The organism is Pseudarthrobacter sp. NPDC058196, from assembly GCF_042882685.1.
GTDB lineage: Bacteria > Actinomycetota > Actinomycetes > Actinomycetales > Micrococcaceae > Arthrobacter.
This window is the reverse complement of the sequence record NZ_JBHVVN010000004.1, coordinates 168,052-225,722: the sequence shown is the minus strand read 5'-3', so window position 1 is coordinate 225,722 and position 57,671 is coordinate 168,052. Positions and strand designations below refer to the sequence as shown.

Genomic DNA, 57,671 nt, shown 5'->3' with positions numbered 1-57,671 from the left:
CACCGCACGCTGCGGCGGCGAGCACCACCACGCCCAGGGTTTCCAGCAGGGACCAGTGGAACGTCCAGAGGGTCAGGCCCAGGTTGCCTTTGGTGGGGAGCAGGCCGCCGTCGGTGATGTTCTTCTGCTGGGCGTAGGCGGAGTACTGGCCGAACATGAATTCCAGCGGGTTGCCGTAGATGGCCCAGTTGTAGGAGAGCCACCAGAGGACGGCGGCGGCGGGGACCATGGCGTAGGCGGCGGCCATCTTGGTGGCCTCGCGCCACTGGCGGGAGCGGCGGAGCTCGGTGACCAGGACGAACAGGGTGCCGGTGAGGACCAGCGCCCAGCCTTCGTAGCGGGAGAGCACGGCGGCGCCGGAGGGGATCCCGGCGAACACGGCGAGCTCGCCGGCGCTCATGCGGCGGCGGCTGGTGGCCCAGTGCGCCAGCCCTGCCATGCCGGCCACCAGGCACATGAGCAGCACGGGTTCGGTGAGGGCGGTGGTGTAGGTGTAGAGGATGGCGGGGTTGGCCAGGAGGACCAGGACGGCGGCCAGCCGGCCGGTGCGCCCGTAGCCCAGCCGGGCGCAGATCCGGTACAGCCCGGAGGCGGTGGCGGCGAGGGCGATGATGCCCAGCACGCAGGCGCCCCAGCCGCTGCTGAACATCCAGAGGTTGATGATGAACGGCATGAGCAGCAGGTGCGGCATGGGCAGCCACACGGTGCCGAGCTGTTCGAACCCGGGGGCTTTGCTGTCGAACACGCGCCTTGCGATGGTGAGGTGGCTTTGCGCGTCCGAGTAGTCCAGGTTGCTGCCCTGCCCGGTGGTGTAGAGGCAGGCGAGGAGGCCGACGGCGGCCGCCACCACGGCGATGGCGGCCGTCCCGGGGACGCGGCGCCCGGCAGCCGGGGCACCCAGGACGGTCCAGGTGCGGCGCAGCCACGGGGCCCGCTCCCCCGCCGGTGCGGCCGGTCTAGCCGGGGCTTCCGTCAGGGGTGCGGGGGCCGCCTGCAGGTCACTGGCCATGGGCGGTGTCCGCGGCTGCCTGTTCCAGGGCGTCGGCGTGGGCCCGGGCGGTACGGCGGTGCTTGCGGCGGAGCAGCACCCGGGTGCCCGCGGCCAGGATGAGCGCGGCGGCTGCGGCGGCGAGCCAGAGTGCCAGCGGCCGGAAGCCGTCCGTGACTTGGGCCTGCGGGGTGATGGCGTTGGTCTCCAGCAGCACGGGGTTGCCGGTGGTCTGGGTGACTAGGAGGTTGCGTGACAGGGAGCTCCAGCCGCCGGGCTGCTGCTGGACGTAGCTGGCCAGGCTGGCCTGCAGGGTTCCGGGGGTGGCTGCTGCCTTCGCCGTGGCGTCGGCGGTGTCCGGGGCCCAGCCGCCCAGGAGCAGGAGGTTGCGGCCGCCGTGTTCGTAGGCTTCCAGGGCGCCGTAGGGGGCGGTGGTGCCTACGCCGTATTCGATGTCCTTGCTCGAGACGGTGCGGAACCCGGCGAGCCGGAGCGGGGCGCCGGCCTGGTCTGCGGTGGCGGGGGTGGCGCCCACCAGGAGGCCGGAATCGCTGGAGTCCAGCAGGGCGTCGGGGGTGGTGAGGCGGACGTCGAGGAGGGCGTCGTTGTCGCGTTGGAGGGAGAACGCCAGCGTGGCGGCGTTGATGGTGTTTTGCTGGGCGGTAGCGCCGGCGTCGAACGCGATGGGGAGGGTGGTGCCCAGGACCTGGGGGAAGCGGGCGAAGCCGGGCTTGATGGAGTGGCCGCGCTGGGCGGTGAGTTTGCTGCCGGTGGTGTCCACGGTGAGTTCCATGGGGAGGAGGCCGGCGGGGCCGGAGCAGTCGCCGCCGGCGGGGAGGGCGGTGAGGCGGAGGCGGAGGCCGTTGCGGGACTGGATGTGGCCGGCGGGGACGTCGGCGGTGAGGTCGAAGGTGTCCCCGTCCAGGGTTTGGGAGCTGAGCAGGTAGTCGTTCCAGTAGACGGAGAGTGCGGCCTGCCCGCCGGTGGGGATGGCGGTGTGGGTGCCGCGGAGCTGGAGGCTGATGGCGGAGACGGGGCCGCCGAACTGGGACTGGTTGACGCCCAGGTAGGTTTCCTGGGTTCCGTAGCCGGCCAGCCGGATGGCCTGGGCGCCCAGGTCCGTGAAGGTTTGTTCGGGTCCGGCGGCTGCGGGGACGGTGGCGGTCATGCCGGTGACGGTGGCGCCGTCCGCCAGGGCGGATTTGGTGTCTGCCAGGGCGCGGGCGGCGGTGCGGAGGCCCTCGCCGGTGCCGGTGATGGTGAGGGCGGGGCGGCCGGCCTGGGTGCCGAGCGTGGTGCTGGGTGCGCCGTTCGTGCTGCCGATGGTGATGATGCGGGAGCCGGCGGGGAGGGCGGCGGCCTGGGCGTCCACGTCCGACGGCGGTACGAGCTTGAGTGCGGCGTCCGGGTAGCGGTGGGCCAGGGCGGCGGAGGCGGCGAGGATGGCGGCGGATACGTCCGTGGCGGGCGCGGCCGGGACGGGGATGAGGATGGCGGGCACGGAGGGGGCCAGGAATTCGGCCACGGTGGTGGGCGGGGTTTCGGTGCCCTGGGTGGTGAGGCTGAGGCTGCTGAGCGTGGCGGTGGACTGGGTGGCGGTGCAGACGTCCCGGACGGCGGGGGTGTATTCGAGGGCCAGGACCAGCTGGTGGTCGGTGAGGTCTGCCGCGCTGACGGGGGCGTCCAGGGCGATGGTTCCCTTGGCCGGTGCTTCGAGAAGGGTGCGGCCCTGTGCGCTGACGCGGATGGTGCCGGTGGCGGGCTGGCCGGTGACGGCGATGCTGCCGGTGATGCGGGCGGGTTGCAGGCCGGGGGCCACCGGGACGGCGAGCTGCTGGCCGGACTGGCCGGGCATGGCGGACACGGAGCCCAGGCTGGCGGGGGCGGTGGCCGGGTTGGTGTGGGTGGCGGCGACGCGTTCCGCGGGTGCTGCGGCGGGAGCGGCGGCTGCGGCGGTGGCGGGCTGGAATTGGACGGCGGCAAGCAGGGCGCAGGTGAGAACGACGCTCCCTGCCCGGAGACGTGAGAGCATGCCTCCACCTTGGCGGGGCAGACTCAATTTACCCTGCGGTCTGCCCTCAAGGTTGACTCAAGAATGGTGTTTGCGCAGGTCAGGACGGCATTTGAGGCCCTGTGTGCGGGTGGGGCGCTTAGCGCTCCACCGCCATCAGGACCACCCCGATGGTGGCGACGGCCAGGGCGGCCAGTGCCACGTAGGAGATGTACCGCAGCCTGCGCTGCCGTGCATCCCGCTTGGAATAGCGAACGTCGTAACTTCCCCCGTAGCGGCCCATGCGCTGACCATAGGGCGCAAAGCTCAAGATTGACTGAGAACTGCGGTTTGTTACGAGGCGTCGTGGCTGTTGCGCCAGTTCTCCTGGAGCCGCTTGATGAACCACCGGGACTGTTCGGGCCCGTAGGGCAGGACGGGGATGGCTTTGGTCGCGTCGTTGGGGGTGTCCCGGATGGACTGGCGGGCCTGGCGGACGGCGGTGGTCATGGTGTTGGCCATGGTTTTGACGAACTGGTCGCTGCACGGCTTGCCGTGGCCGGGGATCAGGAACTCGTAGCGGTGGCGCAGGGCAGAGATGTGCCGGAGGGCGTCCGCCCATTCCTCGGGGTAGGAGTCCTCGAAGGAGGGGTGGGCGCCTTGTTCCACCAGGTCACCGACGTAGAGGGTGGTGGGCGTTCCCACGAGGAGATCACCGTCCGTGTGGCCGCGGCCCAGGTAAAACAGCGTGGCCGTAAGGCCGCCGAGGTCCACCAATACAGGCTGGTCCTTGACGATGGCGTTGGGGACCACGAGCTCGACGTTCTCGCCCTCGCCCTCGCCGGCGGCCATCTCGGGCTCCAGTGTTCCAACGTGACGGCGCTGGACGTCACCGCGCTGGTCAATCTCGGTGGCGCAGTTCTGATGGGCCCAGAATTCGGTGACGCCGGCTTCGGCGAAGACGGCGTTGCCGAAGAAGTGGTCGTAGTGGGCGTGGGTGTTGACGACCACGAGGGCCAGGTCTGTCTTCTCCCTGACTGCGTCCAGGATCTCGCGTCCCTGGCGGGGGCCGCATCCGGTGTCGATGACCATGGCGCGTTCGGAGCCGACGATCAGGCCCGTGTTCAGCAGGGAACCTTCAGTGACCAGTACATAGTTGTCCGTGCCGACTTCGAGCCATTCCGACATTGTTTCTCCGTACCTCCGGCAAAGCAGTGTGCGTTCGTCTTGGTCCACGATTGTACCCATCCCACCGGGCATGGCGGGGCCAATCGGTGCGCGCCCCGGAGCCTACCTCCTTAACGCCGCCGAAGAATGTTCTTCTGTCATCGAAAGAAGGTGGAGCGTGAGGCGGCTTTATGTCATTTCCTAATAGGCGCATCGACCCCTCTTCACCGCCGAAGCCTGCAAACGAAGCACGTTGAATGGATACATCCGCGCCAACCCAGCAACGAGTATTTTCAGCGTGCCAAGCGATGGCGTAAAACCGTATAATCGACGAGATAGAGCCAGAACGGGCGCCCGGCTTATCCTTGACTGGGGCCGGTCTTATGACTAGTACTCTTGGCGCACCGCCGTACTTCGCAACTAGCCTGATTAACTCGTGGAGATCTTCTTCAGTAACGGGTTCGCGACGACTACCTAAACGCTCTTGTCGGTTTTCTCGTTCCATACCCAGAGACTAGAAACTTGAGTTCCGTCGCACACGAGTGCCGAGTACCTGCCCTCCCAGTCACCGACTACCTACGACGAGATGAAGACAGACGCGAAACCTGGGTGACGCTTGTATCCAACTTTAAGGTTTGATGTCAGCTGCGGACCAGAGCCGACGCATTGGTGCGCTTACAGCGTACGCCCCGCACACCGGAATTTTACGAAGTGCAGCGCAAAGTCCTTTGAAACGCAATGGGCTCACCACAGTCCACGACAACGACGCACCATATTGACTACCCTCTGGATCTGCGGGCTTTTTGATCGTCAGTAGGTGAACGAGAGAGACTTTTCCTCTGGCGCCCCAGCATGTTATCCATGGGTAACTCTACATACCGATGAAGCAGCCAAGCGCCAGTAATGCTCAGCAGCAACGTCACGGTGAAGGCGCCCCAGCCAGTCAACCCAAGTTCGGCAAAACCTCGTTGGGACAGTCGCAAAATGAAGATATGGTGCAGTAAGTAGAAGCAGTAAGAAATCGCACCCCCACTTACAAGCAGCGGCATCCGCAATAGACCAGGTTTACCTTCTATGTCGCGCTGGGCCGCCGACACGATCAGAGCGCCGAATGGCACCATGCATACCGCTGCGACATTATAAATAGTCGGCCAAATCGACATGCAACACCATACAGCGAGAAAAAAACTAACTGAAAAATACCACGAAATACGCGGTAGAGCCCCTCGCTTCATTAGAAGAGCCAAAGCTACACCCAGAACAAATTCAGGTAGGCGAGCAAGGGGAAAGTAGATGGCAAACCACACGGCAAAAGTATTAGCGTCAAGCTGACTTGCTGATGTTGTCAGCGAAGCCACGAACGCAACGGTAGAAGTTACCAGAATAGCGGCACCAGAGACGATCCACAGTCCGGACGCCGCGAGGGGACGAATAACCTTCACGACCAGAGGAAAAGCCAGATAGAAAAAAGCCTCCACAGACAGTGACCAAGCCGGAACGTTGATTGCAAAATATGAGTTACTGTCTGGCACCCAGGCTTGGAGCAAGAACGGGGCCAACGGTCCTCGAAGCAAGGCAAGCGGATCCCGAAGGAGCCAAAGAACGGCCGCAAATAAAAGTGCTACAAGATAGGCGGGATAGATACGTGCAAATCGGCGACGGTAGAAACTCAGAGGATGATCATCCACCCGCGAGGACCACGCCAAGACGAACCCACTGAGGATAAAGAAAAACGTAACGCCTGATCGACCCTGGCCAAAGAGAAAATCCAAAATATCCCGCACGGGCCCAGTAAAAAAAGCTGTGGCGTGAAAGCAAAATACAGCAAGCGCTGCGAAGAACCTCAGACTCGTAAGTCTGTCAAGGCGGGTTCTTGGTTGTCCCCCAGTTGTCATTACCCCATCCTAAGGCTCGGATGTCTTGTGATTGGTATCGGCGCCGACAGGCTTTTGCGCAATAAGATGTTGTATACATGCGAAATGGAGGCGACCAGACACCGGAACCAACCTGGCAAGCCGCCACTTCCGTGTGTTAAAACTCGCCAAGGCCGCAAGGCAGGACGCCCGTCAGATGGCCTACTCGATGCACCGCCACAGCGTTCAGGTCCGCGCCTCCACCGTGGACGGCTGTTGAGGGATTATGAAGTAAGCCGCCAGCCACGAGGACGTGAGGTTTTCCTTTAAGCCAGCCTATATACGACTTCACATACCAACTGTGGCTTCACCAGAAATTGGAAAATTTATGGTTCACAATACTCCAGCCCTAGCATCGGCCCTGTTATCAACTCCTACGGGCAAGGAAGCGTTTCCGTATATAAATACCAGAACTAAGATTCCGGGGATCAGGTAAAAGCGACCGGGGGCAGCTGTTACCTCCAACACCGAACTTGCGACCCACGCCGTAAGACAAACCAAAACAGCGGCCCTTATATTCCGATCAGCGGACCGCACAAGCAGCAAGACAGATAGAACAAGAACAACAGCTCCAAATACGCCCCCTGAAACCAAAATTTCCAGCAACAGATTATGGGTAGCGTAATTTGAGTCAACGTAACTGGTCCGTTCTTGGCGCACCCAGTACGATGGCCCTAGCCCAAAGACAGGACTTTCGAGGAACTTTTCTCTGGCGACCAGCCAAAGATTTGCTCGCCCAGTGAACTCTTCAGGTCGCCATGGATAGATCGCCATTACGGTCGTTAACGCCACTACCCCCAACGCGGAAGCCGACACCAGAAGATGGCGGAAATTACCACCGGTGCAGCGCCACAGTAACGCGCATCCGATACTTATCGCCCAGGAAAGCATCCCTGAGCGGCTACTTGTAGAGTCAACGAGTACGCCCGAAGCAAGAACTGAAATCAGCACCGTTGATAGCTTTTTACCAAGCAAGACCGGGAAAATTGAAACAAAAGCGAGAAATACACCGAGCGGATTACCGGTTCCAAGTGGGCCCAACGCGCTACCCCAAAGCGAGCATTTGTCACCGCGACATTGCCCTATTACAGTGCCGGGGAGCGCTATCACAGAAAGTATGAGCACAAAAAGGACAGTACGCAGAGAGTCACGCATACCAGCTTGAATATGCCGAAGGTCATAACCGTCGCGAGGCAGAAATATCACCGGCAGTAATATCGCCAGAGACATGAACGGCATCAGAAGCCGATCATCCAAAGCAAAAGCTGTCATCGGCACAAATGCGAGCAAAAGAAACCAGCCAGCCGCTGGGACCACGGCGCCCCGCGCAATGTTTATAACGGTCAGAACTACTCCCATACCCACTGGTATTGAGAAACGTAAAACCGATATTGCAGGATTTGACGAGTCAATTAGACCCAAAATTAGACCAATACCAGAGAGGCTAAAAAGGACGTGAACAAGCCAGTACTCTCGACTCCGCCAGCTCTCCGTCGTGCGGACACCCACCATAGGCAACAACATCCACACAAGGGCCGACAAAAGTACGGCTCCAACAATCGGAGTCATCACGACCATTTCTGAAGTAGGAATACACCGAACCAACAGCGCAACCCCAAAATCGCCCTGCTAATTGTTCTCTGCTGAACTCGTTTGTCCCCAGCGATCATGCGTGTTTCGTAAGGGGAAACAAATGCCTAATGAGGCTAGCGGCCTATTTTGCCGCTCGGGAACAGACTTGCGGCACGTTCGTCGCTAATTTTGTCATCCGCGTTCGCTTGGGAGTAATCGAATTGTCGATTCCGGGCCATCTTTGACCTTCGAATAAGTTTCCCCTTGTTCGAACCGCTCCGGTCCTCGCCGTAGTAGGAGTAGGCGTATGCGTCTGGTCCCCTAACTGGAAGCCTGTTCAGAATCACCCCGAGAGTTTTCGAACCCACAAGCTCCAATGCCTTTAGAGACTTTTCGAGATCGTTCTGCCGCACCCTCTGGGCACTCACAACGACGACCACACCGCTCACGTACTGGGACAGCACGGCCGCATCTGTGACAGGAAGAAGGGGAGGGGCATCGATAACTATCAGATCAAAAGCCGATTCGAGACGATCGATGAGATCTTTCATCTCAGCGGACCCAAGCAGTTCGCTCGGATTAGGTGGGATTTGCCCAGACGTAAGAACATACAGAGAATCCTCTCCCCAAGGTTGCAGGAGATCATTGACATCAGCTGAGCCCACCAAAGCAGTTGTAAGTCCTGCGCTGCGGTCCAATCCCAAATATTCATTCACCATGGGACGACGCAGGTCCGCATCGATAAGACATACAGATGAACCCGCTTGAGATATTGCGATGGCCAGGTTCGTTGCAGTCGTGCTTTTTCCTTCACCCGGCACAGAGGACGTGACCAGCACCGTCTTCCCGTGCCCGGTGACCTGTGCAAATTGGAGGTTTGTGCGCAGCTGGCGAAACGATTCAGCGCGCGGGCTTTGAGAGGCAGCTTGAGTCAGCAAAGGCTTCTTTGTGGCATCTTGATCGAAGGCGATGCCACCTAGAATTGGCAGATCCGTGAAGCGGCGTATGTCGGCCTCCCCGCGAATGCGGCTGTCGAGCGTGGATCGCAGAACGGCTATTGCAATGCCTAAGGCGAATCCAACGCATAGCCCCAAAAGTAGGTTCAGCTTGGCGTTGGGTGCGGAGGGGCCTGCCGGTGCTTCGGCCGGTTTAATTACAGACAGACTGACCGGCGATGCTCCACCTGATTTAGGTTTTTCGAGATTGTCCACCGCGCGGATCAAGCTATCAGCGACGGCCTGCGCTATCGCCGCCGAGCGCACGGGAGAACCGTCCGTGGCAGTGATATTTATTAGGACTGTGTTGATGTCGGTACTAGCGCTAACGCGCCCGGCCAGCTCCGCCGCCGTCGTGTTCAATCCCAAAGAATCAATCGCCGGCTGCAAAACGATAGGCGAGTCAACCGTCTTGACGTACGACTGGACTCTGGCCTGGCTGAACGTGTTCCCCTGTTGGAGTTCCTGGACTGAACCAGAGCCTTGAATTGCTACGAAGAGTTGAGCCTCCGACGTGTATGTAGGACGAGTCAAAAGAGTCGCGCATCCCCCGATGGTCACTCCTAAGAGAGTTGCTGCAACTATCCACAGCCAGTTACGGCGTGCGATGAGCAATATTTCGCGCAGGTCCAAAACCTGTTTCCCCCTGAGTCGGTTGCTGGGGTAGCCGATTGGCGCGCCACCAGAACGGCAATATTCGTACGGTTAGCATAATTGTACTCATCTCTCTTACGAGTTCCCGAGCAGTGGCGCTACCCCTCCCCCAACCACCTCTGCCGGAGCAGCCCGGAGCAGTTCGCAGTCAATGGCCTCGCCCGTCTACTTCGTGCCAGCAGCATTTGTGTCCCCATGCAACACCTTCTCAAATAGCGATATGTAGCGCTGAGCGCAGCTTTGAATTGAAAATTCCTTGGCGATCTCGGAGGCGCCTCTTACTGCTGCGGTCGCAAGCTCTTCCCAGTTGTCGCATAGGTGCAATATCGCGTCGACAGCCGATTTTGGCTCGGCATCCTCGTAAGGAACGGTAACAACGCCCGGCGCCAAAGTAGCCGCAACTGCCCTCGAGCACACTATCGGTAGGCCCGCGGCCGCAGCTTCAAGGACTCCGATGCTGTGCGCTTCCCGGTCGGCAGGATGAAACATAGCATCAGCTGTCTCCAATGCCCAAGGTACATCGGCCGTAGGACCCGCGAAACGACCAGAACTCGGGACAGATGCAAACGCTGCCATGAGGTCTCTGAGATCCGCGGATGCCGGCAGGGGCCCCCACCAAGTAAGTGATAGCGGCGAGTTCCTTGCATGCAGTAGTTCTGCCACTGAGGCCCACAAGGATGGGTTCTTCTGGTTCGCGATTCTGGCCACAGTGACAAGAGAACGAGGAACTTCTCTTGCTTGAGCGCGGTGTCGAATATCAGAACGAATTCCATTCGGAATTATGGAAACCCGGTCCGCAAAACCAAAGTACTCAATGTATTTCTGCTGTTGCCATGCGCTGACTGCAACGACGTGAGCCGTCCGGACGAGAAGAATTCGTTCCAATATCCTAGCTCGTCGCGCGGCAAAGTCGTCGCTAGCGCTATGAAGGACGGTGATCACCGGGGTAGGCAGGGGGGCAGCCAATCGTGCGTAAATATTGGGGATCGCGCTGTGTGCTAAAACTATATCGGGCCGCTGCTCGCGAAGCTTGCGACGTAGCAGGCTGATACGCTTCAAGCGGCTTCGTGGCGAGTCGGTATCTTCGTCGAGGAAAACTGTGCTGACGCTGACATCGACCGCGGTCCAATGCGACTCGAGCGATGCCGCCAAAGCTTCAGCCCCACCGATTCGCGGACTCAACAACACCTGGGTAATTTTCAACTTCTACCTTCCCACTAAATGCCTACGCCGGAGGCCTTGTTGACCACGCAAGTTTTCGCGTGAGGATCCCCAAACCGAGCAGCAGGACCAACTGCGAACCTGCAGCAGCAACTGCTGCCCCCAGAGCCCCAAGCACCGAGGCGAGAACTGCTACAAGTGCGAGTTGGACGAACACAACCGATGTGGCCAGAAAAGCAACGGACTTATCCAGCCCCCGAGCTTGCAAAAAAACGAACAAAGGCTGGTTCACAATCGCAGGTATCGTGCCGAGCGCAAGCACCTGGAGTACGTGAACTGACTCTTCGTACTGATTGCCAATCAACACATTGACAAGGAACGGTGCCGTGGCGGCGATGATAATGCAGGTAAGCACAGCCGTAGCAGGGAGCCATACGGATCGTTTGATGTGGTTCCACGCTGCAGCGGTTGTCTCGGCCCGCGCCATATGAGGAGCAGCAGCGGATGAAAAAGCGTTCGCTAGCAATCCCATGGGCTGAGTCCACCTTGCAACGGCCCCGTACACGCCAGCCGTACTTGCGCCGCTGACAGCGGTCATTATGGGGGTGTCAAGTGACTGAGCGCTAAAGGCCACATTCGATAGCCCGTAGTGACCGGCGGCTAACCAAGGGTTAGTGTTTCGACTCAATCGCAAGATGGGCCTCTTTTCCGCTGGCGTCAGGAACCATCCCGACAAAGTTGCAACCAAAGATCCTGCCGTGAGACTTATCCATAGCGACTGGACCGCCGGCGAGCCCGTCAGTGTAAGTGCCGCAAATGCGGCCAGTGCCATCAGACGGTCCCCGAGAATAGACAACGAAACCAGGTCGCCACGGGCTTCTCCGCGGAGCGACACTTGGAATGATTGATTAAGAAGAGTAGACATTGCGACTGGTCCGGCTACCCACGCATAAGTCGCGGGCATAAAGTGCAGTGTAGAAAGCACCCATATAGTGGCGAGTGCGGCTGTTACGATTAGCTTCCCGGAAAGACGGCGCCCATGCTCGAACGGTTCCATGCGACCTGTAGCCAATTCACGGGTCCACATCGAGTTCGTTCCGAAATCCACAAAGCCGACCGCTGCGGTTCCCATCGCTATGCCGGCTATGAGTAAACCAAAGTCCGCCGGAGCAGTGCTCCTTGCCGTCCAAATGTACAAAAGTGCGACAATAAGCTGCGACAAACCCGTAGACGAGGCCAAGGCGATTGCCTGAAATCCGACGCCTTTTCGTCGTGACACTGAACCGATCCGTTCTCGAGTCTGCTGCATCACAGCAGCGATTGGCCGAAGACAAGGCTGGAAAGGTGAGTGAAAGGGACGGGTCGAGGACGACCCACACAGCTCGCCAGCAGCGATGGGAACTCAGGCTCAGACAATGGCGCCCACGACGCGAGATCCGTAAGGACACGGCAATCTGCTTGGAGGGAGCGAGCCCCGGCGGCAGCCACGCGAGTGCCTAGGACCGCTGCCTTTCCTATAATCCCGCTGGATCCCTCATTTGAATGAGCGAGGACTACGCAATCCACAGCCGCAATAATCGAGTCCAATTCAAGGTCGCTTAGAAGGCGATTTTCAACTCTTACAGCAACTCCGCTTCCTCGAAGCTCATCAACCAGGTCCCCGAGTTGACCTGATACCACAGCGTCACAGCTTCCGGCGATCATTAAGCCTACAGGTCGACTCATAGGCATTTGAAGCGCAGCAGCGATGGCAGGAACATTCTTTCGTGGTGTGACTGCCCCAACAACTCCAAACCAGTATCGTTCCGGCTCAAGCTCCCACGCCTTCGCGGCTCTGTGAATAGCATCAACCTGATCCGCCAACGCGACGGGATCACGTATGTCACCGGCAGCCATAGTGCCCGCCCACAGGGAGCTCTTTAGGACATGAACACGCACACCTCTGACATGAGCCGCCGAAAACACCAAGAGGCGCTTGATAATAGTCTTTAAAAAAGTGAAACCGGGTATTCGGGATGGTTGACCTTGCTCTCGCATAAGTAAAGCACTGACAGAAGCCTGCGCCTTCCACTTTCGGCTGCGGCCAATTCCTGCAATCAATGCATCCCCATCCGGGACTACCACATGATCGGCAGAGACTTCCTCGGCCAACTTCGAAACAGCCTCGGAAGAGCTCTCAGTACACTCAACAAAATCAACCTGAGAAGCAACTCTTTGCAAATGTATCTCCCATTCGGCCGAGAGTTTCGTCCCGGGGTGCATTGCAACTATGACATGGCAGCCATCTTCAAGTGCTTGCTCAACTACTAATCGAACATAAAAAAGTCGATGACCTGAATTGTTTGGTTCAACGACCAGAATCCGCTTCCGAGCTATCGGAAGGTGACCGACACTAAACCATGAGTCACGGTTGCCGGCATTCCCCCTGCTCATGAACGTATCAAGTTCATGCCGCGCCCACATCGTCTGCAAGCTTTCTGTCCAACTCAAAGTTGTGGCGGGCCTTCTCCTCCTGGGTGGCAAATCGCTGGCCGATTGGTCGTGCCGGATTTCCTCCCACGATCTCAAAATCTTGCACGTCTTTGGTCACGACGCTGCCAGCTGCAACAACTGCTCCTTCCCCAATCCGAACCCCACTCAGAATGACGCTTGAGCCCCCAACCCAGACATCGCGTCCAATCTCGACCCGATCGCGAGACGTGCCAGCCCGTTCAGAAGAACGCGTAGACAGTGAGACAGGAACACCAACCTCGTCCGTCGCGTGGTCATCACGCCCAACGATCTGGACGCCCATTCCGATCAGAGCATAATCACCAATGTGGCCATCGACTTGAATTATCGATCGTGGGCCGACGGAGACATGCCGACCTATGACCAACCCATGCGGCGAGCTGATAACGGATCCGCGACCGGCTCTGAGTCCTTCACCGTAAGTGACATTCTCGTGCACAGCCAACCTACGCGCCAAAGATCTCGCAAGTTTCAGGAGCGGCCGAGGAATGCCGGTGCTTTTCTTTAGATTTTGAAGTTCAGAGGCACTATTCATGATGGGTCCTTGCTAAACTCGCGTAAATTAGGTTTCTCATTTCGTAGGGCAGAAATGATTCCGAATGCCATTGCCTCCGATGAATATCTCTCTCTGGTGTACTCGGATAACGCTAAATCTGGAAGAAGTTCCCTGTTCCTCCAGCATTCCAAGATTGCATCAGCAAGTGACGCTGGCGAATCACTTGCGAACCACTTGACACCTCCCGATCGATGCAATTCAATCTCTGGTGAATGCTGTTCAGAATCAGCTACAACCATAGGCACCCCAAATCCTAGGCTCTGAGTCAGACCCAACCCCGCGAAGCCAGGTGAAACTGAACAGAAAGAAGATTCATATGCAATTCGGAGCGTCGATACCCTATCTTCCCATCCCTGGAAACTCACCTTCTCCATGATGCCAAGTTCGTTGGCAAGTAATATCATCGCCGGTTCATCCTGGCCACCACCAACGAGGTTCAGACGCATCTCTGGAACTTGCACCGCCGCTATGGCGAAGCCACGAAGTAGCAGCATCAACTTCTTGGCTGGCACAAATCTACCTACGTAGAGAACTTCAGTGCGGCTGCTAGGTGTGGCGCTGCTGGGTATCATGTCAGCTTTTCGGTAAAGAGCGTTCGGCGCGACCCAAACCGGCGCTCCTGGAAGATCCTGCAATGCCTTGGCGCGATCCTCATAAGTGTAAGAAATAGTACCGTGAGCGATCTTCCGCATGAGGACTCTAAATCTTCCTGTCCATGAGTCGGGACCGGCCTGTGGGTGGATGTGGCCCCACACAAGGGTGCGCTTCGCTAGAAGTCGACGAATGACGAGAACGCTCCAAGCAGTAATGCTTCGCGGGTTCAAATCCACTATGACCGCTTCTGAGAAGATCGGGGCAGTCGAAATGGTAAACTGCACGAAAATTCTACCTGAAAAAATTCTCCACATGGCGGCCCGACGATAATATTCGCGCGGAATTCCTGTTTTCACTGTTGGATCTAAGTGAGCATCGCTAACAATTATCTCAATATCTTTGCTGAGCTCCGCGCGAACATCTTCAATACAATTTTTTCGGTAGGATGGAAGCACCGCAAGATACATCGCATAGCGAGTTGAACCACTACGTGCAAGCCGTTTAGCCATATTTGCGACCCTCATTTACGGCTGGCCTTAGTCTTTAGCTCACGAACTTTGAGGCCTATTTGCCAGTAGTAATATGACAGTGCCAACGCATAATTAAAGCCGGCCCTACCGTCAAGGAGTCCGAGCCGAAATAGGTAAGAATACGCAAAAAAAATGAACGGCTTAGCTGGAATTCTTACGGCTAGCCTCCCAAGGCGGGAGCGGCTCTTAGCAGACACTGTATCGCCCGTGTAGAGCATGTGCGCTTCCCAATCGCTATACCGATTGTGTCTAGCGAAGTAGTCGAATAAACCGTCCTCATCCTGATGCCCTAAGGGCCTAACCGTTCGCACGCACTGCCCGGCTCGAACCTGCGGCTGATAATGACCCTCCACTTCCCACATATTTTTCACGTCGAGGTCGTTCGGGCGCGGCCAATACGCCTTTGAGCGTCGCATACCGATACGCTTGGTTACCCGATGACCATGCTGGAGTTCCCGTCCTTCCCAGAAGTATCTGATGGGAACTTCCAAAGCCGACGCCGCAGCATTACTAGTAATGTCTCGAATTTCTGCTAGTAGCTCTGGATCAAAGTATTCATCGGCATCAAGATAAAATACCCAATCAGTGCCAACGTGGTCGAGTGCCCATTCTTTCTTCTTCGGATAGGCTCCATTCCAGTCATAATTCACAACACGCGCTCCGCACGCGAGAGCAATTTCAGCAGTCCTATCATCGCTATTTGAATCGACGACCAACACTTCACGGAACGTGAGAGCGCTTGTTACCGCCCTAGCAATGTGTCGTTCTTCGTTCTTGGTCAGAATTATTACGGTCGCCTCGATATAAGTGGGAGGCTGTATGACATTTTCGAGCCGTTCTGCGTTCAAGTTGCCCACATCTTTCATAGCCTAGAACCGTATCCCGGTCTTGATAGCTGGATTCCCCGAATACACACTGCCGGGTTCAAGTCTCTGGTTCGGCCCTACTACCGAGTTAGGTCCTAAAACAGCTGACCGCCCGATCGTAGTTCCCCCTAGGACCATGGCGCGTGTCGTTATCCACGCTCCGGGCTCAACAACGACCGCTTTTGTTATAAGCGCCATATCCCGCCTATGGGCATGACTTCCCGTGGTGATGAAGGCTTCCTGGGATACGACGGCGTCGTGTCCGATTGTGACTGGAGCTTGATTATGGATCCAAACGCCTTCGCCGATCCAACTCCGGTCACCAACACGCAGCTTCCAAGGGAATTTCACGCGCGTTCTGGGACGAAATACGACTCCGTCCCCAATTGTGGCTCCAAACAGCCGCAGGACAGCAACGCGAAGTTTTGAGCTGACCTGCCAAGGGTTGGTTACAAAAAGCAGCTCCGCCGCGCCCCAGAGGTACACAACGGCACGATGCCGATCCCATGCCTCCCCTGCGCCTGGTGCCTGCTCTAAGTTGATGATTCTCACCGACCGTGACATTCAGCCTCCTGCTGCTCCGGGTCCGACCAATTTCCAGCCTGCTGGCCACGTCCGACTATTCTTGCACCTGTGACGAAGGCAAAACTGCGCATTACAATCCTGGGCATCAACTATGCTCCCGAGCCAACGGGCAATGCCCCCTACACAACGAGCCTCGCTGAGGGTCTGTCTGCGGCAGGCCATAGCGTACGGGTCGTGACGGGGTATCCCCATTACCCGGAATGGACTATTAGGCAGGGGTACACGGGTTGGTCACGCCATGAGGTTATCAATGGCGTGCCCGTAGAACGGTTGCGGCACCACGTACCGCGGACCCCAACTGCCCTCAGCCGAATGCACATGGAACTGAGCTTCGGCATACGTTTGTTGACTGCTAATTGGCACAACCCCGACGTGGTCCTAGTGGTTAGCCCGGCCCTACTTTCATCAGCACTAGCGATTCTACGAATTCGTCTTCGGCCAAACAGGCCAGCCGTAGGCATCTGGATCCAAGACTTGTACAGCAGGGGCGTCGTGGAAACCGGAACGGGAGGAAGTAGACTCGCCCGGATTGCCTCGAGATTGGAGTCCAAGATTCTCCGCTCCGCAGACGGTGTGACAGCGATCCACGACAGGTTCAAGCGACACATGGTTGACGCACTTGGTGTCCCCGCCGGTCAGGTAGAAGTCATTCGCAATTGGACACACTTATCCGTTCCCCCCCACACCGAAACAAAGGACGTACGGGCACGCCTCGGCTGGACACCAGGCGACGTGATAGTCCTGCATGCAGGCAACATGGGCAAGAAACAGGGGCTAGAAAATGTTGTCGAGGCGGCGCGTATAGCCGAAGAACGCGGCAGCGCCGTGCACTTCGTGTTGATGGGAAATGGAAACCAACGCCACCGGCTTGAAGAACTAGCCAAAGGACTATCCAGCATTTCGTTTGTCGATCCGTTACCTGGCCCGGAGTTCCAGCGTGCCCTCGCTGCCGCAGACATCTTGCTTGTGAATGAATTGCCTGGACTCAAAGACATGGCCGTCCCCAGCAAACTGACGTCCTACTTCAACTCCGGAACCCCCGTACTGGCAGCAACAGATCCAGGCAGCGTCACCGCATACGAGATCGCGCATTCGCGGGGTGGACTGCTCGTTGGCCCTGGTGATGCCGTCGCGCTGGTGAAGGCAGCCGAGACGCTCGCTGGCGATCCTGCGGGCGGTGCGCGGCTAGCAGCGAACGCACTCCATTTTCGGCGCGAAACATTGTCCGAATCATTAGCCGTTGCACACTATGATGAGTTCATCACTCGTCTTGCATCGTCGCGCGGCCGCTAGGCCGGGCGGCTCTTTTTTGCCTAATACATCTTCTTCCGGGGGAACCATGACAAAGCGCGCACTAATTACGGGAATCACTGGCCAGGATGGCTCCTATTTGGCTGAGCTGCTTCTTTCCAAAGGTTACGAGGTCCATGGTTTAATTCGCCGTGCGTCGACCTTCAACACGGCTCGAGTTGATCACCTCTACATTGATCCGCACGACCCCAAAGCCAATCTTTTCCTTCACTACGGGGATCTCAGCGATGGCGCCCGGCTAGTAACCCTTCTGGCGGAGATCAACCCGGACGAGGTGTACAACCTTGCTGCCCAGTCGCACGTTCGCGTTTCGTTTGACGAGCCCGAGCACACAGCCGACACCACGGGCGTGGGCACGATTCGGCTGCTCGAAGCAGTCCGTATGTCTGGGATCAAGACCCGCTTCTACCAGGCTTCCTCAAGCGAAATGTTTGGGGCAACTCCCCCTCCTCAAAACGAAGACACACCGTTCTACCCAAGGTCTCCCTACGGCGCGGCCAAGGTTTACAGCTACTGGATCACCAAGAACTACCGCGAGGCCTACGGGATGTTCGCCGTGAACGGCATTCTGTTCAATCACGAATCTCCCCGACGCGGCGAGACCTTCGTGACCCGCAAGATCACTCGGGCTGTAGCCGCGATCAAGGCTGGCAAGCAAGACCTTCTTTACATGGGCAATCTCGACGCTGTGCGCGACTGGGGTTACGCCGCTGAATACGTCGAAGGCATGTGGCGCATGCTTCAGGCCGATGAGCCGGACGACTTTGTGCTCGCTACAGGCGGCAACTACACAGTCCGGGATTTCCTTCAGATTTCGTTTGAGCATGCAGGATTGAACTGGGAAGATCACGTGCGCTTTGATGAGAGGTACCTTCGGCCGACGGAAGTGGATGCACTTGTGGGTGATGCTTCCAAGGCCCAAGAAAAGCTCGGGTGGAAAGCGTCCGTTCACACGCCCGAGTTGGCTCGTATTATGGTGGACGCTGACATCGAGGCTCTCAAGCACGCCGGCAACAATTGGATCGACACCGTTAACTTGGAAAGCTGGAAGAACTAGTGTCAGCCAAAGTCGAGTTCGTAGCCGGCAAGCTGGACAGGGAGTCCACATTCTATGTCGCCGGACACCGCGGCCTTGTGGGGTCTGCAATGTGGCGAAAACTGGAGCGTGAAGGGTTCGCCAGTCTCGTTGGTCGGTCATCTACGGAACTTGACCTCAAGAAGCGCGAAGCAGTTTTCGCGTTTTTTGCCGAAGCCAAGCCACGGTATGTAGTCCTAGCTGCCGCTAAGGTCGGTGGGATCTTAGCGAACAACTCCTACCCAGTCGATTTCCTTACCGATAATTTGCGAATCCAGACGAACGTCATGGACGCGGCACTTGAACACGGTGTCGAACGACTCCTTTTCCTTGGGTCTTCTTGTATCTATCCCAAGTTTGCAGCCCAACCCATTCGGGAAGATTCACTTCTTACGGGTCATCTGGAACCGACTAATGACGCCTACGCAATCGCTAAAATTGCCGGAATAATGCAAGTACAGGCTGTGCGTCGCCAGTATGGGCTCCCGTGGATCTCAGCCATGCCGACAAATCTATACGGTCCCGGCGACAATTTTTCACCGACAGGCTCCCACGTTCTGCCCGCGCTGATTCGGCGTTACGATGAAGCCGCAAAAACCGGCACTAGTTCAGTAACCAACTGGGGAACTGGGTCCCCCATGCGCGAATTTCTTCACGTGGATGATATGGCTGATGCCTGCCTTCATCTGTTGGAGAACTACGACGGCCCATCTCAGGTCAACGTAGGAACGGGCACGGACGTGTCGATCAAAGAACTAGCCTCCATTGTGGCGGGAGCCGTCGGTTACGAAGGGGGGATCGAGTGGGATGAATCCAAGCCTGATGGAACGCCCAGGAAACTTCTTGACGTCTCCAAACTGTCTGAGGCCGGCTGGGAAGCAACCATAAGCCTCGAAGAGGGAATACGCTCGACAGTGGCTTGGTATCGTGCCCACATCGACAACGTTCGCAGCTAGCACTGACGCGCGGTACATTTGAATAGCTCAAAAGGCGGGGGACTTTGGTGAAAGATGTACGCGACTGGCGGGCCCGTTGCGGCCGGCAATTGCGTATTGTCGATGCGTTTGTAATATCTTGGGCCGTTGCAGGTGCCTACGTCATCCGTTTTGGATGGGCATCGGATCTCGTCGCCTCAGGGCAAGAAGCCGTCTATGCATGGTTGTCTGTGATCCTTGCCTTCGCCTGGTGGGTCATGCTGGGAGCATGGAACAGCAGACAAAGCCGAATTCTAGGCGCCGGTCCCGACGAATATAAACGTGTCGCGGCGTCCTCGCTTTGGCTTTTCGGCCTCGTCGCCATCGTGTCCTACGTCCTCAAACTCGACACCGCCCGTGGCTATGTGGGGGTGGCCCTGCCGGCAGGGCTTTGCGGACTTCTCCTTGCACGGTGGTTAATCAGGCAACACCTGAATGTAAACCGACAGTTGGGCCTGAGCATGTCACGGCTAATGTTGCTTGGCGGTCCGAGCGCTGTTGCCCATCTGGCGCAGTCTCTCCGGTCTGCAAAACACGCCGGCTACTTGCCTGTCGCCGTCTATACGCCCAACGTTTCCGTGGTTCCGTCCCTCGACCCTGAGTCGGGACTACCCGTCGTCGGAAACTTGCCTGATGCCACCTCAATCGTAGCCGCCATCGATGCTTGTAAAGCTGATGCCGTCGCGGTGTCGGCCGGGGTGCAATTACACCCGCAGGTCTTGCGCCACTTGGGGTGGGAGCTCGCGGCACGAAATGTGGGACTAATAATGGCCCCGGCACTGACAGATATTGCGGGACCGAGGATTCATACTCAGCAGGTAGCTGGTCTTCCACTGATCCACGTGACTACGCCTACGTTGGAGGGCGGTCAAAGGGTGGCTAAGCGCCTTTTCGACCTCAGCATTTCCTCGATCCTCATCGTTGCCCTGTTGCCTGTCATGGCCGTCGTCGCTCTGCTGATCAAGATTCAAGACCAGGGCCCGATCCTGTTTAGGCAGAACCGCGTAGGTATAGAGGGCAAGCACTTCCAAATGCTGAAGTTCCGTTCAATGGTCACTGATGCAGAGGAAAGGCTAAATCAGCTGAAGGAAAAGAACGACGGTAACGGCGTTCTTTTCAAAATGAAAAATGACCCGCGAGTGACTTCAGTCGGGCGCGTGTTGAGAAAACTAAGCCTTGACGAGTTGCCGCAACTTTTTAATATCTGCGCGGGATCAATGAGTCTCGTGGGCCCCCGTCCACCTCTGCCCTCGGAAGTCGAAGAATATGAGCAGGACGTACGCCGCAGACTCCTCGTTAAGCCGGGCCTGACGGGCCTTTGGCAAGTTAGTGGCCGTTCTAACCTCTCTTGGCAAGACTCAGTTCGGCTTGATTTGTACTACGTAGAAAACTGGTCTTTGGCCGGCGATCTACTTATCCTCATGAAGACCTTCCGCGCTGTATTTCGAGGTGCCGGAGCCTATTAGTTCTCTCGCGGCTAGAGACCGCCTGGGAAAGGACACTACTGATGCGAATCTCGGTTATTGGCTGCGGCTATCTGGGAGCCGTCCATGCTGCGTGCATGGCGACCCTGGGACACGAAGTTGTAGGCATAGACACTGATGAAGCCAAAGTGGCAGAGTTGTCAGCCGCGCGGGCCCCTTTCTTTGAACCTGGACTGGACGCACTCCTGAAAGAAGTCCAGGCGACGGGGCGTCTTTCGTTCACAACGGACATGGCCGCCGCACGGGGGAGCTCGGTGCACTTTATCTGTGTAGGCACTCCCCAGAAGAAGGGTGAGAACGGCGCAGACATGTCTTACGTTGATGCTGCGACGAACGCCCTGCTGCCATACTTGTCTACCGACGATATTGTTGTCGGTAAATCGACCGTCCCTGTGGGCACGGCATCGCGATTGCACGGACTTATTCGGAGCGCGGAAGCTACGGCGGAATTGCTTTGGAATCCAGAGTTCCTTCGTGAAGGGCATGCCGTGTCCGACACTCTTCATCCTGACAGATTCGTTTACGGTGTTCTCAACGGAGCCGAGGACCATCCGGCCGTTCGCGTATTGGACCAGGTTTACGCTGAACCTCTAAAATCTGGAACGCCTCGCCTGGTTATGGATTTGCCGACCGCGGAACTGGTCAAGACAGCAGCAAATTCTTTTCTTGCAACGAAGATTTCATTCATCAACGCCATGGCCGAACTCTGCGATGCTGCTGGCGCTGACGTGACCCTGCTGGCGGACGCAATAGGCATGGACGACCGAATCGGTCGCAAGTTCCTTAACGCTGGAATTGGCTTTGGAGGTGGCTGCCTGCCCAAAGACATTCGAGCTTTTATGGCACGAGCCGGAGAGCTAGGAGCCGACCAAGCCTTAACGTTTCTCCGAGAAGTTGATGCGATCAACATGCGCCGGAGGATGCGGGTAGTGGAGCTAACGCGTGAACTTTGCGGTGGCTCTCTCTTAGGTCAACGCATCACAGTCCTCGGTGCCGCGTTTAAGCCTCAAAGCGATGATGTCCGCGATTCTCCAGCACTAAGCGTGGCTGCCCAGTTGCAGTTACAGGGGGCAGTTGTGACGGTTACGGATCCGCAGGCCCTAGCCAATGCCGCACGCCGGTTCCCGGAGCTTCAGTATGAAGAGTCGACTGAAACGGCTCTGCAACGGGCGGACGCCCTTCTGCTTCTAACTGAGTGGCAGGAGTACAGAGACTTGGATCCGTACGACGCCGCAGCCATTGTCTCGTCGCCGAGAATACTCGATGGCAGGAACGTGCTGGATTCCGCAAAGTGGCGTGCAGCTGGTTGGACATACCGCGGGCTCGGTCGCCCCTAACCATGTCTACTGAAAATCGTGGTGACAAATCCGTATCGGAAGGTCAGCTCAATGCTGGCCGAAGGAAGAGACCCCAACGAATTTTGAAGTTTGGGGCTCCAATTGCAGTTTTCATAATTTTGCTTGGTGGCGGCGTAACTTGGCTCGGAATTAAAGCCAACACGATAAAGATCGAGTTGGAGTCCGCGGCTGCCCTGATCCCCCAACTGAAACAAGAAATCTTAGTCTCTGATGAAGAATCCGCTGCCGCTACTGTTGCGACTCTTCGAGAGCATACGGCTAGCGCTCGCCGGGCTGCCGACGATCCCCTTTGGACCCTAGCGTCCGGGATGCCATGGCTCGGCGCGAACACCAGCGCGATTGCGGAAGTGTCCCGGTCAGCTGACGACGTCGTTTCCTTGGGTTTGTCCCCCCTCGTTAACATCTACGAGTCTTTGGACTGGGACACCTTACTTCCGAGCAGCTCGGGCACTAACCTTGAGCCACTGAAAGCCGCCGCTCCCAGCGTCGCGTCGTCTGCGTACGTAGTCCGAGCCTCTTCAGAAAGACTTGAGGCAATAGATACGTCCCAACTCCTACCGCAAGTCGCGACGCCCCTAAGGGAAGCTACATCGGAGCTAAAACAAGCGGTTGGTGCTCTGGATTCGGCTGCAGATGCAGCCAACATCGCCCCGGCGATGCTTGGTTCCGACGGTATAAAGAATTACCTACTGGTGGTTCAGAACAACGCGGAAGCACGCGCGTCCGGCGGAATACCCGGAGCTCTGGCTATATTGACAATGGAGAAAGGGAAACTCTCCTTTAGCGGTCAGACAAGTGCTGCTGAACTCGGGGTATTCGCACCAAGCCTCCCTGTTGACCAAGAACAGCAGCAGATCTATTCGACGCGCCTGGGCAAATACATGCAAGACGTAAACCTAACACCTGATTTTCCCACAGCTGCCAGCACGGCCAGAGCAATGTGGGAGAAGAAGACCGGGCAGAAAGTCGACGGAGTGATCTCGATTGATCCCGTTGTTCTCGGCTACATTCTTCAGTCGACCGGACCCGTCGCGGTCACAGGCCCAGAGTTGGCAGCGGTCAAGGCAGCAGGACTTCCGACCGAACTCACGGGCGGCAATGTAGTTCCAACCCTTCTCTCAGACGTCTATGCAAAGATCAAGCAACCCAAGCTACAGGACACATACTTTGCCGGTGTGGCAAGAGAAGTCTTCTCCGCTCTTTCCAGCGGCAAAGGGGAATCCAAGGGTCTCATCAGCGGCATAACACGAGGGGCGGAGGAAGGACGCGTTCTAGTGTGGTCTGCCGACACATCTGAACAAGCAGTAATGTCCAAATACTCGCTCAGCGGCTCAATCTCTGGTCCCAGTGTGTCGCCGGCCCAGTTCGGCGTCTACTTCAACGACGGGACTGGCGCCAAGATGGACTACTACGTCAAGCGCACAGTCCAGTTGGTCAAGGAGTGCCCGGCAAACGGCTACGAAGAAACCACCGTACGTGTTACCAGCACCAATACGGCACCTGCCGATGCTGCCACTTCCCTTCCGGCCTACGTCACGGGTGCAGGTGCCTTCGGAGTGGCCCCGGGTACTGTCCAAACAAACGTCGTCGCCTACGGACCCGCACAGGCAAACGTGGAGTCAGCCTCGGTTGACGGTCAAAAGACTCCCTTTGCCCCTTACATACACGCGAATAGGCCTGTGGGCGTGGTTGCGCAAAAGCTTGCGCCTGGAGAAAGCAAAACGGTCGACTTCACCTTTGGTAAGATCGTCCAGCACGCGGAACCTAACTTGGTTGTCACACCAACCGTTCAGCATGTAAAGGACGTTATCTTGCCTACCGAGAATGCTTCCTGCGCCCTCGGCCAGTGACAGTCGCGTTAACACTATGTAAACCGACTGGATTGAGGTTGGTTACAACCGATTCGGAATGGTACCTTCTATCTGGGATATCTATCCGTAGTTCTGCACATGGTCTCGTGCGGAGGGGGCATCTCCCCAAAATCGGGTATCAAAACTTAAACGTCTCCGGGGGACACACATGAAGAAAACACTCGCCGCGCTCGCCCTTGCCGGCTCCATCGCACTCGTTGGTTCCGCGCCTGCCATGGCCGCAACCTACCCGGCACTTCCGCCGGCAGCCGGCGTCTCTGACGGAACCGTTGCACCGGGCGAAACCTTCGTCTTCACCGCACAGGGCTTCCTTCCCAACGAAACCGTCACCATCACCATCACCGTGGTGACCACCGGCGCCGCAAACGCCGGCGGTACCGCAGTATCCGCCAAGATCCCCGTCTACCAGGCACCGCAGACGCTCACCGCGACTGCTGACGCCCAGGGCAAGATCTCCGTTCCGCTGGCCATCAGCGAAGCAGGCACCTACTCCGTCACCGCCAAGGGCAACACGTCGGGCGTCACCGTTGGCCCCGTTGTGGTCAAGGTTGGCGCTTCGCTGGCCAACACCGGCAACGTCGCAACCGGCACTACCGGCGGCGCTCCGCTGGCCAACACGGGCGGCCTGGCCAACACCGGCGCCGACTCCGGCCTGATCCTGTGGACCTTGGTGGGCGCAGGCGCACTGGCCGCCGGCGCAACCTCCGTTGTGGTGGTTCGCCGCCGCGTCAAGGCTGAGGTCGCCGCCTAACCGCAGCAACTCCTAGAACCAAAGAAGGTGGGTGCATCTCCGGAAACGGAGATGCACCCACCTTCTGCTTTGTATGGTAACTATTAGGGCTATGGGGAGACATTGGCGCAGGGCACCAAGCGAATACGACTTTTCTATCCCACTCCCCCGCCCACAGGTGCTCGGCTACGCCCTTCTCGTTCTCCTCGCGGCCTGCGCCTTGGCCACCGCCGCTTTCGCCCTTCTACGGACGTCCTGAGGCCGATTTGAGCATCCTCGACAACCACCGGCTGTGGCAGCTAATCCTCGCGGCCATGGTGGTTCCCTTGGCGCTTGTTGCCTTCTGGCCGACGCCCGTGGACCAGCCCGTCTCAGGGCAGCTGGCCATCGTGTTGAATTTCCTCCACCACCACGGTATTCCCCGCTGGTTTAACTACGACTTTGTGGAAAAATCCGCCAACGTTGGCCTATTTCTTCCCGTCGGTTTCGTTGCCGCCCTGGCATTTCCCACCAAAAAATGGTGGCAAATCGGCGCCTTTGGAATGCTGGTTTCCGGCTGCATCGAACTGGGGCAGCTCCTCTTTCTTCACAGCCGCTTTGCAAGCCCGTCAGATGTCATGACCAACACGTCAGGCGCTTTCATCGGCGCCCTGGTGGCACTCCTGGCCATGCAAAAAAGGAGGCCCGCCGCCTTCCGGCAACGAGCCTCCCAGGAACAATAGAACGCCGTAGCTATCCGACGAAGCCCTTCATCCAGGTCTTAAGGTCTTCGCCGAACTCCACGCGCTCGGAAGCCAGCGTGATAACGGCCTTGAGGTAGCTCAGCTTGTCGCCGGTGTCGTAGCGGCGGCCCTTGAAGACCACACCGTACACGCCGGAGCCCTCCCCCTCGCCGGCTGCGAGGGTCTGCAGGGCGTCGGTCAGCTGGATCTCGTTGCCACGGCCGGGCTCCGTGTTCTCCAGGACGCCGAACACCGAGTGGTGCAGCACGTAGCGGCCGATCACGGCCAGGTTGGACGGTGCGTCCGCCACGGCGGGCTTCTCCACCAGGCTGTTGACGCGGACATAGTCCTCACCTTCAACAACTGAGATGTCCGCGCAGCCGTAGGCACTGATCTGCGAGGGGTCAACCTCGATCAGGGCGATGACGGAACCGCCGGTCTTCTGCTGCACCTCCATCATGGTGCTCAACAGGCTCTCAGCCTCATCGATGAGGTCGTCACCCAGGAGCACGGCGAAGGGCTCGTCACCCACGTGCTGCTGGGCGCAGAGCACTGCGTGGCCCAGACCCTTGGCCTCACCCTGGCGGACGTAGTGGATGGGGCCCAGGTTGGAGGCGTACTCCACCATGCCCAGCTTGTCCTTGTCCCCCTTGGCCTCCAGCGCAGCCTCCAGGCCGGGCTCGCGGTCGAAGTGGTCCTCCAGGGCGCGCTTGTTGCGGCCCGTGATCATCAGCAGGTCGGTGAGGCCGGCATCCACCGCTTCCTCGACCACATACTGGATGGCCGGGCGGTCAACCACCGGCAACATTTCCTTCGGCATTGCCTTGGTGGCGGGCAGGAAGCGAGTTCCCAATCCGGCAGCAGGAATGACGGCTTTGGTGATAGCTCTCCCCATAGTCATAGCTGAACCTTAACAAATTTGTTGGAGCGGCGGGCAATTATGGTTTTGTGGAGCAGGGTTCGATAGGTTATCCGCTGCAGGCCACGATTGAAATATTTCAGCGTTTTGGCTGGTGGGCGCCACCTTGGCCATAGACTTCTCTCACCCGGCCACTCATGGCACGGGTACGAACATCGGATGGCTTGCACTCCGAGTCGTTTGGTAGTGGCTGTGGGGGCGCCGCCGGCCTCCCCGCATGCCTTTCTCGGTTGCATAGTGGGGGCGTTCTTGAACCGTCAGCTTGGCAGTAGGTACGTACTCGAAGAATCCATTGGGCGGGGAGCAATGGGCGAAGTTTTTCGGGGGCACGATGGGGAAGGAACTCCCCTTGCCTTTAAGCTCCTCCATCCGGATCTCGCCGGTGACGCCGATGTGGTGGGCCGCTTCGTCAAGGAGCGGGGAATTCTGGAAGCTGTTACCAGCCCCAACCTGGTTCGCCTGGTGGACCTGGTGGCCGAGGGTGAGACGCTCGCTATCGTCATGGAGTTGGTGGACGGACCTGACCTTCGTTCTTACCTAAGCGCACGTGGCACCCTCGCCCCTTCCGAAGTCTGCCGCGTCGGGGCAGGCGTTGCCAACGGCCTGGCTGCCGTCCACGCTGCGGGCATCGTCCACCGCGACATCAAGCCGGAGAATGTCCTCCTAGCGGACTCGGACTCTAAAGCCATTCCCAAGCTCACCGACTTCGGCATCTCGTCGCTCGTAGACACGGACCGGGCACGAAGCACCATGCTGGTGGGAACACCGCAGTACATCGCGCCGGAAGTCAGCGAAGGCCAAGAGGTAACCGCGGCCTCAGACCTGTACGCCCTGGGCATCATGCTGTACGAACTGGCCTGCGGGGTCACCCCCTTCGCCGGGGGCTCGGTCATGGCCGTGCTGCGCCGGCACAGCGACGTCCTGCCAGGCCGGCCCGACTCCATGCCCGACGAACTGTGGGACCTCATCTCCTGGCTGCTCAACAAACAACCAGGCCAGCGTCCCCCCACCGCAAAGCAGGTGGCCACCGTCCTCGATGCCCTGGGTCCCACCCTGGCCAACTATCCACCTGGCCAACTGCTCACCGAGCCACCCCTGCCTGTGACGGGGCTGCAGACCGGGGTGACCATGGCGGTGCCGTTCACCAAGACACCTGCCACCACCTCCCTGCCCCGCCAAGGCACACAGGACGTGCCCGTCCCGCTGCCGCCCCAGCCCGCAGAGCAGGAACCTGCCGCCGCTCCCGAAAAACCCAAAAAACGCCGGGCGGTGATCATTGCGGCCATCGCCGCAGCCGTGCTGGTGCTCGCGGCCGGTGGCTTCACGGCAGTCAATGCCCTCGGCGGCGGCGCCAAGGAAGCCGCGGCCAGTGCCACCAGTGCAGGGGCCACCGCAACGGCATCCGCCACGACCTCCGCAAGCCCCATGTCCACTGCCTCAGCTGCTGCAACAACGTCCGCCCCGCCGACGTCTTCTGCCAGTGCGACGTCGATCGCCGGCTTCCCGAATGTGGTGGGCAAACTCCTGCCCGACGCTCAAAAAGCGCTAGGACCCTCTGTGACCGCCCAGGTGGTGGACAAGTATGACCCCACCAAGCCTGATGGCACGGTCCTGGCACAGTCGCCGGTGTCCGGATCGACGTCGCGCATCGAACTCACTGTGGCGCGGTCCGAGGTTGTGTCCTACCTGGCCGATCAGTCCCCTGTCAGCGGATACTGGGGCAGCAGCACGCAGGCCGTAACCATCTCCGGGAGCACGTACGCCCACAGCGTGTCCACCGATGTCTGCGGTTACAACTCGGGCTCAGCTGTTGAATACAACCTCGGCCGTAACTACCAAACGTTCAATGCCACCGCGGGCCTCGGTGATGCCTCGAAGGACAGCACGGCCGTGGTGCTCGTGGAAATCTTCGCCGACGGCCGCAAGGTCTCCAGCCAGTCAGTGGCGTACGGCCAGCCCTTCCCCATCACTGCTGACATGACCGATGTCCTGCGGATGAAGATCCAGTGGCAGCCCACCTCCTGCAACAAGAGCGACGGCAACGCCAGCCTGGCCCTGGGCAGCGCCAAGCTGCTGGGACTTCCGGGCCGCGTCCCGCTAGCGACCCCCACCCCGTGACGGCCACGGCCGGAACCCACCTGGAGGTCCGCTTCGGCGTCCGTTCGTGGGTTCTTGGACCCGGAGATTCGGCCCGGATCGGGCGCGGCACCGACGTTGAAATCAACGTCCCCGAACCGTCCGTGTCACGTATCCATGCCTTTATCCACTATGACGACGGATGGTGGATCCAGGACGAAGCAAGCGCCGCCGGGCTGTGGGTGGGCGGACAAAGGGAACCACGGTCCAGGATCGACGGTGCCACCTCGGCCCACCTTGGCGATCCGGAACAAGGTGCCCCCAGTGTCACCCTGACGTTGCGGGCACCCGACCGGCCACCTGCCCCGCCAGGCACCGAAGAGCAGCAGGCACCTCCCGGCACCGTGCGCCTGGGCCGCGCAGCCGGAAACGACGTCACCCTCGCCGACGTTTTGGCGTCCCGCTTCCACGCAGTACTCCGTCCCGCAGGCAACCAGGTGCTGGTGGAAGACCTCGGCAGCCTCAACGGCACATTCCTCAACGGCCGCCGTGTTTCCGGCGAAGCCACCGCCCGGGTTGGTGACCGGCTCACGATCGGCAATGCCGACTACCGGATCTCCTTGACACCTGCGGGTGTTGGCGTCGAGAAGGTGGCAAACGGCGAGGGCCTGCGCCTGGACTCGGTGGGCTACGAAATCCGGGACAAGCGGAAGCCCAAAGCACTGCTACGCGATGTGGACTTCGCATCGGCCCACGGACGCCTCCTTGCCGTGATCGGCCCCTCCGGCGCCGGGAAGTCCACGCTCATGAGCGTCATGACCGGCGCCAACCGGCCAACCACCGGCAATGTGCTCTTCGATGACCAAGACATCAACCGGAACTATGAGGCCCTCCGCAGCCGTATCGGGTTCGTTCCGCAGGAGGACATCCTGCACCGGACCCTGACCGTCAGGCAGGCCCTGGAATTTGCTGCCCGGCTCCGCCTGCCCGCCGACACCACGGCAGACGAACGCAAAACCCAGATTGACAGCGTGCTGGCCCAGCTAGGCTTGACCGAACACGCCGGGACGAAGGTCAGCAGGCTCTCCGGCGGCCAGCGCAAGCGCGCGTCCGTGGCGCTTGAGCTGCTCACCGAACCGTCACTGCTCATCCTGGACGAACCCACCTCCGGTTTGGATCCTTCCATGGACAAACAGGTAATGGACACCCTTCGGCAACTAGCCAATGCAGGGCGCGTAGTGGTGGTGGTAACGCATAACGTGGCCAACCTGGGCGTGTGCGACCAAGTCATTCTTCTGGCCAAGGGCGGTCTCCCTGCCTACGCCGGACGGCCGGACACCATCCTTTCCCATTTCCGCGCTGCCGACTGGGCAGATGTGTTCAGGAAGGCGTCCGAGGAACCGGAGGCGCTGTACGGGAACTTCCGCGTCCTGAACCCAGCAGTTCCCCGGCCCCGGCTGGACACAAGCCAGCTTCACGCGGCGTCCGCTTCACCGGCGGCTCCCCCAACGTCACGCCTCCGCCAGCTGCGGGCCATCATTGCCCGCCAGTTGTTCCTGTTGTGGGCGGACAAGGGCTACTTTGTGTTCCTTACGCTGTTGCCCGTGGTCCTGGGTGGCCTTGCACTGGTGGTTCCAGGTACCAAAGGCTTTGGCGCACCTACGTTGAAAGAAATAGGCGAGCCAAGCCAACTGCTGGTGGTGCTGATTTTCGGGGCCGCATTTATGGGAATGGCCCTTTCCGCCAGGGACCTCGTGAGCGAGAGAGCCATCTTCCGGCGGGAAGAAGCAGTTGGATTAAGGCCCGGCCCTTATCTTCTAGCCAAATCCATTGTCTGCACGGTGGTGTGCCTTATCCAGTCAGCCGTCATGACCGTTATTGTTTTGGCCGGCAAACCGGCTCCCGAACATTATCTGGTTGCCGATATTCCCGGCCTCGAAATCTTTTTGGCGATTGCGTTGACGGCCTGTGTTTGCAGTTTCCTCGGGCTGGCCATGTCCGCCTGCGTTCAGACCTCCGACCAGGTGATGCCTCTGCTGGTGGTCACAGCCATGGCCATGCTGGTACTCGCCGGCGGCCTCATCCCCGTCACCGGCAGGGCCGGGCTGGAACAGGTCTCCTGGTTCTCACCCACACGCTGGGGTTTCGCGATCGGCGCCCAATCCATCGATTTGAAGGCACTGGTGCCAACCAGCGAAGACGACTGGCTGTGGACCCACTCGGTCAAACGTGCCGGACTGGCGGCCGGGGCACTCCTGGGGCTGGGGGCCGTCTTCTGGATCCTCGCCTGGGCGCGCCTCGTAAAGCTGCCACGGAACAACGGATAGGGCCAGCCCCCTTCCTGCCCTATCCCGGGGGCTCTGCTTCACCCAGCTTTGGGAGCGACAGACAGGATCCCGTCCGGCGACCCCTTGATCACTGCCTCAGTGAGCCGCTTGTAGCCTTCTGCGGTGGGGTGCAGCAGTTCCTGGGCCGCGCTTTGTTCCTGCGCGGCGCTCAGGAGGGAGGCGGGCAGGACGGTGTGGACATACGGCTGGGCGTCGCAAGCACCATGGCCCTCGAGCGCATTCTCAGTATCAGCAATAAACCGGATCTGCGGGTACGTCATGGACGCCTCTTGGGCGGCGCGCTGTGCGGAAGCATTCAGGGTGGCCGTGAGTTGCCTGGCGAAACCGGCCTCCGCCGGGCTGATCCGGCCGCAGTCTCCCACCACGGCGTCGAAGAGCTGGGGGTAGGCCGGAACGAGCACCGGCTTCCCGGCCGCCCGTGCGGCAACATTCCGGTACGCACCTGCGAGGGACCCTGACACGCTTTCAGCTGACTGGAGCGCACCGGCGGTGAAGCTGAGGTCAGCTGTGCAGTCGGCGTCGGAAAGAACGCACTGGTTGAAGATGTCCGCAAACCGGATGTCGTTGCCCCCCAGCATCACCACTGTCACATCCGGGCTCTGCCCGGACATGGCGTCCAGCTGCGCGGCTTCTGCCCTGGCGTTGAAATCGGAGCTCTGCTGGGGGGACTGAAGATTACGGACAATTGCGCGGGAACACGCAACGTTAGAGATGTCCGCACCGGTCCCAGCGAACCAGCCGGACGCGCTCCGGTGGCAGCGTTGATGGGGCTCGTCTGTCCCGTTGAAGTAGTTTCCGGCGCCCTCGCCCGCTGCGAGGGAGTCCCCCAGCAGCAGGACGCTCACGCCCCCGAGGGGCCCCCGTGCGGTGTCCGCTGTGCCCGGGGACGCCGTGTTGCCTGGCGCTGGAGTGCTGCCCGGCGGCGCAGTCCCCGTCCCCGCCAAGGGAATGCCGGCCGACGGGGACATATTGGCAAGCCCAGTCAACGCGGCAGCGGTGGCCACGGCAACTATTGCCGTGGCCACCGCTGCCGGACGTCTTTTCAACTGCGGCGCCGCGCCAGCGCTGCGTCGATTTCGGGATCCTGCTGCTCAGCCAACCAGGTCAGTAGCGCTGGATAGGCTGCCGGGTTCTCAGCGATCAGCACGCGGGCCTGAGGATACTGCGCCGCGATCTCGTACAAGCGGGCCGGAGGCGATGCCGGGTCCGCCGATTCAGCGAAGATGCTTCCCAGCGCGTCGTCAACCTGGACGGCCTGCCCCCCACCCTGGAGCCCGTGGCCGTCGGCGAAATTGCCATGGGAATCGCTGCCGTGGCCAAAACCAAGGCCGTGCGTGTGGTCTTCAGTCCCCTGCAGGGCCGTGTCCGGCGCCGCGCCGTACGCTGCAGGCTGTGCGGGGCTCGCGAACGTAAACCCGGGGTAGGTGGCGTTGGTCGCCGTCCGGAACGCCTCCCGCCGTGACGCCGTGCCGAACACGGACAAGGCCAGCGCCAACGGAAGCACGAAGGCAACCAACAGGCCCATGGTCCCGTTCCAGGTCATGTAGGACGTGGCGGCCATGATGACGATGACCAGGCCAAGGATAAACAGGACACCCGCGTACCCGGCGCTCAAAATGTAGGCTTGGCGAGTGTGCTGCTTCTGGGCCGCCCTGACCACCACCCCGGCCACAGCGCCAACCACGGCCAAGAAGATCACCACCACCCAGGGCACGGTGTTCGGAGTGGCCCCATAGCCGCTGTAGGTGGCGAAGGAGATCAGCACCAGCGCGGACACCACCGCCAGCAGGCCCAGGACGACGACGGCAAGAAGCGTGATTGCTCGGGTCCTGGCCAGGGCGGCATCGTTATCCTTCGGATCCGCCCGGCGTGTCAGCCGGCCCACCGACGGAGATGACGCGATCGCGCCGAACGCAAGCCAGAAGAACACGCTGAAGGCCGGCGAGTACGCCTGGAACACCACGGTGACGATGGTGACGGCGGGGATGAGCCCCAACAGACCGATGCCAAGGCCCGCGGCGCCGATACCGATACCGATCTGCCGGCGCACATCGTTCCCTCGAACCGTCCCGAGCGCGGCCGACACAAGAAGAGCCACATTGGCAGCTCCCAGCAGGACAGTGACAAGCGTGCTGGACCACTCGGTGGCTGGCAGGACGGTCATGCGTTCAATGAACTGGATCACGGTGAGGAGGCCAACGACGGCGCCAAAACCGATGAGTGCCATGCCCCACCGCCGGTCCGTCTCAGCGTCCCCCCTGGTTGAACCCAACTCGGCCCTGCGTGGCTGGGCGGCGAGGATGGCACCGGCCAGCCCAAAAGCCATGGCCGGACCGAGTCCCGTCTTATTGACCAGCTCCAGCACCAGGTAGACCACAACCAGCACAAAGTAGGGTGCGTTGACCCCCAAGCGGGCAAGTTGAGTCTTGCGGTAGTCCCAGGCCGGACCGAAAACACCAGACCGCCAAAGGTACGGGATGGCCACGCTGAACATACTCACCAGGGTGATGAGGATGACGTCGATCCTTGTGGCGGCAACACTTCCGGTGGAGGACTTGCCGAACGTCCAGGCCATGAACATGGAGATCAGGAGCAAGAACAACGCCAGCGCGTCGCGGACGTAATCCGAGACCGGCACCGAGGCGAATGCTCCCGAGGCGGGGCGTCGCTCCGGGACCGTGGCCGCGCCACGCTGCGGCTGCGCGTTGGTGGATCCGTCCTGGCTGGCCGGTTCGGCAGCGGCAGGCTGGGCCGGCGTTGGCGCAGCCCCGGAAGGAGTGCCACAGGAGGTGCAGAAGCGCGCGCCCGGCGCGAGCTGGCCTCCGCAATTAGTGCAGTAAGACATGACTGCCTTTCAAATGACGTCTGGTGGGCTTGGGGTTTGGCCGCTTTATTGGTTGGCGAAGGAGATATCGAGATAGGCCGAGCCGTAGCTGAAGGAGCTGGAACTCGTGGATCTCACGCTCAGCGTCATCGTGTGGGTTCCAACCCCCACCGGGATGGACGTGGCGTTCCCAGTGCTGGAGTTCACTTCGTAGGGCGTTCCGTCTACGGTGGCCACGATCTTTATCCCCGAGCTGGTGCCGGAGGACGGCTTCACCATCAGTGCGCCCGCCTTGTCCGAGGGAACCCGCAGCGAGTACGTCTGTGATGAGGAGGAATAGGACGACACATATGTGCTGGTCAAGGAGTTGTTGCCATTGATGGTGGCAGGTTCCACATACTCCAACACTGTGGCAGAGGCCGTGACACCGGCCGACTTTCCATCGTTGCGGGCGGCTTCCTGGAAGGCACTGCCGGCCCAGGCAACAACCTTATAGTCCCCAACGTCGAACTGGTTCGTGTTGTAGCCGCCGGAGTAGATCTGCCCGAAGTCCTTCTTGCCGTCAGCGCTGTAGAGATGTGCACTGGCAAGCGTGGATTGCTTGTTGAGCTGCAGCTTCATGGCCTTGTCGACGTGGAGTGCGGCAACCGCGTAGCCGGCGTTGTTGAAGGAAAGGTCCTTGGACTGCCCCAAGGTCAGGGCGCCGGACGCGGACTCGGCTCGCGCCAGGCCGGTCACGGCGAGCACTTGTTCGTGGGTGAGGCTGTTGACCGCGCTGACCAGGTGGTCTGCCAGGGAGTCCAGCAGGCTGACTTTCCACTTGCCGTCTTCGTTCACCGTGGTGAGGGCGAACTTGCCGTCGTTGGAGAGCAGCGCACTTGCCCAGTTGATCTGGCCGGTGCCGTAGCCGCTCTGGTAGGCAGTGCCGTTGAGGCAGGTGCCGCTCTGGCTGGATGTGCTGTTGTTGAAGCACTTATCCGTCAACGTGAACCTGTCGCTGCTGCCGGAGACGACGCTGATCTGGTTCACGTAGGCCTGGGCCCGGCCGCCGTCGTGCGGCCCCTCGCTGAAGTCGACGTTGCCAAACGAGAACTTGAAGCTGGAGCCGGACGTGGCCTTGGCCCACAGCTGGCCATACAGATAGAAGAGGTTCGCTTCGTCGCTCACCAGGTAGGGCGCTATCTGGGAAGGCACCTGCGACTGGGATGCCTGGACGGCGGATTTTGCTGCTGTCTGCGGGTTCTCGCTGCCACCTTGGGCCGACGCCGGGATGGTACCGCGAGGAGTCCCTTGGTAAGCATTCACTGCTTCCAGGACGCTGCCGGCGAGGTTGATGTACCAGCGTCCGTCCTTCTTGGACGCCAGGACCGACAGCCCGGAACGCGAAGGCCCCAGATCGCTGATCTGCCACGTCTGATCCGTAACCGAGGTGTTTTGCGTGTTGTCGTACAGCGAACGCAACGCACCCTTGGTCTGTGCCGGGTCGATGTGCAGCTTGATTTCGCCGCTGCTGAGGTGGACAACTGCCACGTCATCAGATACCTGGCTGACGGTGGGGCTGACTCCGGAGAACGTCACATCAACGCCGTCGAACACCAGGTTTGAACCGCCTTGGCCGCTGTCCTCGGGAGCTACGGATTTGGCGTTTTCCGCAATGTTCTCGGCTTTGGCCTTCTTGACGATGGCGTCCTGGACGCGAACTACTGCATCGCGTTCATGCGGCGAGACCATGGTGAACAGTCCCACGAGGTCCTTGTTGGTCATTGCCTCGATGGACTTGGTGACTGCCTGCTCAGGGCTGTCAGCACCACCCTTAAGAATGTTGGCTATGACCACCGCGCCAACTATCCCCGCCACAACCAAGGCGCCCACGACGGAGAGCAGGATGATGACGCGCCTCGACAGCTTGAAAGATTTTCGGACCCGCGGGGCTTTGGGAGCAACGCTTGCGGGCGGCGCTGGAGGCAACGCGGCACCGGCCTCACTGGTGCCGGCAGCGGCTACGGGTGCTCCACAGTTGGCGCAGAAATGCACGCCGGGCTGCAATGGCGTCCCGCAGGCGGAACAGAATCCTGCTCCTGAATATGGCCCTTGCGATTTATCCCGCGTGGACTCGTCAGATACGGTCTGCTCCACAGCATTCCCCCAGTTTTATGTGTCCCGAAGGCTTTCGCCTAAGGAATTTATTAAGTCAAAACACAGATTAGATGGCGCACTGGGTAGACGCAAACTGTTTGAGCACGGGATTGTAAATATTTCAAGTCAAGCAGAATCAATGTCTCGATAGGCGACTATCGGATTTTGATTTGTTTGGTTTCTACTTACGGATTTCGCCACGGAATTTGGGTTCGCGCTTTTCCTGGAATGCCCGGAAGCCCTCCGCGTAGTCATCGGTCTTGCAGAGGCGTGCCTGCTCCTCGTTCTCCTCCTGCATGGCCTGCCACAGGCCCAGGCGCTGGTCACGGATGTGCGCCACCAGCCCCTTCGACGCCACGAACGCCCCCGTGGCGCCGGCAGCGACGCGCTCCACAATGGTCCGCGTGGAGTCCAGCAGCTCGGCCGCCGGCATGGCACGGCTGAACATGCCCTGCGCCACGGCCTCGGCACCCGAGATCAGGTCCGCCGTGTAAATCAGATCCAGCGTCCGGTGCATGCCCAGCCGCTCCGTGAAGTACCAGTGCCCGCCCGAATCCAGCGTGGCCCCCAGCTTGGCGAACGGCGAACCGAACTTGGCGTTCTCCGCCACGTACACCACGTCCGTGGCCAGCAGCAGCCCCAGCCCCACCCCCAGGCAGGCGCCCTGGGCCGCGGCGAACGTCGGCGCCGGGAACGCTGCCATCTTCTTCAGCAACGGCTCCACCAGCCCGCCCAGGTACGCTGCGGCGTCGTCACTCTCCGGGGTAACCCCGGCAATGTCCCGGCCCGCGCAAAAGGCCCGGCCCTCTCCCCTCAGCAGCAGCGCCCGCACCTCACCGCGCGAGGCGGCGGCAGCAGCGTCGTCGTACGCCTGGGTTAAATCCCGCAGCGCATGCTCATCCAGCGAGTTCAGCTTGTGCGGTGCGTCCAGAACGACCTCTGCAATGCCGTTGCTGATGGAAAGGGAAATCATGGGGCTCCTTCTTGTGAAAACGGTTTACACGTCGAAATCGACCGTGACTTCCTTGCTGGTGGGGTGGCTCTGGCAGGTCAGCACGTAGCCCTTGTCCAGCTCATCCTGCTCCAGCGCGTAGTTCTCGTCCATGGTCACGCTGCCCGTGACCACCTTGGCCCGGCAGGTGCCGCACACTCCCCCGGCGCACGCGAACGGCACGTCCGGGCGCACCCTCAGCGCCGCGTTCAGGATGGACTCGCGGGCGTGCGTGGGGCTGGCCACCTCGCCCTGCAGGCCGTCCAGCTTGAACGTGATCTTGTACGTCTCCTTGGACTCGTCCACCACCACGGGACGGCCGGCCTGGCCCTCCGGGCGGTCCGGCTTGCCCGACGTGAACAGCTCGAACCGGACGTTCTCCGGCTTCACCCCGCGCTCGGCCAGGGTGTCGCGGCACAGCTGTACCAGCTCGAACGGCCCGCACAGGAACCATTCATCCACATCGTCCGCGTGCAGGGCGGTACCCAGCAGCTGCTGCAGCTTCTCCGCATCAATCCGGCCGCTCAGCAGCGGCGCGATCCGCTGCTCCCGGGAGAGCACATGGTGGATGGCCAGCCGCTGCGGGTACTTGTCCTTCAGGTCCGCCAGCTCCTCCAGGAACATCACGTCCATGGCGGCCTTGTTGGCGTAGATCAAGTCGAACCGGGTGTCCCGGTTGGCGGCCAGCAGCGTCCGGGCGATCGCGATCACCGGGGTGATGCCGGACCCGGCGGCGATGGCCACGAAGTTCCCGGCCTCCCCCGCCAGCTCGTCCGGGTGGTTCATGGAGTTCATGACGTTCTGCTCCACGGCCACGCCGTCGCGGCCGTGCTTGGACACGAACGCGCCCATGGGGCTCATCACGTCCAGGGTGTCCCCGGCCTTCAGCTCGGCGTTGGCCCAGGTGGAGAACAGCCCGCCCAGGTCCTTCTTGATGGCCACCCGGATCTCGCTGGTGCCGTCCTCGAAGCTGCGCGGCTCGGCGCAGATGGAGTAGCTGCGGCGGATTTCCTTCGGCTCGCCGTCCTCATCCGGCAGCGTGGTGCGCAGGGCAACATACTGGCCGGGCAGGTAGTCGAACTTGCCGGCGAGTTCCGCGGGGACGTGGAAGCCGACCTCGATGGCGTCCTCGGTGAGCCGGCGCACCTCCTGCACGGTGAGGGTGTGGAAGGACGGACGACGGCGGCCGGTCACCTCAGCCTCTTCGGCGGCGGTCTGGCGGACAACAGGCATGGGGATTCCTTACAGGACTTTGAAGTAGTCGAACGGCTCTTTGCAGTCCTGGCACACATACAGCGCCTTGCAGGACGTGGAACCGAAGCGGGTGAGTTCCTTGGTGTTCAGGCTGTTGCACTGCGGGCACTTCACCGCCAGGCTCAGCCGGATGGGGCCGGAGTGGCCGCCGGCCTTGGAGTGGCCGCTGGGCGGGGCGATGCCGTACTCCTGCAGCTTCTGCTTGCCGGCCTCCGTCATCCAGTCCGTGGTCCACGCCGGCGCCAGGACCAGGTCCACGTGCACCTCCCCGTAGCCCTCCTTCTTGAAGGCCGCGTAAAGGTCGTCCCGGATGGCGTCCATGGCCGGGCAGCCCGAGTACGTGGGCGTGATGGTGACCGTGACGGTTCCGTCCTGTACGTCCACGTTGCGCAAAATCCCCAGGTCCGCGATGGTGAGCACCGGGATCTCCGGGTCCACCACCGTGGCGGCGATATCCCACGCATCCTGCTGCGGGGTGCGGGTGCGGGATTCGAAGTCCGAGATGTACATGGCAGTCACCAGCTCGCTCCGGGATGCTCGCGGGCCAGCACCTGCATCTCCGCGAGGATGTAGCCCAGGTGCTCCGAGTGCTTGCCGTACCGGCCGCCGCCAGGAGCTGCGGGCACGTCCGGAACCTCCAGCTCGGCCTCGGTGAGGACAGCGCTGACCAAGCGGTCAAAGTCGCCTTTAAGGCTGGAAGGCGCGACGGCGGCACCCGCCTGGGCGAGGCGCCGCGTCAGGTCATCGTCCTGGAACAGTTCGTTGACGTACGGCCACATGAGGCGCAGCCCGTGGATCATCCTCCTGCGGGATTCGTCCGTTCCGCCGGCCAGGCGCAGCACCCACTGGCTGCTGTGGTCCCGGTGGTAATCCACTTCCTTCACGGCCTTGGCGGCGATGGCTGCCAGGGTTGCGTCCGTGGATTCGGTGAGGCGGCGGTAGAGCTCGTACTGGTAGTAGCTCACCACGAACTGGCGGGCGATGGTGGCCGCAAAGTCACCGTTGGGCTGCTCGAACAGCTGGACACTCCGGAACTCGTGTTCGCGGCGGAAGTAGGCCAGCTCATCCTCGGACCTGGCCGAACCGTCGTCGTTAGGCATGCCGGCACCCGCATAGGTGAGGAAGCTGCGGGCATGGCCCAGCTGGTCCAGGGCGATGTTGCCCAGGGCAATGTCCTCCTCCAGCTCCGGTGCGCGCGAGATCCAGTGGCCCAGCCGCTGGGCGAGGATCAGGGCGTCATCGCCCAGCCGCAGCGCGTACTCGGCGACGTCCCCGCCGGGCTTCACCAGGCCGGTTTTGACCTCCAGCGCGATGTCCTCCGGGCGCAGGGCGTTGCCGGGGGTGATGCGTGTAGCACTTGCGCTGGCTTCGCTCACAGGTGCTTCACCCCTTCGCTCTTGGTGTAGTACGTGGCGTGCCGGTAGTCCTTGCCCTGCGGGGACTCGAAGAAGGAGCCCTTGGAATCGGGGTCGCTGGCCGCGATGGCATCCGCCGGGACCACCCAGATGGACACGCCCTCGTTCCGGCGGGTGTAGAGGTCGCGGGCGTTGCGGAGGGCCATGGCAGCATCCGGTGCGTGCAGGGACCCGGCATGGACGTGGCTCAGGCCGCGGCTGGACCGGACGAACACCTCCCAGAGGCCCCAGGCGTTTCCAGTGGACTCGGCGGTTGAATCGCTCATGCTGCGTGTTCCTTCTGCTGCTTTGCTGACTGTTTTGCTGCGTAAGCCGCCGCTGCCTCGCGGACCCAGGCGCCGTCGTCGTGCGCTGCCCTCCGCCGCTCAAGGCGCTGGGCGTTGCAGGGACCGCGGCCGGCCAGGACTTCGTGGAACTCGTCCCAGTCCAGCGGCCCGTGCTCCCACTTTTTGGTGTCCTCGTTGAAGCGGATCTGGCTGTCCGGGAGGGTGAGGCCCAAGACCTTGACCTGCTCCACCATCATGCCCACGAACCGGTTGCGGAGCTCGTCATTGCTGAACCGCTTGATGTTCCAGGCCATGGACTGCTTGGAGTTGGGCGAATCGTCGTCCGGCGGGCCGAACATCATCAGGGCCGGTGCGTACCAGCGGTTCACGGCGTCCTGGGCCATCTGCTTCTGCGCGGGCGTGCCGTTGGAGAGTTCCAGCAGGATCTCGAAGCCTTGGCGCTGGTGGAAGGACTCTTCCTTGCAGACGCGCACCATGGCGCGGCCGTAGGGGCCGTACGAGGCCCGGCACAGCGGGACCTGGTTGCAGATGGCTGCGCCGTCCACCAGCCAGCCGATGGCGCCCATGTCCGCCCAGGTGCGGGCCGGGTAGTTGAAGATGCTGGAGTAGCGGGCCTTGCCGGCGATGAGGTCGTCCATCATCTTGTCCCGGGACTGGCCAAGGGTCTCGGCGGCGCTGTAGAGGTAGAGCCCGTGCCCGGCCTCGTCCTGGACCTTGGCCATGAGGATGGCCTTGCGCTTCAGGCTGGGGGCGCGGGAGATCCAGTTGGCCTCCGGCTGCATGCCGATGATCTCGGAGTGGGCGTGCTGGGACACCTGGCGCAGGAGGGTCTTGCGGTACGCCGCCGGCATCCAGTCGCGGGGCTCGATCCGGGAGTCCTCGGCGATGATGCGGTCGAAGTGGGCCTGGCCCGCGGCGTCCGCTTCTTGGGTTAGCTCAGCCGGCACTGACTGCAAGTTCTGCGCTGCCATGGTTGCTCCTATGCAAAGACCTGTCGGGCGGCTCGGAATTATTTACCGACCGTTCGTTCAGGATATGCGGGCACGGCGGAACTCGTCAAGCGTGCAACCCCTCCCCCTGCGACGCCCGCTCACCTTCGACCGCTCTCCCACCAACGCCCGCTCACCTCCGACCGCTCTCCCACCAACGCCCGCTCACCTTCGACAGCTTCTCCCCCAACGCCCGCTCACCTTCGACAGCTTTCCCACCAACGCCCGCTCACTTTTTGCGCGTGGCGCTGTCTACAACTGCCGTCCAGGTCGTAGCCCGTCGAAAAGGTTTTACATTCTCCGGCAGGTCAAGCATTGGCTCTACCGAAGCAAGGATTCCGCTGGTTAGGACCTACTCCGGGCTGAGGTCAGGTGCCGGCCTTATTTCGGCAGGTCCCCTAATAGCGGGCGTGGAGCGACTAGACTCGGGCAGGTCGGCAGGTCGGCGGCGCCGCGTGACTACGGAGGACGTATGGTCAGACCTGCGAATTTTCTGAGAGTGCTTGTCGTCGACGATGATCCCGGGTCCCTGCTGGTCGCCCAGGCCGCCGTGGAACAGTCCGGGCATGAGTGCCTCACAGCTGCCGACGGCGATATCGCTTGGGATCTCTACCAGACGTGGCGCCCGCACGTTGTGGTCACGGACCTGCAGATGCCAGGCATGGATGGACTGAGTCTCTGCCGCGCAATCCGTGCCGCCGAGGAAGACGCGTATACGTACGTGGTGCTCGTGACATCCCACGGCTCCCGGGTGGATGTCCTCGCCGGCATGGAGGCAGGAGCCGATGATTACGTGACCAAACCCTTGGATCCTTTCCTCCTGCAAACCCGCCTGTTTGCAGCCCACCGGGTGACGGCCCTGCACGCCGACCTCGCTGATGCCTTGTGCGCCGCCACAGCCAGTAATGAGAGATTGGCCGCGTTCACCGGAAGGGTCAGCCACGACCTCCGCACCCCCTTGACTACAATCCTTGGATACGTGGAACTGGCGTCCATGGACCCTGAACCTGATCCAGCAGAGACCTCCGGCTACCTGGAAATAGCGGGATCGAGTGCTCGCAGGATGCTCTCCATGGTTGAGGAACTTCTCGCATTCGCCTCCATCGGTGGATCTTTGGAGAGGAAGCAGCTTTCTCTGGCAAAGTTGGTGGAAGAAGTCACCGTTGACTTAAGCCTCGGATTAGGTGCGGCGGGCGCGGTCATTGAGTGTGAGGACTTTGTCTTCGATGCTGACCAGGCACAGATGCGCACAGCGCTGCAAAATCTGATCCAGAACGCCGTCGCCTACGCCCGTCCCGAGGCTTGTCCGGTGATTCGTGTCCAAGGGAAGCGATCCATTGCCGGGGTTGTGGTGCAAGTGGTGGATAACGGTAAGGGAATCTCCGCGGGGGACCGCAGCCGGGTGGTAGAGCCGCTGGTGCGTCTGCACAGGGAAGGGGACCCGCCCGGGTCGGGGTTGGGGTTGGCTACGTGTGCCCGCATCGCGGCAGCGCACGCGGGGCGCCTGGAAATTTCCAGTAACCAGAGCGAAGGGACAACCGTGAGCCTGTTTCTCGGCGAGCCGGATTAGAGCGTTTGGCCCCGTCCCTCAGCCGTGCTGGGCCCCTGCGCCCCGACCGGGATTCTTGCCTACTGGCTGGTTCGGCCGGTGGATGCCTTACCGCCGTCGGCTCCGGCGGAACGGCCGGGTCCCAGGCACATGAAAAGGCGCTCGGTCTGAGCTGAGGGAGCTATATTTTCAGTGTGCGTCTCCGCCCAACTTCGGGCGGCCCGGGTCTCAAATTTTTGCGGGTGAGAGACGCCCTATTGGGAGGGCTTTACGTGTCTCAGAACGATCTCCTCGAATCACGACGGCCTATCGGCGGACGCATGGCCCGGATCGCTTGGCTCGTTGGGTCTACGGCCCTGATACTGGCGGCACTGGCGCTGTACTTTGTTTGGAACAATGGCACCGAGCCCGCGAGGGTGACTGGCGACGTGTTCATCCTTGCGTCTGCCCTGGTGGCTGGTATCAGTTGCGCCAGGGCCGCCCGGCGCGGTGAGAATTCGCGTGCGTGGTCCCTTCTGGCCTTGGCCGCGTTTACGTGGGCCGCGGGGCAGGCGCTCTGGACGTTCTTCGGTCTCACCAACAACAACACGTACCCGTTTCCTTCGATTGCCGACGCCTTCTTCCTGGCGTATTCCGTGCCTGCCGCCGCGGCGCTGTTCAGCTTCAAACGGCCAGCTGGGACTACCAGGGTGGGCTGGGTCAGGTCGGCGCTCGATGCCTCGGTGATCGCTGGGTCGGTCTTAGCGATCAGCTGGTACACCGCTCTCGGGCCAGCCTTGAGCTCGGACGGTGACGTCCTGACCGTGCTTGTCAGTGTTGCCTATCCGGCGGTGGACGTGGTGGTGACCTGTCTGGTGCTTGTTCTGGCCATGCGCCGGCAACCGGGTGAACGCCTCCCTTGGCTTTGTTTTGGCAGCGGGCTGCTCGCCCTGACCATCACGGACAGCACGTACGTCAGGCTGACATTCGACGGCGTTACGGGCGTCACGGGGTCCCCCCTTGCGTTGGGGTGGATCGGTGCGTTCCTCCTGATTGCGCTTGCACCTCTGGTCCCTTATGCGGAAAGGCCGCAGCCCGAGCGCAAGGCGTTCGCCCTGGCCCTGGAACTGCTCCCCTACGCCCCCATCCTGGTGGCGTTGGTTGTTGTTGCCGGCCCGCACGTTCAGGAACTCAGTACATTTCTCTTGGTGGTGGCCAGGATAACCGTTGTCCTCATCGTGATCCGCCAGGTGCTGATCGTCATTCAGAACATCACCCTGGCCACCGGTCTGGAAAAGGAAGTGGCCGCGCGGACTGCGGAGCTTGAGGGTTTGGGCGCCATTGTTAATTCCTCCACCGATGCCATCCTGAGCACCACGCCCGAGGGCGTCATCACCAGCTGGAATCCCGGGGCCGAGCGGCAGTACGGCTACTCCGCAGAAGAGGCCATCGGCCTCGCCGGGCGTATCCTCCTGCCCCCGGGCCGAGCTGACCGGATCCAGGAGATCTTTGGGCGGCTCCGGGACAGCGGCGACGCGATGAACTTTGAAACCGAACACGTCCGGAAAGACGGGACGGTCATCCCTGTGTCCGCGACCGTCTCACCGATCCAAAAAGACGGGAAACTACGCGGGATCGCGATCATCGCCAGGGACATCACTCTCCGCCGGGCCGCCGAGAACGAACTGAAAGCAGCGAAGGCAGCTGCCCTGGAAGCAAGCAGGCTCAAGTCCGAATTCCTGGCCACCATGAGCCACGAAATCCGCACGCCAATGAACGGCGTCGTGGGACTAACGGCCCTCCTGCTCGACACCCCGTTGGACGAAACTCAGAGGCAATACGCCGAAGGAGTCAAAGGGGCCGGTGAGTCGCTGCTGGCCTTGATCAATGACATCCTGGATTTTTCCAAACTCGAAGCAGGAAAAGTCGAACTGGACCTGCGGCCCTTCGATCCCCGGCTCCTGGTGGAGGACGTCGCGGGGCTGCTGGCAGAGCCGGCACAAGCCAAGGGGTTGGAGCTCATCGCCTACTGCGAGCACGGACTTCCCGGCAGACTGACCGGAGATTCAGGCAGGATCCGCCAGATCCTGTTGAACCTGGCGTCCAACGCTGTGAAGTTCACCGCGGCAGGAGAAGTCGCCATCCGGGTAACGGCCGAGACGCGTGACCGACGGCCCGGATGCGTCGCCACGATCTGTTTCGAAGTCCGCGACACAGGAATCGGAATCGAACCCGCACAGCACGCTCGGCTGTTCGAATCATTTTCCCAAGCCGACGCCTCAACCACCCGCCGATATGGCGGCACCGGGCTGGGGCTGGCGATCTGCAGCCGTCTGACCGAAGCCATGAACGGTGAGATCGGGATGAGAAGCGTGCCGGGCCAAGGAAGTACCTTCTGGTTCCGCATCCCATTACCGGTGGCACCACCGTCCACCAATCCCGTGCCGGCGGCCGATTTCCTCACAGGCATGCGTGCGTTGGTGGTGGACGACAACGCCACTAACCGTTTGGTCCTGGAATCGCAGTTGCGGGGCTGGCGGCTGAAACCGCACCCCGTGCCCGACGCCAACACGGCACTGGCCAGCGCCCGGGAAGCGGCAAAGCGGGGAGAACCCTTCGATCTTGCAGTCTTGGACCTCTGCATGCCCGGAACCAACGGCCTGGAACTGGCACGGGCCATCAAAGCCGACCCGGACCTGGCCAATATCGAACTGATCATGCTCACCTCGACCATGCAGATCAACGGCTCGGCGATCGCCGACGCCGGGGTCCGGGAATGGCTCATGAAACCGGTCCGCAGCTCCGAGTTCTACAATCGCCTGATCCGCCTGATGTCCACCAGCGGACAACTCCCGCCAGGTGAGAGGCTCGCCGGCATGACAAGTGCAGCTCTCCGGGAACAGACCGGCGCCGATACCTCCTACCGGCGGCAGGTCCGCGGCCGCCTCCTGGTGGTGGAGGACAACGACGTCAACCAGCTCGTGGCCCGATCGACCGTGGCGAAGTTCGGGTATGCCGTGGACGTAGTGGCCAATGGTGCCGAAGCTGTGGCCGCCGTCGAAACAATGCCGTATGACGCCGTCCTGATGGACTGCCACATGCCGGTAATGGACGGGTTCGAAGCCACCAGAATCATCCGGAGCCGTGAGGACGGCACCATTCGGCTTCCCATCATCGCCATGACTGCCGGTGCGCTCGACGGAGACCGGGAACGCTGCCTCGCCGCAGGCATGGATGATTACCTCGCCAAACCCGTCGACGTCAATGACCTCGAAATTATCCTGGCCCGGTGGGTCCGGGACCCCGCCACTCGTGTCCTTCCCGAGCAACCTCTTGCTGTCACCGGCGGTCTTACAACAGCCACTGGTGGGCATTCCAGGCAGGGACTCGATATGAGCCGGCTGGCGATTCTTCGTGATCTTGGACCCTCCGACGGGCTGGGCCTGTTGCCGGCGGCAGCAGAGGCTTTCCGGAACGATATCCCGGACCGGGTTGCCGCCCTGAACCGCGCGATCAACGACAACGACGGTCTAGCCCTGGCTCAGGCGGCACATGCACTCAAGGGTGCCGCGGCCAACATTGGTGCCACTACTGCCGCGGCACTGTGCGGCGAGCTGGAGGCCATGGGGTCGTCCGGAAATCACGCCCGGGCCGGGCAACTTGTCAGCCGACTCGAAGCGGAGCTAGCGAACGTAAATATCGAACTCGATCGGGCCCTGGACGGTGCCCAGTGAAAGTCCTGGTAGCGGATGACGATCCGGGCTCGCTCCTGGTCGCCAAGGCAGCCGTCGACCGATCCGGTCATGAATGCCTGACGGCGAGGGACGGCGACGAGGCGTGGGCCATGTTCCAGGAGCACCAGCCGGACGTCGTGGTCACAGACTGGATGATGCCCGGCCGGGACGGTCCCGCCTTGTGCCGTGCCATTCGGGAACGGCCGGCCGACCTGTACACCTACATCGTGCTCCTGACCTCGCAAGGATCCCGGGACGACGTCCTCGCCGGGCTCCAGGCCGGCGCGGACGACTACGTCACCAAGCCGCTGGACCCATTTGTCCTGCACACCCGGCTGCTCGTAGCGAAACGGGTCACCACCCTGCACGCCGACCTCGCCCACTATCGGAAGATCCTCACGCAGCAAGCCCGCACCGATCCTCTAACAGGCCTGAACAACAGGCTCAAGCTCACCGAAGACCTGACACAACTGCACGTCCGCAGCCGGCGCTACGAGGAGCAATACTGCATCGCCATGTGCGACGTCGACAATTTCAAAAGCTACAACGACATCTACGGACACCAGGCAGGCGACCAGGCCCTCCAGGCGGTCGGGGCCGCCCTCGCAACAACTGCACGCAACACCGACGGAGTGTACCGGTACGGCGGCGAGGAATTCCTGTTGATTTTTCCCAACCAGTCACCACACGGCGCCAAAGACATGCTGGAAAGGGCACTTCACGCTATCCGCGCCCTCAACATCACCCATTCCGGGGACCCGACAGGCCACCTGACACTCAGCGCAGGGATATCCGCCTTCACCCCTGGGCACCACCTTGACGCCGACACCGTATTGGGAGAGGCCGACGCGGCCCTCTATACCGCCAAGGCAACCGGCCGGAACCGGGTGGCCCTGGCACAGTGACCACGGCGCCCCGAAGTTGCGCCTCCAAACGCCGGCCCGCCATGCCGAGGGCCGGCGTCGTAATGGACGCTGGAACTCTGGTTTGCCGCTTATCCCCGGGCATATACTGTCCACGCCTCATGTGGCCCAAACAACATCGAAACATCTCACGGTCCGGCGTTTTCGACGCCGGCGACAGGCCCAGCGCGGGTGCGCGGCTTCCCGAATCGACAGACTAGGCCCGTCAGGACATTCCCGGCGGTGGCGACTTTGATGATGGATGATCATGAGACGGTTCCTGGCTCCGGTAATTGTTTTTGCGTTGACCTGCATGGTCTTCCCTGTCTTGGCACCAGGCGCCGCCCGGGCCGCAGCCGGACCGTGCGTCGGGGCGCCCCCGGCCGATGGGACCGTCTACGCAGAGACCAGGCAGTTCGTGGACACCCAGTCGTGGTGGATGCCGGACGTTGACCAGGCCAACAACTCCATCACCAATAACGGTCATGTGCACCTGGGGGCGTGCCTCCCCGAACGTGAAACCATCAGTTCGGGCAACGTCACCGTGAACGTCCGGGTGATCCTCCACGACAACCCCGGCACGGCCAATTACGTCTCGATGGTATTCATTACCTCCGACACGGAAGCTGTCGTGCAGAAGTGCTACCTGAGGGCCACTGCAGCAGACTTCACCTGCCCGGGCCCATCCAGCACCGGCGACGGCGACTTCGTGTGCGCGGGAACCTGCGAACGCTGGCTGACGTTCTCGCGCCCAATCACGGATTTCAACCGCTCAGGGCTGCAGGAGATCCATCTTCGCGCGTTTGTCCCGGAGCCGGACGGCAACGAAATGCGGACCAGCCTCAACTTTCAAACCGACATCCAAAACGGCAGGTCCCCGTCTGACGTTTCCAGGTACCCCTTCCTGCGCGGCAAGGGGTGGTACACCCACGCCGGATACTGTGAGTCGTCGGTCCGCAGCGTCCCCATTCCAGATGCTCCGGTGTCAGGCGTCTGGACGCCGGCAGTAGGTCTGACCACCCACCCGAACGCGTCACTTCCGGCGACGCACTCATTCATCTCCATCGACCCCGATTTCCACGCCATACCGGCAAACCGCGGAACCGTACTGTGGGATTCTGCCGGCCCCTACGGCCCTGAGCCCTTTGGGTCCGCTCCCATCTCGATCGACACCCGGACCCTGGCCAACGGCGTGCACAAACTGCATCTCAGAACGTCCTGCCGCGACAACACGCTGGGTTCGACAAACTCCGGGGTAACGGTCATACCCTTCACGGTGGCCAACTAGTCCGACGCCGCGGAAAGGAATCTGTGCGTCGCCGGCGGCTCCGGAGGGACCAATGTTCCCTGTTCATTGTCAGTGACGCGGAGCACAATTGGCCTTGCCTCACCACGAACGGAGCCAACCCATGTCCGAGCACACCAACCCCACCCCCAGCCACGCAGAGAGCCGGGTCCCCCTCCCTGGCTCCGAGCGCCCCACGGCGGCACGGATCCAGACCACCCTGGGTCCCGCCAACCCCGCCCACAGGATCGAGGTCACCGTGATCCTGCGCCGCCAGGAACCGCTGCCGGAGACCTCCACCGAGCCCGCCGAGTCCCTGACCCGCGAAGAACTGGCAGCCCGCCACGGCGCCTCCGACGCTGACCTGACCCTGGCCACCGAGACGTTCACCCGGCTCGGCGCCGACGTCGTCGAGGCCGACCCCGCCTCCCGCCGCATCCGCCTTGCCGGGACCGTGGAGGTTCTCAGCCGGATTTTCGGCACCAGCCTGGAGGAAGTCACCAGCAGCGGCCCGCACGGCCACGACGTCACCCACCGGCACAGGACCGGTGGACTGGAGATCCCCGCGGAGCTGGACGGCGTTGTCACCGCAGTCCTGGGCCTTGATGACCGCCCCCAGGCCCGCGCCCAGTTCCATGCCATTCCACTGGCGGCATCCGGGACCAGCTATACACCGCCCGAGCTCGCCCGGATCTACAACTTCCCCGCCGGCGGCGGCGCCGGCCAGACCGTGGCCATCATCGAACTCGGCGGCGGCTTCGCCCAATCGGACCTGGACGCCTACTTCGCCGAACTGGGCATCACCGGGCCCACAGTGCGGGCAGTGGGAGTCGACGGCGCCGCGAACCATCCCGGACAGGACCCCACGGGCGCGGACGGCGAAGTCCTCCTCGACATCGAGGTGGTGGGCGCCCTGGTGCCCCAGGCGGACATTCCGGTCTACTTCGCCCCCAACACCGACGCCGGCTTCCTCGACGCCATCATCAACGCATCCCACGCAACCCCGGCACCCACGTCCATCAGCATCAGCTGGGGCCAAAGCGAGGACGACTGGACCGCCCAGGCCCGGACAGCATTCGACCAGGCCCTGGCCGATGCCTCGGCACTTGGCGTGACCGTCACCGCCGCCGCAGGGGACAACGGCAGCGCAGACGGCGCCACCGACGGCAAGGACCACGCCGATTTTCCCGCTTCCAGCCCCCATGTGCTGGCGTGCGGCGGAACCCGCCTTGACGCCGACCCCGCCACGGGAACCATCACATCCGAAACTGTCTGGAATGACGGGCCGCACTCCGCCACCGGAGGCGGCTACAGCGACACCTTCCCGGCGCCCACCTGGCAGTCCGGCCAGTCCACGCACCATGGCGGCCACCACCCCGCCGGCCGAAAAGGCCGTGGAGTGCCGGACGTCAGCGGCGTCGCGGACCCCCAAACGGGCTACAAAGTGCGGGTTGACGGCAAAGACATGGTCATCGGCGGAACCAGCGCAGTGGCACCGCTCTGGGCCGCACTCATCGCACTCCTGGCGCAGTCGACCAGCCGCACGTTCGGGCAGATCCAGCCGCTGCTGTACAGCAACAAGGCTGCCTTCCGCGATATCACCACGGGAAACAACGGTACCTACACGGCCGCCGCCGGTTGGGACCCCTGCACCGGCCTCGGCAGCCCCGACGGAACCGCGCTCCTGACCGCGATCACCTCCGGCGGGTGACCTGACGGGAAGCTGCGTCTTCCGCGGTCCCGCTGCGGTCACGTTTCTTAAGCCTTTCTTAGGAACCCTGGGGAAGGATCGAAACAGAGACCACGGACAGACCCCTGTCCGCCGCAGGACCACCCCGGAGGATTCGTGAACGAACCAACCCGTGCCCACAAAACGACAGTCAAGCCTGGCACCACCGCCGCGGCCCGCGCAGACTTCCCCGTGCTCCCCCGGGCCCGGCACTGGCTGCTGCTGGGCGCGCTTCTGTGCGCCGTCGTCGTCGCCCTGGGTTTCACGGTGCAGCTCCTGCCCGGCGACACCGCCGCCGAACTGAACGTGGACCAGGACCTCAGCCAGCACCACGTTGCCGTGCTGACCGCGGTCGCGATGGCAATCAACCTCCTGTTCGGCCCGGTGGCGGGCCTGGGCCTCATTGCCGTTATCGCGGTCCTGGTGCTGCTGGTGCGCCGCGACCTGGCCAGGGCTGTTGCCTTCGGCCTGGTGGCGTGCTCGGGCTGGGTGGCCAGCGAAGTCTTCAAGCTGATCGTCGCCCGGCAGCGGCCCAACCCGGCGCTCCTGTTCGACCCGCTGGCGCCGGAGACCGGCTCCAACAGCTTCCCCAGCGGCCACGTCAGCTTCGCCGTCGCCCTGGCCTTCGCCCTGTACTTCCTGTCCCGGGGCACCCGCTGGTCCAAGCTGGTGGCCGCGGCCGGCGCCGTCATGGCCGTGACCGTGGCGTGGTCCCGGCTGTACATCGGCGTGCACTACCCCACCGACGTGGTGGCCTCATTCCTGGCCGCGAGCGCAGCCTTCGTACTGCTCGCCGGGCTCTGGAACCGCTACGCTCCCCGGCTCTTCGACCGCCTGCCCGCCTCGCTCACCGCACCGTCCAGCCGACGCTAAGGAATCCCATGCACAGCTTCCTCACCCCTGACCTGGTCTCCGCCATGGCCACCACTGGATCGTCTTCCCTGCTGGACCCCGCCGGCCTGCTGAGCGGCCTGGGTCCTGCGGCCCTGGGCGTGATCGCCGGGATGGTCTTCATCGAATCCGGCGTCCTCTTCCCGTTCCTGCCCGGGGATTCGCTGCTCTTCACCGCCGGGCTCCTTCACCAGCAGCTGCAGCTGGCGCTCCCCGTCCTGATCGGTGTGATCACGGCCGCCGCCATCGCCGGCGACCAGGTGGGCTACCTGCTGGGCCGGAAGTTCGGCCGGCGCTGGTTCAAGGATGACGCCAAGGTCCTGAAAACAGCACACCTCACAGCAACCGAGGACTTCTTCCGCCGGCACGGTGGCGCCGCCGTGGTCCTGGCCCGCTTCGTCCCCATCATCAGGACGTTTGCCCCGCTGACCGCCGGCACCGCCCGCTACGGGTACAAGGCCTTCACGCTGTGGAACATTGTGGGAGCCGCCGCTTGGGCCACGTCCGTGACGCTCCTGGGCACCTGGCTGGGCCACTACGAAATCATCGCCAAGAACATCGACGTCATCGCCGTGCTCATGGTCCTGGTGTCCGTGGTGCCCTGGGCCGTGGAATACCTCAAGCGCCGCCGCGCCAACCGCCGAGCCGCCGCAGCGCGTACCGCAGAGTACGACGACGACGCTTCCGCGGGTGCCCCGCCGCACCTCGACACGGTGGGCAGCACCGCCCGGCAGGACGTATTCACGGAAGAATAGGCCGCATGACCACCCCGGACCGGCCCTCCCTGCTGCTCGCCGAGGACGACCCCGCGCTGGGTCCACTGATCGCGGAGCTGCTGGAACCGGACTACCGGATCCGGCTCGCCGCCACCGGCCAGGAAGCCCTCCATCTGGGCCTGACGCAACCCTGGGACGTGATGGTGATCGACCGCGGCCTTCCCGTCATGGACGGACTGGCCGTCATCGCGGCGCTGCGGGCCAAAGGCATCGCTACCCCCATCCTGATCCTCACCGCACTGGGTGAGACCGACGAGAAGGTCCGCGGGCTGGACACCGGCGCCAACGACTACATGACCAAACCGTTCGACGCCGGCGAGCTGGCGGCGCGACTGCGCGCACTGACGCGCACGTTCGCTCCGGCCGCGGGCCCGGTGGGCATCGGCAGCTGGGACTTCGATCCGGCGTCGCGCGCTGTCCGTTCCGCCTACGGCGAGGTGGTCACGCTGACCGCCAAGGAAGCCGAACTCCTGGCGGCTCTGGCAGCCGAACCCGCCAGGGTGTTCACCCGCGACGACCTGCTGGCCGCGCACTTCCAGTCCACGGACCAGCCCGGCGTCATCGACACCTACGTCCACCACCTGCGCCGCAAGATCTCCCGGACCGTCATCCGCACCGTCCACGGCGTGGGCTACCAGATCGGCGACCCCTCATGACCTCTTCCTCCTCCGGTATTGGCTCCTCCGGTATTGGCTCTGGTTCCCTGGACACTGGCTCTGGCTCCGAGGACGCGGACCGGGACACCCTCCGCCGCGCGTCGCTGAAGGTGGCACTCCGGATCAGCGCGGGCGTGGCCGTCCTGGTACTGGTGCTGCTCGCCGCCGCCACCGCGTTCCTCATGAACAAGCTGGCCCACCCCACCCCGCCCGGTTCCACTGCCGGCAAGGCCTACACCTACCTGGACTCGAAGGACCTGATCGAGGGCATGATCCTGGCCGGGCTGGCGGGCATCGTGCTGGCCGGCGTGGTGGGGTGGATCAGCGCCCGCAGTGCCATTCGGCCGCTGGGCGACGCCCTGGCCCGGCAGCGGCGGTTCGTCCAGGACGCCAGCCACGAACTCCGCACCCCTCTGGCGATCCTTGATACCCGCATCCAGCTCGCGCAGCGCAAGGCCGAGCCAGGGTCAGAACCCGCACAGGCATTGGCGAAGATCCGGGAAGACACGGCCACGCTGACGGGCATCGTCAACGAACTCCTCCTGGCAGCGACCGGCTCCCCCGGTAGATCCCCCGGAGCGCCCGCGGATGCCGTCCCGGAGCCGGTGGACGTGGCCGCGGTTGCCCGGTCTGCCGCCGAAAGCCTCCAGGACCTTGCCCGCCAACAGGGCGTCCAGGTGGATTTCTCCGGTGCCGGCGCGGCGCGTGCAAGCGTGGACCAGGGGTCGCTGCGGCGCGCAGTGCTGGCCCTGGCCGATAACGCCCTGGCCCACACCCCGGCCGGCGGAAGCATCACCATCAGCACCAGTGTTGAGGGGTCCCGGGCCGTGGTCCTGGTGGCAGACACCGGCTCCGGGATCACGGGGGTGGACCCGGACCGCATCTTCGACCGGTTCGTCCGCGCTCCGGGGGTGAACGGGTCTCGGGGCAGGCGGAGTTTCGGGATCGGCCTGGCCCTGGTCCGCGACATCGCCACCGCGGCCGGCGGCACTGTGGACGTACTCCGCACCGGACCCGCCGGGACCACCATGCGGCTCGCACTCCCCCTGGCGCGGGAATAGGGGCCCGCAGGCACGGGGGTAAAGTTGGCTCCCCTGCGGGGCTGAAAGGCAACTGAAACGAACGGGCTGAGAGCACGCAGTCAGGGTCTTGACCGTGCACTTGTTTTTTGCAAGTATCGAGGTTATCCACTCCATCTTGGGAAAAGAGACCGTGATGACCGCAATGTTCGTAAACCTGCCGGTGACAGACCTGGAACGCGCCAAGGCGTTCTACACGGCGGTGGGTTTCACCATCAACCCGCTGTTCACCGACCACAACGCCGCGTGCGTAGTGGTGGAGGAAGACCACAGCTATTTCATGCTCCTGGTCCGCGAGTACTTCCAAACCTTCAGCGACCGGCCCATCGGTGACCCTGCCGCGACCGTATCGGCGACGACCGCCATCTTCCTGGACAGCCGGGAAGCAGTGGACGCCAGCGTTGCCAGTGGTTTGGCAGCCGGCGGAACCGAGGCCCAGCCCGCATCCGATTACGGCTTCATGTACCAGCGCCAGCTGACCGACCCGGACGGCAACATCCTGGAGTTTGGCTACATGGAAGCCGCCGCCGCCGAACAGGGCCCGGAAGCCTTCATGAACCAGCAGGCCTGAGGTTCATGGCCGCACGCGATTACGGACAATACTCGGGCATCACGCGGGCCATGGAGATTGTCGGCGAACGGTGGGCCCTGCTGATCGTCCGCGACCTGCTCGTTGGGCCGCGACGCTACGGTGAGCTCGCCGAGGGCCTGCCGCGGATCCCGAGCAACATCCTGGCCGCGCGGCTCAAAGAACTGCAGGCGGCCGGGGTGATCCGCCGTGCGCCACGCTCACGGGTCATCGTCTACGAGCTGACGCCGTACGGGCGGGAGCTCGAACCGGTGATCCTTGCGCTCGGCGCCTGGGGCTTCAAGGCCATGGGCGATGCCCGCGAGGACCAAGCCATCAGCCCCGATTCGATGACCATGGACCTGCGCACCGCGTTTCGGCCGGACGTGGCGGCCGCCCTGCCCGCTACCGCCTACGCCGCGCACTTTGGTTCCGCCGACCTCCTGATCAGGGTCAAGGGTCCCACCCTGGACGTCACACGGGGTGACGGGGCGGCGGACCTCACCTTTGCCACCGGGCCGGATATCCGGCTGCTCATCTCCGGCGACATGGCACCGGACCGAGCAATTGAGAGCGGGGTGATCCGGGTGCTGAGTGGGCCGGGAGACCTCCTTTACCGCTTTGCGGACACCTTCCACCTGGCGGCTTGACAGGAAGATCGCCGCCGCGTTTCGAAGTCGTCCGCAACTAAGAAAGCAAGATTTACAATCACGGTATGACGGCCACAGTCAGCCTACGCACCGTTCACCACCGCAAACTGGCCGTCGTCCGGCGCGAGATCGCGCCGAACGACGTTGGCTCGGCATGGGGACCAGCGGTGGGCAAGGTCTGGGACTTCATTCGAACCCAGCCGGGCTTGTGGACGGGGGGCCACAACATCTTCGTCTACCACCACTCGAACGAGCCCGGGCCCATTCTGTGCGAATTCGGCGTCGAAGTCACGCGCACCTTTGAAACGGCAGGCGACGTATACGCGACCGAAACGCCCGCGGGCCAGGCCGCTGTAGCAGTACACCGAGGGCCGTACGACCGCATGAACGAGGCATACATCGCGATAGACGATTGGATTGCGGTGAATCGAAGAGAGGCTGCCGGACACTCCTGGGAGATCTACGGAGATCCGACGCCGGATCCAGCCGACACCGAGACGACAGTCGTGCGCCTCCTAAAGTAAAAATCACTCCGCAGCATCAGCAGCCACGCGGCTCAGAACAGGCTGCCCAGCGCAAGGCCGCCGGCAGCAGCGGCCACCGCGGCCACGGCCGTGCCGATGCCGTTGAGCAGGGCGAGCCCGGTGCGGCGGGACTGGATGAGCCTGACGGTTTCGAAGCTTGCCGTGCTGAACGTGGTGTAACCGCCCAGGAAACCGGTGCCGGCGATGGCCTGAAGTTCGGCAGGGGCGGCGTGCACGATCACGGCGCCGGCGAGCAGGCCCAGCAGGAACGAGCCTGTGACGTTGATGGTGATGGTTCCCACCGGCAAGGCGGTGCGGGCCCGGGACCGTACCAGGCCGTCCACGACGAACCGGGTGGCCGACCCGAGGCCGCCGGCGACGCCGACCAGGATGATGATGGCGACGCTCACCGGTTCTCCTTCCGATTTTCCCGGCGATCGGTGGCCCGTGCGTGGTGGCCTGCCGCCAGTCGGATTCCCGCCACGGTGGCAGCGGCTCCCGCCACCACGCTGACCCCCACATAGAGCAGCGCGTCAGTGACGCGGCCGGCCCCGAACAGGGTGTTCGTTTCCAGGGCCAGCGTGCTGTACGTGGTGAAGGCGCCCATGAAGCCGGTGCCGACGAACAGCCGGATCAGCCGAAGCCGCCCCGCGTCCGGGCCCCGCCGCACCAGGGCCTCCAGCAGGAGGCCGAGCAGGAACGCCCCGGAAAGGTTGATGGCCAGGGTGGGGACCGGCCAGCCACCCGGCGCAGGCAGGATGCTGCCCAGTCCATAGCGGGCCAGGGCGCCCAGGATGCCGCCGGCGACGACCACCAGCAGGAACCCGGGATGCAGGTGCACCGGCCGGTGGGGGCGCGCCGCACCGAGCGTCCCCTGGTCCGCTGCAGCCTCCCGGCCGCCGCCCTCCGGACGCCGGGCCCCGTCGTCGTACCCTGCCTTGTCCGCGGTGCCCGCCTGGGCCTGGGCCTCGGGGACAGGCTGTTCCATCAGCGGCCCGCCTTGGGCTGGTGCCTGTGCGGCGCAAGCGGCACCACCAGGACGGGCCGGTGCTGGCGGTGGGTGAGGTGCACCGCCACGGATCCCACCAGCAGTTCCTCAAGCCGCGCCCCGAGCCCGCGCTCGCGGGTGCCCACCACAATGAGGGACGCATCGGCAGACTCCGCCAGGCGTCCCAACGCCCGGGCCGGGTCACCGGCAAGGGTCACGAAGGACCAGTCGATCCCGGTTCCGTCGAAGGCCGCACGGAGGTCCGCTGCGATGGTGGCACTGATTCCTTCGATGTCGTCATCAACCCCGTCCGGGTCGATCGGCCGCGCCTCCACCCTGCCGTCCGGCTCCTCGGCAAGGTAGGTGGTGACGTCCACGTACGCGCAGACCAGCTTCACGCCGAGGCTGAACGCCAGTTCGGCGGCACGGTGCGCGACGGCAAGCGGCTGGCCCGGCACGACGCCCATCAGCACCGGCCCGCTGATCTGCCGCGGGACGTACGGCGTGGGGCTGGATTGTTTCGCTGCGTCAGTCATGTGTTCTCCTGTCAGATCCGGATTCTACTGCGCGGCCGGACCTCCAGGAGAAACGTGCAACAAATGCCCCGCGCCGCGATCCCGCCACGTCGACCAGGTGGCCGCCCGGTCAGGCTTGGAGGACCACCGACTTGGCGGCAGCGGATTCCTCAATGGCTGCGAGCACTCGCTGGACCTGCAGTCCGTCCTCGAACGACGGCGACGGCGGCGTACCGTCACGGACGGCCACGAGCAGATCGTTGATCTGGTGGGTGAAGGTGTGCTCCCAGCCGATCACGTGGCCTTGCGGCCACCACGCACTGATGTGGGGATGCTCCGGCTCCGTGACCACGATCCGCCGGAAGCCCTGTTCCGCCGCGGGGGCGGTCGCGTCGAGGAACTCAAGCTCGTTGAGCCGCTCAAGGTCGAAGGCGAGAGAACCGGACGACCCGTACACCTCAATCCGCAGCGAGTTCTTTCGGCCCGTTGCCACCCTGGAAGCCTCCACCGACGCAACGGCCCCGCCGGCAAGCGTAAGGGTGGCCCAAACAGCGTCGTCCACCGTGACTTCCTCGAGTCCGTCCGGACCGGGGCGGTGTCCGATGAAGGTATGCAGGCGCCCTGAGGCTTCTGTGACGGTGTCGCCCAGAAGGTACTGGACCTGGTCGATTGCGTGCGAAGCGATATCGCCCAGCGCCCCGGAACCTGCCGTCTCCTGCCGAAGCCGCCAGCTCATCGGGGCGCTTGCGTCCGCCAGCCAGTCCTGCAGATACGACGCGCGGATCTGCAGGACCGTGCCGAGCCGGCCGCCGGCGATAAGCTGCCGGGCGTACGCGAGGGCTGGAACGCGCCGGTAATTGAACCCGACCATGGATTGCACTCCCCGTTCCCGGGCCCCTGTGCGGCGGCAACCATGGCTTCGGACTCAGCGAGCGTATTCGAGAGCGGCTTCTCCACCAGCACGTGCTTCCCGGCCTCGAGGGCTGCGATCGCGATCTCT

The 57,671-nt window shown here is 62.2% G+C and carries 48 protein-coding genes and 2 pseudogenes (2 of these 50 only partly in view); 23 read left to right on the top strand and 27 right to left on the bottom strand.

Going from position 1 to position 57,671, the window contains the following annotated elements; all coding sequences use genetic code 11:
- The 13 genes and pseudogenes from ACFVVC_RS07700 to ACFVVC_RS07640 all read right to left on the bottom strand — a co-directional run.
- On the bottom strand, positions 1-1,009 hold the 5' portion of the coding sequence (locus ACFVVC_RS07700) for a glycosyltransferase family 39 protein (protein WP_387450834.1). 698 nt of this gene lie to the left of the window's left edge; 1,009 of the gene's 1,707 nt are visible here — the first part of the coding sequence; it begins with the start codon at positions 1,007-1,009; its stop codon lies off the left edge, out of view.
- Positions 999-3,020, bottom strand: a complete 2,022-nt coding sequence (locus ACFVVC_RS07695) for a hypothetical protein (protein WP_387450831.1) — start codon at positions 3,018-3,020, stop codon at positions 999-1,001. The genes ACFVVC_RS07700 and ACFVVC_RS07695 overlap by 11 nt, the downstream gene beginning before the upstream one ends.
- A gap of 118 nt (positions 3,021-3,138) precedes the next feature.
- Complete coding sequence (locus ACFVVC_RS07690) at positions 3,139-3,282, bottom strand: hypothetical protein (RefSeq protein ID WP_387450828.1); 144 nt, start codon at positions 3,280-3,282, stop codon at positions 3,139-3,141.
- 50 nt (positions 3,283-3,332) lie between these two features.
- Complete coding sequence (locus ACFVVC_RS07685) at positions 3,333-4,166, bottom strand: MBL fold metallo-hydrolase (protein ID WP_387450825.1); 834 nt, start codon at positions 4,164-4,166, stop codon at positions 3,333-3,335.
- Positions 4,167-4,924: 758 nt separating this feature from the next.
- Positions 4,925-6,040 carry an acyltransferase family protein gene (locus ACFVVC_RS07680; protein ID WP_387450822.1) on the bottom strand — a complete coding sequence of 372 codons (1,116 nt, stop codon included), beginning with the start codon at positions 6,038-6,040 and terminating at the stop codon, positions 4,925-4,927.
- Between the two features lie 351 nt (positions 6,041-6,391).
- Positions 6,392-7,627 (bottom strand): O-antigen ligase family protein, encoded by a 1,236-nt coding sequence (locus ACFVVC_RS07675; RefSeq protein ID WP_387451158.1) that lies wholly within the window; start codon positions 7,625-7,627, stop codon positions 6,392-6,394.
- 137 nt (positions 7,628-7,764) lie between these two features.
- Positions 7,765-9,258 carry a polysaccharide biosynthesis tyrosine autokinase gene (locus ACFVVC_RS07670; protein ID WP_387450819.1) on the bottom strand — a complete coding sequence of 498 codons (1,494 nt, stop codon included), beginning with the start codon at positions 9,256-9,258 and terminating at the stop codon, positions 7,765-7,767.
- Positions 9,259-9,444: 186 nt separating this feature from the next.
- Positions 9,445-10,482 carry a glycosyltransferase family 4 protein gene (locus ACFVVC_RS07665; RefSeq protein ID WP_387450816.1) on the bottom strand — a complete coding sequence of 346 codons (1,038 nt, stop codon included), beginning with the start codon at positions 10,480-10,482 and terminating at the stop codon, positions 9,445-9,447.
- A 22-nt stretch (positions 10,483-10,504) separates the two neighbouring features.
- Complete coding sequence (locus ACFVVC_RS07660; protein WP_387451155.1) at positions 10,505-11,749, bottom strand: lipopolysaccharide biosynthesis protein; 1,245 nt, start codon at positions 11,747-11,749, stop codon at positions 10,505-10,507.
- Positions 11,750-12,886: 1,137 nt separating this feature from the next.
- A complete protein-coding gene (locus tag ACFVVC_RS07655) occupies positions 12,887-13,030 on the bottom strand; it encodes a hypothetical protein (RefSeq protein ID WP_387451167.1) in 144 nt (47 codons plus the stop codon).
- 3 nt (positions 13,031-13,033) lie between these two features.
- A pseudogene (locus ACFVVC_RS07650) lies at positions 13,034-13,234 on the bottom strand (DapH/DapD/GlmU-related protein); the annotation flags it as partial.
- A gap of 248 nt (positions 13,235-13,482) precedes the next feature.
- Positions 13,483-14,610 carry a glycosyltransferase gene (locus ACFVVC_RS07645; protein WP_387450813.1) on the bottom strand — a complete coding sequence of 376 codons (1,128 nt, stop codon included), beginning with the start codon at positions 14,608-14,610 and terminating at the stop codon, positions 13,483-13,485.
- Positions 14,611-14,621: 11 nt separating this feature from the next.
- Positions 14,622-15,497: a glycosyltransferase family 2 protein gene (locus ACFVVC_RS07640; protein ID WP_387450810.1), complete on the bottom strand. Its 876-nt coding sequence runs from the start codon at positions 15,495-15,497 to the stop codon at positions 14,622-14,624.
- A gap of 207 nt (positions 15,498-15,704) precedes the next feature.
- On the opposite strand from ACFVVC_RS07640, the gene ACFVVC_RS07635 reads away from it, so the two are divergent.
- The 9 genes from ACFVVC_RS07635 (at position 15,705) to ACFVVC_RS07595 (ending at position 25,607) form a co-directional block, all read left to right on the top strand.
- A complete protein-coding gene (locus ACFVVC_RS07635) occupies positions 15,705-15,926 on the top strand; it encodes a hypothetical protein (RefSeq protein ID WP_387450807.1) in 222 nt (73 codons plus the stop codon).
- A gap of 204 nt (positions 15,927-16,130) precedes the next feature.
- Positions 16,131-17,375: a glycosyltransferase gene (locus tag ACFVVC_RS07630; protein WP_387450804.1), complete on the top strand. Its 1,245-nt coding sequence runs from the start codon at positions 16,131-16,133 to the stop codon at positions 17,373-17,375.
- Positions 17,376-17,421: 46 nt separating this feature from the next.
- Positions 17,422-18,450, top strand: a complete 1,029-nt coding sequence (gmd, locus tag ACFVVC_RS07625) for a GDP-mannose 4,6-dehydratase (protein WP_387450801.1) — start codon at positions 17,422-17,424, stop codon at positions 18,448-18,450.
- Positions 18,450-19,424, top strand: coding sequence for a GDP-L-fucose synthase family protein (locus ACFVVC_RS07620; protein ID WP_387450798.1), 975 nt, complete (start codon positions 18,450-18,452; stop codon positions 19,422-19,424). The genes gmd and ACFVVC_RS07620 overlap by 1 nt, the downstream gene beginning before the upstream one ends.
- Before the next feature lie 47 nt (positions 19,425-19,471).
- Positions 19,472-20,908 (top strand): sugar transferase, encoded by a 1,437-nt coding sequence (locus ACFVVC_RS07615; RefSeq protein WP_387450795.1) that lies wholly within the window; start codon positions 19,472-19,474, stop codon positions 20,906-20,908.
- Positions 20,909-20,949: 41 nt separating this feature from the next.
- Positions 20,950-22,263 carry a UDP-glucose dehydrogenase family protein gene (locus tag ACFVVC_RS07610; RefSeq protein ID WP_387450792.1) on the top strand — a complete coding sequence of 438 codons (1,314 nt, stop codon included), beginning with the start codon at positions 20,950-20,952 and terminating at the stop codon, positions 22,261-22,263.
- A 2-nt stretch (positions 22,264-22,265) separates the two neighbouring features.
- The gene (locus ACFVVC_RS07605) at positions 22,266-24,134 is read left to right on the top strand and encodes a DUF4012 domain-containing protein (protein ID WP_387450789.1); all 1,869 of its coding nucleotides are present in this window, start codon (positions 22,266-22,268) and stop codon (positions 24,132-24,134) included.
- Positions 24,135-24,303: 169 nt separating this feature from the next.
- Positions 24,304-24,906: an LPXTG cell wall anchor domain-containing protein gene (locus ACFVVC_RS07600; RefSeq protein WP_387450786.1), complete on the top strand. Its 603-nt coding sequence runs from the start codon at positions 24,304-24,306 to the stop codon at positions 24,904-24,906.
- 296 nt (positions 24,907-25,202) lie between these two features.
- Complete coding sequence (locus ACFVVC_RS07595; protein WP_387451152.1) at positions 25,203-25,607, top strand: VanZ family protein; 405 nt, start codon at positions 25,203-25,205, stop codon at positions 25,605-25,607.
- 10 nt (positions 25,608-25,617) lie between these two features.
- On the opposite strand, the gene galU is transcribed toward ACFVVC_RS07595, so the two are convergent.
- A complete protein-coding gene (galU, locus tag ACFVVC_RS07590; protein WP_387450783.1) occupies positions 25,618-26,508 on the bottom strand; it encodes a UTP--glucose-1-phosphate uridylyltransferase GalU in 891 nt (296 codons plus the stop codon).
- Between the two features lie 177 nt (positions 26,509-26,685).
- On the opposite strand from galU, the gene ACFVVC_RS07585 reads away from it, so the two are divergent.
- Together ACFVVC_RS07585 and ACFVVC_RS07580 are read left to right on the top strand one after the other, a co-directional pair.
- Positions 26,686-28,644: a protein kinase gene (locus ACFVVC_RS07585; protein WP_387450780.1), complete on the top strand. Its 1,959-nt coding sequence runs from the start codon at positions 26,686-26,688 to the stop codon at positions 28,642-28,644.
- Positions 28,641-30,929, top strand: a complete 2,289-nt coding sequence (locus ACFVVC_RS07580; RefSeq protein ID WP_387450777.1) for an ATP-binding cassette domain-containing protein — start codon at positions 28,641-28,643, stop codon at positions 30,927-30,929. The genes ACFVVC_RS07585 and ACFVVC_RS07580 overlap by 4 nt, the downstream gene beginning before the upstream one ends.
- Positions 30,930-30,967: 38 nt before the next feature.
- Here the strand turns inward: ACFVVC_RS07580 and ACFVVC_RS07575 are convergent, their stop codons facing one another.
- The 9 genes from ACFVVC_RS07575 to paaA all read right to left on the bottom strand — a co-directional run bounded on the left by ACFVVC_RS07575 (position 30,968) and on the right by paaA (position 40,828).
- Positions 30,968-31,975 (bottom strand): SGNH/GDSL hydrolase family protein, encoded by a 1,008-nt coding sequence (locus tag ACFVVC_RS07575; protein WP_387450774.1) that lies wholly within the window; start codon positions 31,973-31,975, stop codon positions 30,968-30,970.
- A gap of 17 nt (positions 31,976-31,992) precedes the next feature.
- Positions 31,993-33,795, bottom strand: coding sequence for a zinc ribbon domain-containing protein (locus tag ACFVVC_RS07570; RefSeq protein WP_387450771.1), 1,803 nt, complete (start codon positions 33,793-33,795; stop codon positions 31,993-31,995).
- A 45-nt stretch (positions 33,796-33,840) separates the two neighbouring features.
- Positions 33,841-35,910: a zinc-ribbon domain-containing protein gene (locus ACFVVC_RS07565; RefSeq protein WP_387450768.1), complete on the bottom strand. Its 2,070-nt coding sequence runs from the start codon at positions 35,908-35,910 to the stop codon at positions 33,841-33,843.
- Positions 35,911-36,091: 181 nt separating this feature from the next.
- A complete protein-coding gene (locus ACFVVC_RS07560) occupies positions 36,092-36,883 on the bottom strand; it encodes an enoyl-CoA hydratase/isomerase family protein (protein ID WP_387450766.1) in 792 nt (263 codons plus the stop codon).
- Between the two features lie 24 nt (positions 36,884-36,907).
- Positions 36,908-38,134 (bottom strand): 1,2-phenylacetyl-CoA epoxidase subunit PaaE, encoded by a 1,227-nt coding sequence (gene paaE, locus ACFVVC_RS07555; protein WP_387450763.1) that lies wholly within the window; start codon positions 38,132-38,134, stop codon positions 36,908-36,910.
- A 9-nt stretch (positions 38,135-38,143) separates the two neighbouring features.
- On the bottom strand, positions 38,144-38,665 hold the full coding sequence (paaD, locus tag ACFVVC_RS07550; protein ID WP_387451150.1) for a 1,2-phenylacetyl-CoA epoxidase subunit PaaD: 522 nt from the start codon (positions 38,663-38,665) through the stop codon (positions 38,144-38,146).
- A gap of 5 nt (positions 38,666-38,670) precedes the next feature.
- Positions 38,671-39,531 carry a 1,2-phenylacetyl-CoA epoxidase subunit PaaC gene (paaC, locus tag ACFVVC_RS07545; RefSeq protein ID WP_387450760.1) on the bottom strand — a complete coding sequence of 287 codons (861 nt, stop codon included), beginning with the start codon at positions 39,529-39,531 and terminating at the stop codon, positions 38,671-38,673.
- Positions 39,528-39,836: a 1,2-phenylacetyl-CoA epoxidase subunit PaaB gene (gene paaB, locus ACFVVC_RS07540; protein WP_387450757.1), complete on the bottom strand. Its 309-nt coding sequence runs from the start codon at positions 39,834-39,836 to the stop codon at positions 39,528-39,530. The genes paaC and paaB overlap by 4 nt, the downstream gene beginning before the upstream one ends.
- Positions 39,833-40,828 carry a 1,2-phenylacetyl-CoA epoxidase subunit PaaA gene (paaA, locus tag ACFVVC_RS07535; protein WP_387450753.1) on the bottom strand — a complete coding sequence of 332 codons (996 nt, stop codon included), beginning with the start codon at positions 40,826-40,828 and terminating at the stop codon, positions 39,833-39,835. The genes paaB and paaA overlap by 4 nt, the downstream gene beginning before the upstream one ends.
- 511 nt (positions 40,829-41,339) lie before the next feature.
- On the opposite strand from paaA, the gene ACFVVC_RS07530 reads away from it, so the two are divergent.
- The 12 genes from ACFVVC_RS07530 to ACFVVC_RS07475 all read left to right on the top strand — a co-directional run bounded on the left by ACFVVC_RS07530 (position 41,340) and on the right by ACFVVC_RS07475 (position 55,168).
- Positions 41,340-42,416, top strand: coding sequence for a response regulator (locus tag ACFVVC_RS07530; protein WP_387451147.1), 1,077 nt, complete (start codon positions 41,340-41,342; stop codon positions 42,414-42,416).
- Positions 42,417-42,667: 251 nt separating this feature from the next.
- A complete protein-coding gene (locus ACFVVC_RS07525) occupies positions 42,668-46,108 on the top strand; it encodes a response regulator (protein ID WP_387450750.1) in 3,441 nt (1,146 codons plus the stop codon).
- A complete protein-coding gene (locus ACFVVC_RS07520) occupies positions 46,105-47,013 on the top strand; it encodes a diguanylate cyclase domain-containing protein (RefSeq protein ID WP_387450747.1) in 909 nt (302 codons plus the stop codon). Before ACFVVC_RS07525 ends, ACFVVC_RS07520 begins: the two co-directional genes overlap by 4 nt.
- Before the next feature lie 265 nt (positions 47,014-47,278).
- Positions 47,279-48,298, top strand: coding sequence for a hypothetical protein (locus ACFVVC_RS07515; protein ID WP_387450745.1), 1,020 nt, complete (start codon positions 47,279-47,281; stop codon positions 48,296-48,298).
- A 121-nt stretch (positions 48,299-48,419) separates the two neighbouring features.
- Entirely contained in the window at positions 48,420-50,006 is a 1,587-nt protein-coding gene (locus ACFVVC_RS07510; RefSeq protein ID WP_387450743.1) for a protease pro-enzyme activation domain-containing protein, read from the top strand.
- Positions 50,007-50,141: 135 nt separating this feature from the next.
- Positions 50,142-50,897: a phosphatase PAP2 family protein gene (locus ACFVVC_RS07505; protein ID WP_387450740.1), complete on the top strand. Its 756-nt coding sequence runs from the start codon at positions 50,142-50,144 to the stop codon at positions 50,895-50,897.
- Between the two features lie 8 nt (positions 50,898-50,905).
- Entirely contained in the window at positions 50,906-51,670 is a 765-nt protein-coding gene (locus tag ACFVVC_RS07500) for a DedA family protein (protein ID WP_387450737.1), read from the top strand.
- A 5-nt stretch (positions 51,671-51,675) separates the two neighbouring features.
- Complete coding sequence (locus tag ACFVVC_RS07495) at positions 51,676-52,347, top strand: response regulator transcription factor (protein WP_387450734.1); 672 nt, start codon at positions 51,676-51,678, stop codon at positions 52,345-52,347.
- The gene (locus ACFVVC_RS07490) at positions 52,344-53,408 is read left to right on the top strand and encodes a sensor histidine kinase (RefSeq protein ID WP_387450732.1); all 1,065 of its coding nucleotides are present in this window, start codon (positions 52,344-52,346) and stop codon (positions 53,406-53,408) included. Before ACFVVC_RS07495 ends, ACFVVC_RS07490 begins: the two co-directional genes overlap by 4 nt.
- Before the next feature lie 154 nt (positions 53,409-53,562).
- Positions 53,563-53,997 carry a VOC family protein gene (locus tag ACFVVC_RS07485; protein WP_387450729.1) on the top strand — a complete coding sequence of 145 codons (435 nt, stop codon included), beginning with the start codon at positions 53,563-53,565 and terminating at the stop codon, positions 53,995-53,997.
- Positions 53,998-54,002: 5 nt separating this feature from the next.
- Positions 54,003-54,644, top strand: coding sequence for a winged helix-turn-helix transcriptional regulator (locus ACFVVC_RS07480; protein ID WP_387450727.1), 642 nt, complete (start codon positions 54,003-54,005; stop codon positions 54,642-54,644).
- Between the two features lie 65 nt (positions 54,645-54,709).
- Positions 54,710-55,168, top strand: coding sequence for a GyrI-like domain-containing protein (locus ACFVVC_RS07475; protein WP_387450724.1), 459 nt, complete (start codon positions 54,710-54,712; stop codon positions 55,166-55,168).
- Positions 55,169-55,200: 32 nt separating this feature from the next.
- Here the strand turns inward: ACFVVC_RS07475 and crcB are convergent, their stop codons facing one another.
- The 4 genes and pseudogenes from crcB to ACFVVC_RS07455 all read right to left on the bottom strand — a co-directional run.
- Positions 55,201-55,578: a fluoride efflux transporter CrcB gene (gene crcB / locus ACFVVC_RS07470; RefSeq protein ID WP_387450722.1), complete on the bottom strand. Its 378-nt coding sequence runs from the start codon at positions 55,576-55,578 to the stop codon at positions 55,201-55,203.
- Complete coding sequence (locus tag ACFVVC_RS07465; protein ID WP_387450719.1) at positions 55,575-56,156, bottom strand: fluoride efflux transporter FluC; 582 nt, start codon at positions 56,154-56,156, stop codon at positions 55,575-55,577. Before ACFVVC_RS07465 ends, crcB begins: the two co-directional genes overlap by 4 nt.
- Positions 56,156-56,692, bottom strand: coding sequence for a universal stress protein (locus ACFVVC_RS07460; RefSeq protein WP_387450716.1), 537 nt, complete (start codon positions 56,690-56,692; stop codon positions 56,156-56,158). Before ACFVVC_RS07460 ends, ACFVVC_RS07465 begins: the two co-directional genes overlap by 1 nt.
- A 109-nt stretch (positions 56,693-56,801) precedes the next feature.
- Positions 56,802-57,671, bottom strand: a pseudogene (locus ACFVVC_RS07455) (Gfo/Idh/MocA family protein); it runs 257 nt beyond the window's last position.

What these genes read in the sequence shown, in the direction of transcription:
- ACFVVC_RS07695 (WP_387450831.1), bottom strand. Translation starts at nt 3,020, where the DNA reads ATGCTCTCACGTCTCCGGGCAGGGAGCGTCGTTCTCACCTGCGCCCTG.
- ACFVVC_RS07690 (WP_387450828.1), bottom strand. Translation starts at nt 3,282, where the DNA reads ATGGGCCGCTACGGGGGAAGTTACGACGTTCGCTATTCCAAGCGGGAT.
- ACFVVC_RS07685 (WP_387450825.1), bottom strand. Translation starts at nt 4,166, where the DNA reads ATGTCGGAATGGCTCGAAGTCGGCACGGACAACTATGTACTGGTCACT.
- ACFVVC_RS07680 (WP_387450822.1), bottom strand. Translation starts at nt 6,040, where the DNA reads ATGACAACTGGGGGACAACCAAGAACCCGCCTTGACAGACTTACGAGT.
- ACFVVC_RS07675 (WP_387451158.1), bottom strand. Translation starts at nt 7,627, where the DNA reads ATGACTCCGATTGTTGGAGCCGTACTTTTGTCGGCCCTTGTGTGGATG.
- ACFVVC_RS07660 (WP_387451155.1), bottom strand. Translation starts at nt 11,749, where the DNA reads ATGCAGCAGACTCGAGAACGGATCGGTTCAGTGTCACGACGAAAAGGC.
- ACFVVC_RS07645 (WP_387450813.1), bottom strand. Translation starts at nt 14,610, where the DNA reads ATGGCTAAACGGCTTGCACGTAGTGGTTCAACTCGCTATGCGATGTAT.
- ACFVVC_RS07640 (WP_387450810.1), bottom strand. Translation starts at nt 15,497, where the DNA reads ATGAAAGATGTGGGCAACTTGAACGCAGAACGGCTCGAAAATGTCATA.
- ACFVVC_RS07635 (WP_387450807.1), top strand. Translation starts at nt 15,705, where the DNA reads ATGGGCATGACTTCCCGTGGTGATGAAGGCTTCCTGGGATACGACGGC.
- gmd (WP_387450801.1), top strand. Translation starts at nt 17,422, where the DNA reads ATGACAAAGCGCGCACTAATTACGGGAATCACTGGCCAGGATGGCTCC.
- ACFVVC_RS07610 (WP_387450792.1), top strand. Translation starts at nt 20,950, where the DNA reads ATGCGAATCTCGGTTATTGGCTGCGGCTATCTGGGAGCCGTCCATGCT.
- ACFVVC_RS07605 (WP_387450789.1), top strand. Translation starts at nt 22,266, where the DNA reads ATGTCTACTGAAAATCGTGGTGACAAATCCGTATCGGAAGGTCAGCTC.
- ACFVVC_RS07600 (WP_387450786.1), top strand. Translation starts at nt 24,304, where the DNA reads ATGAAGAAAACACTCGCCGCGCTCGCCCTTGCCGGCTCCATCGCACTC.
- galU (WP_387450783.1), bottom strand. Translation starts at nt 26,508, where the DNA reads ATGACTATGGGGAGAGCTATCACCAAAGCCGTCATTCCTGCTGCCGGA.
- ACFVVC_RS07585 (WP_387450780.1), top strand. Translation starts at nt 26,686, where the DNA reads ATGGCTTGCACTCCGAGTCGTTTGGTAGTGGCTGTGGGGGCGCCGCCG.
- ACFVVC_RS07570 (WP_387450771.1), bottom strand. Translation starts at nt 33,795, where the DNA reads ATGTCTTACTGCACTAATTGCGGAGGCCAGCTCGCGCCGGGCGCGCGC.
- ACFVVC_RS07560 (WP_387450766.1), bottom strand. Translation starts at nt 36,883, where the DNA reads ATGATTTCCCTTTCCATCAGCAACGGCATTGCAGAGGTCGTTCTGGAC.
- paaE (WP_387450763.1), bottom strand. Translation starts at nt 38,134, where the DNA reads ATGCCTGTTGTCCGCCAGACCGCCGCCGAAGAGGCTGAGGTGACCGGC.
- paaD (WP_387451150.1), bottom strand. Translation starts at nt 38,665, where the DNA reads ATGTACATCTCGGACTTCGAATCCCGCACCCGCACCCCGCAGCAGGAT.
- paaB (WP_387450757.1), bottom strand. Translation starts at nt 39,836, where the DNA reads ATGAGCGATTCAACCGCCGAGTCCACTGGAAACGCCTGGGGCCTCTGG.
- paaA (WP_387450753.1), bottom strand. Translation starts at nt 40,828, where the DNA reads ATGGCAGCGCAGAACTTGCAGTCAGTGCCGGCTGAGCTAACCCAAGAA.
- ACFVVC_RS07515 (WP_387450745.1), top strand. Translation starts at nt 47,279, where the DNA reads ATGAGACGGTTCCTGGCTCCGGTAATTGTTTTTGCGTTGACCTGCATG.
- ACFVVC_RS07510 (WP_387450743.1), top strand. Translation starts at nt 48,420, where the DNA reads ATGTCCGAGCACACCAACCCCACCCCCAGCCACGCAGAGAGCCGGGTC.
- ACFVVC_RS07500 (WP_387450737.1), top strand. Translation starts at nt 50,906, where the DNA reads ATGCACAGCTTCCTCACCCCTGACCTGGTCTCCGCCATGGCCACCACT.
- ACFVVC_RS07495 (WP_387450734.1), top strand. Translation starts at nt 51,676, where the DNA reads ATGACCACCCCGGACCGGCCCTCCCTGCTGCTCGCCGAGGACGACCCC.
- ACFVVC_RS07490 (WP_387450732.1), top strand. Translation starts at nt 52,344, where the DNA reads ATGACCTCTTCCTCCTCCGGTATTGGCTCCTCCGGTATTGGCTCTGGT.
- ACFVVC_RS07485 (WP_387450729.1), top strand. Translation starts at nt 53,563, where the DNA reads ATGACCGCAATGTTCGTAAACCTGCCGGTGACAGACCTGGAACGCGCC.
- ACFVVC_RS07480 (WP_387450727.1), top strand. Translation starts at nt 54,003, where the DNA reads ATGGCCGCACGCGATTACGGACAATACTCGGGCATCACGCGGGCCATG.
- ACFVVC_RS07475 (WP_387450724.1), top strand. Translation starts at nt 54,710, where the DNA reads ATGACGGCCACAGTCAGCCTACGCACCGTTCACCACCGCAAACTGGCC.
- ACFVVC_RS07465 (WP_387450719.1), bottom strand. Translation starts at nt 56,156, where the DNA reads ATGGAACAGCCTGTCCCCGAGGCCCAGGCCCAGGCGGGCACCGCGGAC.
- ACFVVC_RS07460 (WP_387450716.1), bottom strand. Translation starts at nt 56,692, where the DNA reads ATGACTGACGCAGCGAAACAATCCAGCCCCACGCCGTACGTCCCGCGG.